Here is a 57,299-nt window from a genome sequence, read left to right as displayed (position 1 = left end):
CCGGCGGCACCCCCGTGGCCCGCGCCAGCTCCCGGGGGCTCCAGCCGCGCAGGTCCACCTCCACCACCGTCTCCCGCCACTGCGCGGGCAGCTCCGCCAGCGCCTCGGCGAGCACCAGCGGCAGCGCCGCATCCGGTGGCGGTCCGGTCGCCGCCGTCCGGGCCCGGTCCAGGGCGGCCAGCGCCTCCGGGTCCATCGGGTGCAGCCGGCCGCGGGCGGCACGGCGGCGCTGATCGTGGGCGGCGTTGACCACGATCCGGTGCAGCCAGGTCGCCACGCTCGAGGCGCCCCGGTAGTCCGCGGCGCGGCGGTGCGCGCGCAGCAGCGCGTCCTGCACCGCCTCGGCGGCCGCCGCGTCATCGTCGACCACCCGCCGGGCCACCCGCCACAGCCGGGCCCCGTGCCGCTCCACCAGCCGGGCGAAGGCCCGGGCGTCGCCGGCCACATGGGCCCGCAGCAGCATCTCGTCGCTCATCATCGGCGCCGATTCGCGCCCCCTCGCGAAATCCATGCCTGGATGCTGCCACGGCCGCCGGCGCCCCGCGCGGCGGAACCGCCCCGGCACCCGGTGACGGTGGACAACCCGGGCCGGGGCGGGGCGGGATGTGGACAACCCGCGCCGCGGGGCTATTTCCGGGTGACCGTGATCTCGTTGATCCGGGCCGCGTCCGGCATCGGCAGCGCGGAGACCCACACCAGCAGATGCGCCGAGGCCGGGGCCCCGCGCACCGGGATCGCGGTGCGGCCCTCGCCGAGCACCGCCTCCCCCAGCAGCGGCAGCGTGGCCACGTCCACCGGGTCCGGGGAGTCGATCGCCAGGATCTGCACGGTCGCCCCCGGTGAGCCGAGGATCTCCACGCCACCGGGGCGCACCGGGCCCTTGAACTCCAGCAGCAGCCCGATCCCGGGCTTGAACCCGGCCGGGGAGGGATCGAACTGGGCGGCGTAGACGGAGCTGGACCAGGCGGTGGCCGGATCCCCGTCCGCCGCCAGCGGGGCGGCCTCCGGGTTGTCCGGCCCGGCCAGCGGATCGTCGTTCGGCGGCTGCCATTCCGCCACCGAGGTGATGGTCGCGGTCTGGGCGACCGCGTCCTCCACCGCGCCGGGCCCGCGGCGCACCGAATCGGGGGTCAGCGGCGCCTCCTCGCTGCGGTTGAGCACCGCGAACACCGCGGTGGCGACCAGGGCGGCGACCAGCACCAGGCCGACCGCCACCCCGCCGATGCCCCACAGCCGGCGCCGGGAGGTGCCCCGGGCCGGGGCCAGGGCGCGCCCGGTGCCGGTGGTGCGCGCCTCCTCCGGTTCCACGCTCAGCCCGTCCGCCGACCCGGCCCAGGCGGCCTCGCGCAGCCGGTCCGCGGTGGTCGCCGGATCGGCTTCCCCGGCCTCGGCCGCGGCGGCCCGGATCGCGCGGGTCGGCGCCGCGCAGTCGTCGAGCAGCCCCTCGAGCACCCGTGCCGCGGCGGCCCGGTCCGCGGCCGGGTCGGCGTCCACCCCGGGGGCGGGGAAGGCGAGGGTGAGGGTGCCGTCGACGCTGACCCGCAGCCGTTCGGCCCCGTCCAGGCCGAGCGCCGCCCCGGCTTCGCCGGCGCGGGCCACCGCGTCGAAGAGCCCGGCGGCGGCCAGCGCCGCGGCCTCCGGGTTGAGCCGGTCGGAGGCCACCGCGGCCAGCGCCGCCCCGGGGATCCACTCGGCGACCACGATGAACTCGGTGCGCCCGGGGATGACCTCGGTCACCTCCGCCAGGCCGGGCCCGGCGAGCTCGCCGAGGCCGCGGGCGGCGGAGATCATCGCCTGCGCCGCCGCCGCGGAGGTGATCCCCGGATGCGGCAGCCGGCCGGCGTCGACGAAGACCAGGCCCACCTCGCGGCGGCCGGCCCCGGAGTTGTCCATGGCCCGCCAGAAGCGCATCCCGGGCCGGGCCCCCTCGGCGGAGATCAGCCGGAACCGGCCGCCGCGGATCATCTCCCCCGGCACGAACCGGGGCGGCCGGGCGGCCTCGGTGGGCATCGGCGGCAGCAGCGGGGAGGCCAGCACCCCGTCCGCGCCGAGCGCGGCGGCGTCCCCGGCCGCGCCCGCGGCCACCGCCTCGGTGACCTCCTCCGGCGCCTCCTCGGCGGCCGGGGCCAGCCGGGACAGCCCCGGCATCCGGCCCAGCGCCGCGGCGATGGTGCGCACCTCCGGCAGCGGGGCGCGCATCAGCACCACCCCGGTGACCCCCAGGAAGACCACCCCGGCCACCGCGGTGCGCAGCACGTAGCCGGCGGAGCCGAACCCGCCCAGCGGCCCGCCGAGGAGATGCTCCACGACGAAGGCCACCGGGGCGCCGACCGCGGAGGCCCCGGCCGCCCACAGGCAGGTGCGCAGCACCTCCCCGCCGCGCAGCGGGCCCAGGGTGCGGTGCAGCAGCACCACCCCGATCACCGCCCCGGCGACGAAGCCGAACCCGTTGGCCGCGCCCAGCAGCACCACGGTGAGCTGGGGTTTCGCCGCCACCAGGGGGGCGAGCAGGCTGAGCAGCACCTTCACCACGGTGATCCCGAAGATGATGAAGGTCGGGGTCCACGCCTCCTCCCGGGCGTAGAAGACGCGCAGGTGCAGCAGCACCAGCGCATAGGGGATCAGGGTGAAGGAGGAGAAGGACAGGGTCCAGCCGAGGATGTCCGCGACCTCGGCGGGGAAGCGGCCGTAGGCGAAGAGGGCGTTGGCGATCTGGCGGCCGAAGACGGTGAAGAAGACCACCACCGGGATGAGCGCCAGCATGGTCAGCTTGGAGCCCACCGCCAGGTCGCGGACCACCGCGGCGTCATCGCCCTCGGAGGCGTTGCGGGACAGCCGCGGCATGATCGCGGTGAGCAGGGTCACCCCGATGATCCCGTAGGGCACCTGCAGCAGCAGCCAGGACTGCTGGTAGATGGTCGGCGCCGCGGCATCGGCCAGGGAGGCGATCCGGGTGGTCACGATGTAGCCGGACTGGCTGATTGCGACATAGGCGACGATGGCCACGCCCATCCCGGCGAATTGCCGGATCCGGGCGTCGATGCCCCACAGGGGGCGCAGGTTCACCCCGGCGCGCAGCAGCGGCGGCACCAGGATCACCGCCTGCACCACCACGCCCAGGGTGGTGCCCAGGCCCAGCAGCAGCACCTGCGGATCGGTCACCGGCACCGCCCGGTCCGGGTCCAGCCGGCCGGGCAGCGCCCAGTACAGCAGCAGGGTGGCGATGGCGACGACGTTGTTGGCCACCGGCGCCCAGGCCCCCGGCTTGAACACCCCCTTGGTGTTGAGCACCGCCATGAGCAGCGCGAACACCCCGTAGAAGATGATCTGGGGCAGCAGCAGGAAGGCGAAGGCGGTGGACATCACCACGTTGACCTCGCCATCGGCGTCCAGGTTCACCCGGGTGAGCACCGGGGCGGCGGCCACCGCGGCGACGGTGACCACGCCGAGCAGGGTCAGCGCCACGGTGAGCAGCCGGCGGATGAACGCCTCCCCGCGGTCCGGGTCCTCCCGTTCCGCGCGCACCAGCACCGGCACCACCAGGGAGGTCAGCACCGCGCCGAGCACGATCTCGGTGATCAGGTTCGGCAGCGTGTTCGCCACGTTGAAGGCCGAGGCCACCGCCGGGCCGAGGGTGATCCCGATGAGCGTGTTGCGCAGGAAGCCGGTGATCCGGGAGATCAGGGTGGCCACCGCCATCGAGCCGGTGGAGCGCATCACCTCCGCGTCGCTGGCCCGCCCGTCGCCCCCGGCCTCGCCGGCGGCGACCTCGGCGACCGCGGTGCGGCCGCCGGTGGGCGGCCGGCTCAGGTCGGGCGCCGGCTGCGCCGGGCGCGGGGCGCGCGCGGCGGGCACCGGCGCCGGCGGCGCGGGCCGCCGGATGCGGTCGCGCTGCCCGGCGGGGGCGGGGCTGGGGTCGGGATCGCTCACGGGCCCCATTGTCCATCACCGGCGCGGCGGGGGCTGAATCGGTCGGCGCGGCGCCGGGCCAGCACGGTGCCGGTGCCCAGCGCGGCCGCGGCGAGCAGACCCAGCAGCACCAGGGACCGCACCCGCGGCCCGGAGCGCACCGTGATGTCCACCGGGGCGGAGATGGTCCGCCCGGACCGGTCCTCCAGCACCATGGTCAGCTCCGAGCGGCGCCGGTCGCCGGGATCGACGTCGGGGAAGAGCTGCAGGGTCACCGAGCCCTTCGCCGGCAGCATCGCCTGCTCCCGCAGCGGCTCCGCCATGCCCTGGCCGTCCAGGAGCACCCGGGCGGGCACCGGCAGCGGCAGCCCGTTGGAGGCCACCACCGCCACCGGGGAGGCGTCCGTGGCCCGGGTGTACACCCCGCCGGGGGCGAGGATCCGCACCGAGTCGCGCAGCCGGCGCACCAGCCGGCCGTCCTCGGCCTGCAGCCGGGCGGCGGCGGCGACCGCCCGGTCGTGCCCGGGCCGCCAGCGCCGGCCCACGGTGGTGAGGCTGCGCAGCACGTCCCGGCGCAGCGGCCGGGTGAACCCGGCGGGGGTGAGCGCGATATCGGGCGCCTCGGCCATCAGCGAGGTCAACTCCCCCAGGTAGCGGGCCTGCTGCCCGGCCCGGCCGATTTCCGCGTCGGTGACCGCGCCCGGGTCGGCGGGCAGCGCGGCGATCGCCCCGGTGCCGCCGGCGGCGATCCCCGCCCGGGGGCCCAGGGCCCGCTCCAGGGGCAGCGGCGCGGCCTCCCCGGCGGCCAGGGCCGCCCCGGCGGCGGTGAGCCACTCCCGGGCCCCGGCGCCGTCCACGGACCACGCCGGCGGGGGCGCGGTGATGAGCGCCGGGGCGTCGGCCTCCCGGAGCCGCTGGTGCAGCACCCCGATCGCGGACTGCATCCGGGCGGGGGCCGAGTCCGCCTCCAGGCGGTGCCGGCCCAGCGGCCGCGACCAGCCCGCCAGCCGGGGCCGGGCGCCGGTGCCGGCCAGGGCCGCGTTGATCTCCCCGGCGGCGGCGACGGCGCGTAGCCCGGGGCGCAGGTAGGTCGCCGCCCCCGGCGGCAGCGGCGCCCCGCCGGAGGTGACGGTGCCGGAGGCGACCAGGGCGGTGAGCTCGCCGGCCCCGGCCCGGGCGGAGAGCAGATCCGCGGCGGCGCCGGTGAGGTAGCCCTCCGGGGGCAGCACCACCCCGGGCAGCGGATCGGCGCCGAGCACCCGGGAAATCGTCTCCGGGCCGTCGTCCAGCCAGGTGCCGGCCAGCGCCGGGTCGCCCGCCCCGGCCACCGCCGCGGCCTCCGCGGCGGCCCAGGGCCAGGCCACCACGCACAGATCGGCGGCCAGGGCGCGCAGCCGGGTCAGCCAGCGGGCGGCGGCCTCGGCGTCCCCGGCCGGCTCGGCGTCGCCGTCGTCGCCGCGGCCCCAGGAGTCGCGCAGCCGCTCCCCGGCGGCCACCGGGTCCGGCCGCCGGCTGCCCACCAGGTAGCCGTCCGCCATCCGGGAGGCGGTCTCCACCAGCTCCGGGTCCACCGCCAGGCAGGTGGCCTCCCGCAGCCGCTCCCCGCCCGGGGCGGCCAGCGCCTCCTCCAGGGCGCCGAGCAGCTGGCCCAGCCGGCCCCGGTCCATGGCCGCGGCCAGCGAGCCGTCCGCGAGCATCAGCTCCGCCGGGTCCGGGGCCTCGCCGACCTCCCCGGGGGTCAGCGGCACCCGGGTGGCCAGGGGCCACAGCAGGGTCAGCCCCGGCGGGGCGGGCGGCGCCGGCTCCCCCGCGGCCGCCGCATCCCCGCCCTCGGCGTCGATGGGCACCAGCATCCGGGTCTCCGCGAGCAGCTCCACGATCCCGCCGTCGCGGCGGCCGTTGGCGTTGACCAGCACCGGGTACACCCCCGGGGCGGTCACCCCGAGGCCCTCCGGGGCCGCCCGGCCCGGCTCCACCCGCAGCGTCACGGTGCGCCCCTGGCCGGGGTCCAGGCGCAGCGGCTCGCGGAAGTCGGTGGCCACCGGGAACGCGGACTCCGGCTCCGCCAGGGCCACCGCGGCGTCCTCCGCGGAGGCCAGCGGATCGGCGCGCTGCAGCCGCAGGCTCACCTCGTCCAGCGGCTCCTCCCCCCGGTTGGTGAGCCGTAGGCTCAGCCGCAGGGCGCCCGTGGCGGTGACGGTGCGCGGGGCCACCGACTCCACCGCCAGCTGCAGGGGCCCGTCCGCGCCCACCCGGGAATCGGCGCCCACCCACTGCGCCGCCACCGCCGGGTCCGTCGGCGTGGTCGGCCAGGGCGCGGCCGGCGCCGGCGCGGGCGCCGCGCCGAGCACCAGCGCCGCCGCGGCCGCGCCGGCGGCGATCCGCCGCAGCCGCCGGCTCATCGCGGGGTCAGCCTTCCCGCGGCCCGCTCCGTCCGGGCCAGCTCCGGCAGCAGATCATGGGCGCGCCGGGCGAGCTTGCGCTCGTCGGCGTAGGCCAGCCGCTCCACCAGGCCCACCACCGGCACCCACTGCACCTCGGTGACCTCCGGGTCATCGTCGTTGAAGGCGCCGTCGACGAAGCGCAGCAGATGATGGTGCACCGTCTTGTGGATCCGGGTGCCCTCGGAGACGAACCAGTAGTCGATGACGCCGAGTTCGGCGAGCACCTCCCCGCGGATCCCGGTCTCCTCCCACACCTCCCGCTCCGCGGTGGCGCCGTGATCCTCCCCGGGTTCGACATGGCCCTTGGGCATGGACCACAGCAGCCGGCCGCGCCGGTCCACCCGGCCGATCAGGGCGACGTAGATCCGGGCGAGGTCGACGTGCCCGTCGGCGTCGACGGCCTCCGCCAGCCCGGAGACCACCAGGCCGCCGGCGGAGGTCTCCACCGAGGTGCGCATCCGGGGCTGCCCGGTGCCGGCCCCGCCGCGGCGGCGCTGCGCCCCGCCCCGGTTCGCCGGCCGCGGCCGGTTGCCGCCCCGACGGTTCTGCCCCTGGCCCTTGCCCTGGCCGGGGCGGGACCGCCGCCGCCGGTTGCGGTTGCGGTTGCCGCCGCCCTGCCCGCCGGATTTGCCGCCGCCGCCGGGCTTGCCGCCGCCGCCGGTTTTACCGCCGCCGGATTTGCCGCCCCCGCCCTGCGCGCCGCCCCCGCCGTGGCCGCCGGGCTGCCCGCCGCCGGAGCCCGCCGCCCCGCCCCGGCCGGCCCCCGATCCGGCCGCGCCGCCGGCGGAACCGGGGGCGCCGGAGCGCCGGCGCGGCCGGCGGCGCCGTCGCCGCGACCCCGCCTTCCGGCCCTCGCCCTCGGTCTCGCTCATTCCTCATACCCTAGCCGTCCCGCGCGGGCCTGCGGGTAGGGTGTCGTGCGTGACCCAGCAGCCCCAGCCACCCCACGGCACCCCCGGACCGGCCGCCGGCGCCGCGGCGGCGGACCTGCCCCGCGCCGCGGTGCTCGCCCGCGCCGACCAGGCGATCGCCGCCGAATCGGCGCTGCTGACCCCCCTGGCCGCCGCCTTCGAGGCCGCCGGGGCGGAGCTGCACCTGGTCGGCGGCTCGGTGCGTGACGCCCTGCTCGGCCGGCTCGGGCACGACCTGGACTTCACCACCGGGGCCCGGCCGGCGACGGTGCGCGCGATCCTCGAGGACTGGGCGCCCACGGTGTGGGACACCGGGATCGAGTTCGGCACCCTCTCCGCGGCCAAGGACGGCCGCCAGGTGGAGATCACCACCTACCGGGCCGACGTCTACGACCAGGTCAGCCGCAATCCGGAGGTCACCTTCGGGGAGGACCTGGCCGGCGACCTGGTGCGCCGGGACTTCCGCTGCAACGCGATCGCGGTGCGGCTGCGCGGGGACGGCACCCGCGAGTTCGTCGACCCCCTCGGCGGCTTCGCCGATGTCGTCGACGGGGTGCTGGACACCCCCGGCGCCCCGGAGGTCAGCTTCGGCGATGATCCGCTGCGCATGCTGCGCGCCTGCCGCTTCACCAGCCAGCTGGGCTTCCGGGTCGCCGACCGGGTGCGCGCCGCGATGCGCGCCATGGCCGGGGAGATCCGCCGGATCACCGCGGAGCGGGTGCAGGCGGAGCTGGACAAGCTGATCCTGGGCGCCGACCCGGCCGCCGGGATCGACCTGATGGTGGACACCGGCCTGGCCGGGCACGTGCTCCCGGAGATCCCGGCGATGCTGATGACCGTCGACGAGCACCGCCAGCACAAGGACGTCTACCGGCATTCCCTGCAGGTGCTGCGGCAGGCCATCGCCCAGGAGGAGAACGGCCCGGACCTGGTGCTGCGCCTGGCGGCGCTGCTGCACGACTGCGGCAAACCCGACACCCGGGCCTTCCGAGCCGACGGCTCGGTGACCTTCCACCACCACGAGGTGGTGGGCGCGAAGCTGGTGCGCCGCCGGCTGCGCGCCCTGAAGTACCCCAAGCGCACCGTGGAGGAGGTCTCCCGGCTGGTGTACCTGCACATGCGCTTCCACGGCTACGGGGAGGGCCGGTGGACCGATTCGGCGGTGCGCCGCTACGTCACCGACGCCGGGGACCAGCTGGACCGGCTGAACATGATCGTGCGCGCCGACTGCACCACCCGCAACCGGCGCAAGGCCGCCCGGCTGGCCCGGGCCTGCGATGACCTCGAGGAGCGGATCGCCGCCCTGGCGGAGCAGGAGGATCTGGCCCGGGTGCGCCCGGATCTGGACGGCAACGAGATCATGGCGCTGCTGGGCATCCCGGCCGGCCCGGAGGTCGGCGCCGCCTGGCGGCATCTCAAGGAGCTGCGCCTGGACCGGGGCCCGATGGACCGGGCGGAGGCGGAGGCGGAGCTGCTGCGCTGGTGGCGGGGGCGCGCCGGCGGACCGGCATAATGGCGGATATGGACTCCACCGGCAACCTCTTCGGCGATCGCCTCTTCACCAGCCTCGAGCGCACCGAGCCGGCCACCGGGATGCTGCTCGTCGCCGCGCCGGGCATGGCCTCGCCGGGGTTCGCCCGGTCCGTGATCTTCCTCATCGAGCATGACGCCACCGGCACCCTGGGCGTGGATCTGACCACCCGCTCGGAGACCCCGGTGCACAATGTGCTGGAGGACTGGGAGCCCCTGATGAGCAAACCGCCGGTGGTGTACATCGGCGGCCCGGTGAACCGCACCCAGCCGATCTGCCTGGGGGTCACCGCGCTCGGCGCGGAGCTGCCGGAGCAGCCCGACCCGGAGCTGGGCGGGGCGCCGGCGGCGCAGCGGCTGGCCAACCGCTTCGCGATCGTCAACCTCGGCGCCGAGCCCGGGGTCTTCGAGGGCCGCCTGGCCGGGGCGCGGCTTTTCGCCGGCTACGCGGGTTGGGCCCCGGGGCAGCTGCACGATGAGCTCGACCGCGGGGACTGGTACGTCGCCCCGGCGCTGCCCTCGGATGTGCTGGCCCCGGCCGGCGCCGACGTGTGGGGCGACGTGATGCGCCGGCAGGCCTGGCCGCTGCCGCTCTACGCCACCTACCCGGAGGACATCCGGGACAACTGAGCCGGCCCCGGAGGCTCAGGCGCGCAGATGCGCCACCCGCAGCCAGCCCGGGTCATCGGCGGCGTCCACCGCATGCTCGCCCTGGTCCCAGCCGGCGGCGAGCTCGCGGATCCGCCCCTCCCCGGGGCCCTCCGGGTCGACGTAGAAGTGCAGCAGGCGCAGCCCGTCGGAGGTCTCCGCGGCGACGAACACGCCCTCGTCGCCGGGGGCCTCCGCCATCGCCCGGCCAATCTCGTCCAGGGCCCGGGCCGACCCCGGCCCGGGCAGGCCCTCGGCATCGACCTCGGAGTACAGCAGCTGCACCACCACATGCCGGGTGAGCAGCGGGTCCACCAGCGGCGACAGCGGGGCCCGGGCGGTGACGTGCACCGGCAGATCCTTGGTCACCGCCTCCATGCCGTACCAGACCGGGCAGGCCTCGGCGACGCGGGCGATGATCCCGGGCAGCTCCGCCAGGGCGACGGCGCCCTCCGGGCGCTCCCGGGCGAGGACCACATCACCCACCCACAGCCCGAAGCCCTCCTCGCCGAGGACCAGCTGCAGCAGCATGAAGCCGATCTGGGTGACCTCCCGCTCCGCGGTCGCCGCGGCCGGGTCCTCCGGCCCGGCGACCCCGTCGAGCAGCTCCGCGAACACCGGGTGGTGCAGCCGCACCCCCACCACGGTGGTGCCGGCCATCGCCTCCACGGAGGCCTCCCCGGGGTCGATGGTGCGCCCGTCCCAGGTGATCGCGGCGGTCGGGTCGGGCCGGCGGAAGTCGGTGAACGCCCAGGTGGCGTCGTCATCGGGCCCGGCGAGCAGCATCCGGCGGGCGGTGGCGCGCACTAGCGGGTCCCCGCCGGCGGTGATCGTCAGCAGATGCCGGGAGTCCTCCCCGCCGGGGCCGAAGCCCCAGGCCAGGCGGGGGTCCACGGCGGCGACGCGGTCGCCGACGGCGCGGTGCACGTCGATCGGGTCGCCGACCCCGGTGAACATGGCGTCCAGGGCGGCGCCGCCGCCGTCGTTCCACCAGGACCAGAACCCGGCGATCGCGGCGTCCCGGGCGGCGGGGTCCGGGGCCTGCGGATCGGCGGGGCCGTGGTCGGGGTCGGCGTCGGGGGCGGGGCGGTGGCGGGCTGAGCTCATGCCACCGTGTCTAGCAGGCCGCGGGCCCCGGCGGGGCGCGGCGGGCTCAGCCGGCCGCGCCGGCCGCGGCGGCCTCGGCCTCCCGGCCCCAGCGGGCGGCGTACCAGGCGCACATCATCAGCTGGATCTGGTGGAAGATCATCAGCGGCAGGATGATCACCCCGGCATTGCCGCCGAAGATCACCGCCGCCATGGGCAGCCCGGTGGCCAGGGACTTCTTGGAGCCGCAGAACTGGATCGCGATCCGGTCGGCCCGGTTGAAGCCCAGCCGGCGGGCCAGCGCCCCGGAGGCGCGCAGCAGCAGCTCCACCACCGCGGCGGACAGGGCGCAGAGCACGATCAGGTCGGTCATCGGCACCGTGGACCAGATGCCCTCCACCATGCCCTCGGAGAAGGCGGCGTAGACCACCATGGCGATGGAGATCCGGTCCACGTTGCGGGTGCGCTTGGCCGCGGCCAGGCGCAGCGTCCAGCGCCGGGTGAGCTGGCCGATGGCGAAGGGCAGCAGCAGCTGCAGGGAGATGTCCGCGAAGACGGAGCCGTCCACGCGCACCCCGCCGCCGGTGGCCATGAGCAGCATCACCAGCACCGGGGTGATGACGATGCCGAGCAGGTTGGAGGCGGAGGCGCTGACGATGGCGCCGGCGACGTTGCCCCGGGCGATGGAGGTGAAGTTGACGCTGGACTGCACCGTGGAGGGCACCAGGGTGAGGTAGAGCACCCCGAGGTACAGCCCCGGGGAGAGCACCAGGTCCAGGGGCCGCAGGGCCAGGCCGAGCAGCGGGAAGGCGATGAAGGTCAGCGCCAGGATGGTCAGGTGCAGCCGCCAGTGCCGCAGCCCGTCGAGGGCCTCCCGGGGGCTCAGCCGCGCCCCGTAGAGGAAGAACAGCAGCGCGATGGCCAGTTTGGTGGCCACCCCGAAGCCCTCGGCGAAGGCGCCGCGGGCCGGGAAGGCGATCGCCAGGGCCAGGGCGACCAGGATGAGGACGATGAGCGGGTCGGGCCGCCAGGTGCGCAGGCGCTGGAGCATGGGCGTCGCCGCCGGCCTCAGCCGGCCTCGGGCCGGGGGGCCGGATCCGGGGTGGGCCGGCGCGCGGCGCGGCGCAGCGCCTCCCGGTCGATCCCGTCGGCGGGCGCGTCGCAGCCGTCGCAGCTGCCGCATTCCCGGCCGTCGCCGCACACCCCGCCGCCGCGGCCGTGGCCGTGGTCGTGGTCGTGCCCCCCGGGGGCGTCGGCGCAGCCCCCGGAGGAGCAGCAGTCCCCGGAGTCGCGCTCGGCGGCGTCGCGGCGGGCCTGGTAGATGGCGATGGTGTGCGCGCCCATCGCCGAGCCCACGCCGAGCATCGCGATCCCGGCGAGCGCGGCGACGGCCACCCACAGCCACATCCAGCCGGAGGCCGCCGGGTCGATGGCCTGCCCGGCCAGGGCCGCGGCGGCGGCGAAGGCGACCGCGGCCACCGCCCACGGCGGGCCGGCGACCCGGTGCGTGATGTCCCAGTTCTCCCGGGAGCGGCGGGCCTCCGGGGCGCGGATCCCGATGTAGTTGTTGCCGGGCAGGTGCGCGGTCCACGCGGCGGCGGCGACCACGCCGACGGCCACGGCGATGACCAGCAGGATCAAGGGGATGGCGATCATGGGCCCGAGTGTACTGCCCCCGCCCGGCGGGTTCCGCGCCGGGCGGCGCTCCCCCGGGCCCGCGGCCGCGTCCTGGGCCGTTAGACTGTCCAACCATGACGAACAGCGACAACGCCGCCGCGGAGGCCAACCACAACTACACCCCGGCGCTCGCCGCCGCGATCGAGTCGAAGTGGCAGCGCTACTGGGCGGATTCGGGCACCTTCGAGGCCCCGAACCCGGTGGGCGATCTCGCCCCGGCGGACGGCTCCGCCCCGCCGGCGGACAAGCTGTTCGTGCAGGACATGTTCCCCTACCCCTCCGGGGTGGGCCTGCACGTGGGCCACCCCCTGGGCTACATCGCCACCGACGTGTTCGCCCGCTTTCACCGGATGCGCGGGGCGAATGTGCTGCACACCCTCGGCTACGACGCCTTCGGGCTGCCCGCGGAGCAGTACGCCGTGCAGACCGGCACGCATCCCCGGGTGACCACCGAGGAGAACATCGCGAACATGGAGCGCCAGCTCGGCCGGCTGGGCCTGGGCCATGACAAGCGCCGCTCCTTCGCCACCACCGACGTGGACTACTACCGGTGGACCCAGTGGATCTTCCTGCGCATCTACAACGCCTGGTTCGATGAGCGGGCCGGCCGGGCCCGGCACATCGACGAGCTCGTCGCCGCCTACGGCTCCGGGGAGGTGGCGCTGCCGGAGGAGTTCGCCGGGCGCGCCTGGGCGGAGCTGGATCGGGTGGAGCGGGCCCGGGCGCTGGACGCCCGGCGCCTGGTGTACCGCTCCGATTCGATGGTGAACTGGTGCCCGGGCCTGGGCACGGTGCTGTCCAATGAGGAGGTCACCGCCGAGGGCCGCTCCGAGCGCGGCAATTTCCCGGTGTTCCGCAAGCGGCTGGGCCAGTGGATGATGCGGATCACCGCCTACGCGGACCGCCTGGTCGACGATCTGGAGCTGCTGGACTGGCCGGAGAAGGTCAAGGCCATGCAGCGCAACTGGATCGGCCGCTCCCGGGGCGCGGAGGTGGTGTTCACCGCCGTCGGCGCCGATGGCGCCGAGTACCCGATCGAGGTGTTCACCACCCGCCCGGACACCCTCTTCGGGGCCACCTACATGGTGCTCGCCCCGGAGCTGGACCTGGTCGACGAGCTGGTCGCCGACGCCTGGCCGGAGGGCGTGGATCCGCGGTGGACCTCCGGCGCGGCCACCCCGGCGGAGGCGGTGGCCGGCTACCGGCGGGCGATCGCCTCGAAATCCGATCTGGAGCGCCAGGAGAACCGGGACAAGACCGGCGTGTTCACCGGCGCGTACGCGGTGAACCCGGTGTCCGGGGAGCGGGTGCCGGTGTTCATCGCCGACTACGTGCTCGCCGGCTACGGCACCGGCGCGATCATGGCGGTGCCCGCCCATGACGAGCGCGACCACGAGTTCGCCCGGGCCCTCGGGCTGCCGATCCGGGAGGTGGTCTCCGGCGGTGACGTCGCCGAGGCGGCGCATGTCGGCGACGGGGTGGCGGTGAACTCCGCCAATGACCGGGGCCTGGACATCAACGGCCTGGCGGTGGCGGAGGCCAAGGCGGCGACCATCGACTGGCTGGAGGCCCACGGCGCCGGCCGGGGCACCACCCAGTACAAGCTGCGGGACTGGCTCTTCGCCCGGCAGCGCTACTGGGGCGAGCCCTTCCCGGTGGTCTACGACGAGGAGGGGGTGGCGCACGCCCTGCCGGAGTCGATGCTGCCGGTGGAGCTGCCGGAGGTGGACGACTACCGGCCGGTGACCTTCGACCCGGAGGACGCGGACACCGAGCCGCAGGCCCCGCTGGCGAAGGCGACGGACTGGGTGGAGGTGGAGCTGGATCTCGGGGACGGGCCGCGCACCTACCGCCGGGACACCAACGTGATGCCGAACTGGGCGGGCTCCTCCTGGTACCAGCTGCGCTACATCGACCCGAACAACGACCAGGCGCTGTGCGACATCGAGAACGAGCGGTACTGGACCGGGCCGCGCCCGGAGATCCACGGCGAGTCCGATCCGGGCGGGGTGGACCTGTACGTCGGCGGGGTGGAGCATGCGGTGCTGCACCTGCTGTACTCCCGGTTCTGGCACAAGGTGCTCCATGATCTGGGCGACGTCACCTCCGTGGAGCCCTACCGGCGGCTGTTCAACCAGGGCTACATCCAGGCCTTCGCCTACACCGACGCCCGCGGGGTGTACCGCCCGGCGGCCGAGGTGGTGGAGCGCGACGGCCGGTTCTTCATCGGCGAGGAGGAGGTCTTCCGGGAGTACGGGAAGATGGGCAAGTCGCTGAAGAACGCGGTCAGCCCGGACGAGATCTGCGACTCCTACGGGGCGGACACGCTGCGCGTCTACGAGATGGCGATGGGCCCCCTGGACACCTCCCGGCCCTGGGCGACGAAGGACCTGGTGGGCGCCCAGCGCTTCCTGCAGCGGGTGTGGCGGCTGGTGGTGGACCAGGCCACCGGCGGGTGCGCCGTCACCGGGGCGGAGCCGGATGAGGCGGATCTGCGGGCGCTGCACCGCACCATCGAGGGGGTCACCGCGGATTACGCGGCGCTGCGGGACAACACCGCGGTGGCCAAGCTCATCGAGTACGTCAACCACCTGACCAAGGCCCATGGCGAGGGCGGCGCCCCGCGGGCGGCGGTGGAGCCGCTGGTGCTGATGCTCGGCCCGGTGGCCCCGCATATCGCCGAGGAGCTGTGGCAGCGGCTGGGCAATGACCGCAGCCTGGCGGCCGGGCCCTGGCCGGAGGTCGACGAGCGCTGGCTGGTCGACGATGAGGTGGAGTACCCGGTGCAGGTCAACGGGAAGGTGCGCTCCCGGGTGCGGGTGCCCGCGGACGCCGACCGCGAGGAGGTGGAGGCCGCCGCCCTGGCCGATGGCCGGATCGCCGAGTACGCCGCCCAGGGCACCGTGGCGAAGGTGATCGTGGTGCCCGGCAAGATGGTCAACGTGGTGGTCAAGGGCTGAGGCCCCTGCCCCGCCGGGACCGGGCGAGGACGCCGCCGGCGCGGACCCGCGGGTCCGCGCCGGCGGCGTCGTCTCGTGCCGGGCTAGTCGGGCAGCCCGAACATGGCGATGGACAGGGTGCCGGTCATCCACAGCAGGGTGTGCGGCAGCAGCAGCCAGCACATGGCCAGCCAGGGGCGCCAGCGCTGGAAGGCGGCCCATTTGCGGTAGGTCATCCAGAACCCGCCGAGGGCGCCGACCAGGCTCACCGCGGAGGTGGCCAGCGGCCAGGCCAGCTCCCAGGTCCGGGAGCAGATGAACCGGCTGGCCCCGGCGTCGCAGTTCGGGCCGCCGGCGACCGCCCCGGCGACGCCGACGCCGATGGCGGTGAGGATGGTGGCGATGATGACCCCCGCGGCGTAGCGGTAGGCCTGGCGGCCGGAGCGCTCGTTGCGCTCCAGGCGCAGCAGGGGATCGTCGGCCGGGTCGATCGGGCGCTCGGCCGGAACCTGGTCGTGGATCTCGTCATCGGGCATGGCCCCGACCATACGCGGCGCGGCGGCGGCGTCAGGAGGGGGTGATCATCATCGGCACCGGGGCATGCCGGATGATGTGGTTCGTCGAGGAGCCGGTGAACACCCGGCCGAAGGGGCCCAGGGTGGAGGAGCCGAGCAGCAGCAGATCCCCCTTCTTCCACTTCACCGCCCCGATCGCCCCGGCCCAGCCGTCCCCGGAGCCGACATCGGCCTGCACCCGCAGCTCCGGGTGCCGGGTCAGCGCCCGGTCCCGGCCCCGGTCCAGCAGCGCCAGGGCCTGCTCATGCCACTCCACCATGAGGTCCTCGGCGGAGCCGTAGCCGGCGGCGGTGGGGTACATGGTCGCCCCGGCCGGGGTGAAGGCGAGCAGCCGCAGCGGCACCTCCCAGGCCCGGGCGAGGTCCGCGGCCCGCTCCAGGGCGCCGTGGGACTGCGCGGTGTCGATGTAGCTGCAGCTGACCCGGGTCACCCCCCGCTTGGAGAGCACGGCGCCGGGGATGGACAGGCCCAGCGGGATCGGCGAGAAGTGCAGCAGGGCGTCCGCGGTGGCCCCGGCCCGGAAGCGGCCCTCGGGCCCGCCGATGCGGGAGCCGAGCAGGATGAGGTCGGCGTCGAATTCGGCGGCGGCGGCGGTGATCGCGGTGGCCTCGGAGGAGGACTCGATGATCCGCACCGGATCCTCGTCGTCGATCATGGGCTTGCGCAGCCCGGCCCGCTTCGCGGCACGGCGGATGTCCTTGGCGGTGGCCTGGGAGACCTCGCGCACCCACCGGTCGCCGGCGTCGAGGCGGGCCAGGGAGGTCAGCGGCCAGCCGCGGGAGACCACCGCGGCGAAGCGGATCCGCACCGGGCAGGTGCGGGCCAGCCAGGCGGCGTGCGCCACCGAGTCCAGCCCCTCCGCCCCGGGCCGCCAGGCGACCAGGATCCTCATCGGGCTGCTGCTCATGGGCTGCTCCTCGGCGTCCGGCTGCGGCGCCCCGGGGGTGCGGCGCCGCCGCCGATGCTAGTCGCCGCGGGCGGCGGGCACCGGCGTTCGGCGCACCCCGGCGGGACCTAGGGGTGCTCCTCGTCCTGGCCGTAGGTGTCCAGGATGCGCTGCAGCACCGGCACCAGCTGGGCGCCGACGGCGAGCTGCTCGGGGCTGAGCGTGGCGAACATGGCGGCCATCTGCTCATCGCGCTCCCGGGTGACCCGGGCGAGCTCCTCGCGGCCCTTGGCGGTGAGCTCCACGCGCACGCCGCGGCGGTCCTTGGTGTCGCGGACCCGCTCCACCATGCCGGCGTCCTCCAGGTGGTGCACCGCGTTGGAGGCGGTGGGCATCCGGATCGCCTCGGCCTGGGCGAGCTGGTTGATGCGGCAGGGGCCGAGCGCGTCCAGGGTCATCATGATGGACAGCTGGGCCCGGCTGAGCTGCGACTCCTCGGAGCGGCGGCTGTAGAGCAGTTCCGCGCGGGTCAGCAGCGGGCGCAGCTGGCGCGCGATGGACAGCGCGGTGTGGCCCTCCGCGGTGTCGGGGGTGGTCTCGTTCATAGGAGGAATGCTATAGGATCAGCCGCCCTGCTTGCCATCCCAAAATAACACTGCGCAAACAGTTATAGATTCGCACCGATGCAGAAGGGCCGTGGCCGTTTCCCCGGCAAGAGCGGCGAAGGCGTTTCCGGGAGCCGCTCCACGGCCCGGGTGGCGGGGAAACCCCAGGTCGCATCCTGGCGCAAACAGTAAACGGCATTCGAACACGACGTGACCGGCCGCGGACGCGCAGGTCCGGGCCGGTCACGGGAGTGTTACGGACGGGGGTGGTGCGGGGGTGGTTACTTCCCGTCGTCCTCGCCGGCGATGAACGCCTCCAGGCGGGTGCGGGCCACGTCATCGGCCAGCTGCCGCGGCGGGGACTTCATCAGGTAGGACGAGGCCGGGTACACCGGGCCGCCGATCCCGCGGTCCAGGGCGATCTTCGCCGCGCGCAGCGCGTCGATGATGATGCCCGCCGAGTTCGGCGAATCCCACACCTCCAGCTTGTACTCCAGGTTCAGCGGGACCTCGCCGAAGGCCTTGCCCTCCAGGCGCACGTAGGCCCACTTGCGGTCGTCGAGCCAGTCGATCCAGTCCGAGGGGCCGATGTGCACGTTGCGGTCGTCGATGAGCCCGGCCAGCGGGCCGGTGAGGTTGGAGGTCACCGCCTGGGTCTTGGAGATCTTCTTCGACTCCAGCCGCTCGCGCTCCAGCATGTTCTTGAAGTCCATGTTGCCGCCCACGTTGAGCTGCAGGGTGCGCTCCAGGCGGACCCCCCGGTCCTCGAAGAGCTTCGCCATCACCCGGTGCGTGATGGTCGCGCCGACCTGGCTCTTGATGTCGTCGCCGACGATCGGCACCCCGGCGGCCTCGAACTTCGCGGCCCACTCCGGGTCGGAGGCGATGAACACCGGCAGCGCGTTGACGAAGGCGACGCCGGCGTCGATGGCGCACTGCGCGTAGAACTTGTCGGCCTGCTCGGAGCCCACCGGCAGGTAGGACACCAGCACGTCGACCCGGGCGTCCTTGAGCGCCTGCACCACGTCCACCGGCTCGGCCGCGGACTCCTCGATGGTCTCCCGGTAGTACTTGCCGAGCCCGTCCAGGGTGGGCCCGCGCTGCACGGTGACGCCGGTGGCGGGCACGTCGGCGATTTTGATGGTGCAGTTCTCGGAGGCGTCGATCGCCTCGGCGAGGTCCCTGCCGACCTTCTTGGCGTCCACGTCGAAGGCGGCGACGAACTCGACGTCGGAGATGTGGTACTCGCCGAAGCGGACGTGCATGAGGCCGGGCACGGTCTCGTCCTCGCTGGCATGGCGGTAGAACTCGACGCCCTGCACGAGCGAGGAGGCGCAGTTGCCGACGCCGACGATGGCTACGCGGATGGAACTCATATGGCTTTTCGTCTCCTTGACACTTACGGGGCCGCGCCGGAATCGGCGGGCCCACCGTCCTGACGCTATCGCCTGGCGGCCCCGGACACGACACCGCGGGCGCCGTCGGCGCCGGTGAACCGATACAGCGGGCTGGTCGGGGCCCGCCCCCCGCCCGCCGGCGCCCGCCGCCGGGCCCCGGCGCGCCCGCGCGCCGGGCGCCCCGGCGGCGCCGATCCCGGCTCGGATATCGCCTCGGGGGCCCATGCCTCGTATCCTGGGGACTCGGACCCGCCTCCGGCGCGACTGGCGCCGCCCGGGGGCATGAGAAGCAACCTCGGGAGAGCCTGTGAGCAAGGAAGCGCATTACCCCGACGCCGCCGGCGGCGGGCGGGAGGACTGGGTCGACGAGGCCCCGCCGGCGGGCGGCCGCGGCCGCCTGTGGGCCTGGATCGGCGCGGCGGTCGCCCTGATCGTGCTCTTCCCCTTCGCCATCTTCGGCATCGCCTACGCGGCCACCGACGTGCCCAGCCCCGAGGAGCTGGCGAACAACCAGATCGCGGTGATCTACGACCGCACCGGGGAGGGCGAGATCGCCCGGATCGTGCCGGAGGCCGGCAACCGCAAGCCGATCTCCCTGGACGAGGTGCCGGTGCAGGTGCGCAACACGGTGCTCGCCGCCGAGGACCGGGAGTTCTACACCAACCCCGGGTTCTCGCTCACCGGCTACGCCCGCGCCGCGATCGGCGCGGTCACCGGCAACCGCTCCGCCGGCGGCGGCTCCACGATCACCCAGCAGTACGTGAAGAACGCGGTGGTCGGCAATGAGCGCACCCTGACCCGCAAGGCCAAGGAGCTGGTCATGTCCGCCAAGATGGCGCGGCAGTGGAGCAAGGACCAGATCCTGGAGGCCTACCTCAACACCATCTACTTCGGCCGCAACGCCTACGGCATCGCCGCCGCCGCGGAGGCCTACTTCGGCAAGCCGGTCGCCGAGCTCACCACCGCCGAGGGCGCGGTGCTCGCCGCGGCCATCCAGCGGCCCTCCGACCTGGACCCCTGGGTGAACCGGGCCGAGGCGGAGCAGCGCTGGAACTACGTGCTCGACGGCATGGTGGAGATGGGCGTGCTCGACGCCGGGGAGCGGGCCACCACGCCCTACCCGGACACCATCGACCCCGCCGAGGTGCCGGTGCCGACGAACACCGACGGCCCGGAGGGGCTGATCCGCAACCGGGTGCTCGCCGAGCTCACCGAGGAGGGCATCACGGAGACCCAGGTGAACACCCAGGGCCTGCGGATCACCACCACCATCGACCCGACCGTGCAGCAGGCCGCGCTCGACGCGGTGGACACCTACGTGGACATCGACGGCGGCCAGCGCGCCGCGGTGGTCTCCGTGGAGCCGGCCACCGGGGCGGTGCGCGCCTACTACGGCGGTGACGACCCCAATGGCTGGGACTACGCCAACAACGGGGTGCAGACCGGGTCCACCTTCAAGATCTTCGCCCTCGCCGCCGCCCTGGACCAGGACATCCCGCTGTCCCGGACCTACTCCTCGGCCCCGGTGACCTCCGGCGACGCCACCATCTACAACGTGGGCAACGCCAGCTGCGGCACCTGCCCCATCTCGGAGGCGCTGAAGCAGTCCCTGAACACCCCCTTCATCCGGCTGCAGCAGGACCTGGAGCACGGCGCGGAGGACACCGCGGCGATGGCGCACCGGCTCGGCGTGGCCGAGGAGCTGCCCGGCCTGGGCCGGACCCTGATGGAGGAGGACGGCACCACCTTCGACGGGATCACCCTGGGCCAGTACCCCACCCGGCCGCTGGACATGGCCGTCGGGCTGGCCACCCTCGCCGATGACGGCATGTACCACCGGCCGCATTTCGTGAACCGGGTGGAGACCGCCGACGGGGAGGTGCTGCTGGACCGCTCCGCGGACCGGATCGAGGGCGAGCGCCGGGTCTCCGAGGCGGTGGCCACCAACGTCATCGACGCCATGGAGCCGATCGCCGCCTACTCCAACCAGGCGCTTTCCGGCGGCCGGCAGTCCGCGGCGAAGACCGGCACCACCCAGCTCGGCGACACCGGGCTGAACAAGGACGCCTGGATGATCGGCGCCACCCCCCAGCTGTCCACCGCGGTGTGGATGGGCATGGTCGACGGCGATGCCCTGTACAACCCGTGGGGCGGGGTGATGTACGGCGCCCAGTCGCCGGGCTCGATCTGGAAGTACACCATGGACAACGGCCTGGTGAACGAGGAGTTCAAGACCTTCACCGCGCCGAAGGCGGTGGGCGGCCAGGCCGGCCGGCCGGTGGTGCCCACCCAGACCTACGTCCCGGAGACCACCGAGGCGACCACGGAGGAGACCACCAGCTCCGAGGCGCCCACCCCCGAGCCGGCGCCGGTGGAGCCCCCGCCGGTGCCCGAGCTGCCGCTGCCGGAGCTGCCGTTGCCGGGTTTTGGTGATGGCGGCGCGGAAGGGGGTGATGCGGGGGGCGGTGACGCCGGCGGCGGCGCCGGCGCGGCGGATCCGATCCCGGCGGAATAGGGGCGCGTGATGGACCTGTGGATGCTGCTGACCATGGTCAGCGTCGGAATCGGCTTCCTGCTCTTCGGCGGTTCCTTCGCCGCCTTCATGTACGGCCGGCCGCGGTCGCTGGTGTGGGGCCTGGCGCTGGGCGCGCTGGTGCTGTGCACCATCATCCCGGTGACCCTGGCGGTGTTCCTGGGCACCTCCGCCGGGTGAACCCCGCCGGGTGCGCGGATTGGCCGGTGACCGCGTCGATGGGCTACCCTGGCCGGGTTGCCTGACGCAACGAACCCTCCTGCCGCGGCGAATGGCGCCGCGGCCTACCGCAAACGAGACCACAGGAGGTGATGAGGTCCGTGCGTCACTACGAAGTCATGATCATCCTCGACCCGTCGATCGATGAGCGCACCGCAGGCCCGTCCCTGGAGAAGTTCCTCGATATCGTCCGCAAGGACGATGGCGAGGTCAAGAAGGTGGACGTCTGGGGCAAGCGCCACCTGGCGTACCCCATCGAGAAGAAGGACGAGGGCGTCTACGCCGTCGTCGAACTCAACTGCGGGCCGGATGCCGTCAAGGAGATGGACCGCCGGCTCAACCTCAACGACAACGTCCTGCGCACCAAGGTGCTGCGGACGGATCGCTGACCGGCCCCGGTCATCCGGGCCACCCTTAGGAGCGAAGAATGGCACAGGGAGAGACCCCCATCACGCTGATCGGCAACGTCGTCGCCGATCCCGAGCTGCGCTACACCGCGTCCGGCACCGCGGTGACGAACTTCCGCGTCGCCTCCACCCCCCGCGTCTACGACAAGCAGGCGGGGCAGTGGACCGACGGCGAGGCCCTGTTCCTCACCTGCAACGCCTGGCGGGAGATGGCCGAGAACGTGATGGAGACCCTGAGCAAGGGCATGCGCGTCATCGTGCAGGGCCGGCTGCGCCAGCGCAGCTACGAGACCCGCGATGGCGAGCGCCGCACCGTCTACGAGATCGAGGCCGACGAGGTCGGCCCCTCGCTGCGCTTCGCCTCCGCCCAGGTCACCCGCAACCCCCGCGGTGGCGGCTCCGGCGGCGGCGGCTCCTTCGGCGGCGGTGGCGGCCAGTCCTTCGGCGGCCCCCGCGGCGGCTCCGGCGGCGGCCAGCCGTCCGGCTCCTTCGGCGGCGGCCAGCCGGCGGAGGACCCCTGGAACTCCGCCCCGCCCGCCGGCGACTTCGGCGGCGGCGACGAGCCCCCCTTCTGATCCGGACCCGACCGGGAACCCATCTTTTTCGACCAACAGACATTCACCCGAAAGGCAGGGATCATGAAGCTGATCCTCACCGCCGCCGTCGACCATCTCGGTGTCCCCGGGGACATCGTCGAGGTCAAGGCCGGCTATGGACGTAACTACCTGCTTCCGCGCGGCCTGGCCATCGTGGCCACCCGCGGCGCGGAGAAGCAGATCGAGGGCATCCGCCGTGCCCAGGAGGCCCGGGAGATCCGGGACCTGGACCACGCCCGCGAGGTCAAGGACACCCTGGACGCGCTGGAGAACGTGTCCGTGTCCGTGAAGGCCTCCGAGTCCGGCAAGCTCTTCGGCTCGGTCACCGCGGCCGATGTCGCCGGCGCCATCCGCGCCGCCTCCGGGCAGGCCGTGGACAAGCGCGCCGTGGAGCTCGCCCCCGGCCAGATCAAGGCCCTCGGCCGGCACACCGTGGACATCGCGCTGCACCCGCAGATCACCGCCCACGTCTCCGTGGAGGTCGTCGCCGGTTAGCGCCCGGCCGCCGGGTATCCGGCGGCGGCCGGCGCGCACCCCGCCCGGCCCATAGACAACAGCAGCCCAGGGGCCCCGTCCGGACCATCGGACGGGGCCCCTCGGCGTGCCCGCCGGGCCCGGGCCCGCGGCCTGCGCCGATGGTGGATAAGCCCTGTGGACAACCTGTGGACTTCTCCCCCGATCCGGGCCCGGATCCGCCCCGGGCGCATGACCGGCACCGGATCGGGGGGTGAACGCGGGGCGACGAAAACCCGTTCGGTGACGAGTGTGACTATTGGGGAAGCAGGGGCTAACCCGGACCGGAAACACCGCCCCACCTGCGGATATGTACCGTCATTGCAGGTCATGGGCCCGCTGCGGCGGATGGTGCGGCCCCTCCCCCGGCGGCACCACCTGCGCATTCACCGGTTATTCACTTTCGGCCCCGGGGTTGTCCACAGGACCGTCCACAGGGCCTGTGGATAACCCGGTGGATGACCGGCCCCGGCGGGTGCCCCGGGGCCCCGCCGCCGGCGGGGCACCCGGCGCGCCCCCGCGGGGGCCGCGCCGTCCCGGGGTGGTCTAGCATGTGGTGGCCACGCCAGGAGGCGGCCGGCGGAGAGGAAGCGACGGCGACGATGACGAGCAGCCCCCAGCACCCGGTTCCGGAGGAGCCCGCGGGCGTCTCCTTCGACGACCCGCCCCCGCCGCCGGAGGACCCGGCGGCCGACTACCGGCGCCGCGGCGAATCCGCCGGCGGACCCGCCTTCGACCGCAAGCCCCCGCACAACATCGAGGCCGAGCAGGCGGTGCTCGGCGGGATGCTGCTCAACCCGGCGGTGATCGCCGACGTCTACTCCATGCTGCGCACCGCCGACTTCTACCGGCCCGCGCACCAGACCATCTACGAGGCGATCCTGCACCTCTACGGGGAGACCTCCGAGGTGGACCCGATCCTGGTCGCCGGCCGGCTGGACAAGCTCGGCGAATTGGAGCGGATCGGCGGCGCCCCCTACCTGCACACCCTCACCGCGATGGTGCCCACCGCCGCCAACGCGCACTACTACGCGCGGATCGTGGCGGAGAAGTCGCTCATCCGGCGGCTGGTGGAGGCCGGCACCCGGATCGCCCAGATCGGCTACGCCGGGGCGGAGGACACCGAGGCGGAGAAGCTCGTCGACGCCGCCCAGCAGGAGATCCTGGAGCTCAACCAGTCCTCGGAGACCACCGACTACTCCTCCATGGCGGAGCTGCTGGAGCCGGTGTTCGGGGAGCTGCGCCTGCTGCAGCAGGACGGCGGCCTCGCCCGGGGCGTGCCCACCGGCTTCGGCGACCTCGACGAGCTCACCAACGGCATGCACCCCGGCCAGATGATCATCGTCGCCGCCCGCCCCGGCGTCGGCAAATCCACCCTGGCCATCGACTTCATGCGCTCGGCGTCGATCCGGCACGGCAAGACCTCGGTGATCTTCAGCCTGGAGATGTCCAAGTCCGAGATCATGATGCGCATCCTCTCCGCGGAGACGAAGGTGCCGCTGGCGAACATGCGCGGCGGCCGCCTCGACGAGGCCGAATGGGGCCGGCTGATCGACGGCCTGGACGCCTGGAGCGAGGCGAAGCTCTTCATCGACGACTCGCCGAACCTCACCATGATGGAGATCCGCTCCAAGGCCCGGCAGCTCAAGCAGAAGCACGACCTGGACCTCATCGTGGTGGACTACCTGCAGCTGATGAGCTCCGGGAAGAAGGTCGAGTCCCGGCAGCAGGAGGTCTCCGAGTTCTCCCGGCACCTCAAGCTGATGGCCAAGGAGCTGGAGGTGCCGGTGGTGGCCATCTCCCAGCTCAACCGCGGCCCCGAGGCCCGCACCGACAAACGCCCCCAGGTCGCCGATCTGCGCGAATCCGGCTCCCTGGAGCAGGACGCGGACATCGTGCTGCTGCTCTACCGGCCCGATTCGCAGGCCCAGGAGGAGTCCCATGAACGCGCCGGGGAGGCCGACATCATCGTGGCCAAGCACCGCGGCGGCCCCCTCGGCGTGGTCACCGTCGCCTCCCAGCTGCACTACTCCCGCTTCACCAACATGCACAAGGGGCCCTGACCCCGGCCCCGGGGCGGGGCTTGACCCGATGATGACGGCTGGTAACCTTGGGCGCGTCCGCGGGCCCACCCGCCCGCGGCGCACCCCGGGCCGCGGCCGCCACCATCCCGCGGCCCGGCTCGCGGCCGCGGAACGCACCATCCCGCGGCCCGCCCACCCCGCCCCCACGGCGCCGCCGCGGGGGCGGGCGCGCGTATCCGGCGCCGGGGCCCGGACGCGCCCCCGGCCCCGCCCCGCCCAGGAGATGCCCGCCGTGCCCCAGCCCGCCCCACGGACCACCGCCGCCGCCGCGCCCGCGCGGCCGCGGCGGCGCGTGCAGTGGGTGGACGCCGCCAAGGGCCTGTGCATCGTGCTCGTGGTCATCGGCCACGCGATCACCGAACTGGCCAACCACGGCTACGCCACCGGGATCTGGGCCCAGGTGAACTTCATCCTCGGCCCGGTGCGGATGCCCCTGTTCTTCCTCGCCTCCGGGCTCTTCGCCGCCAAGGCGCTCTCCGAATCCTGGCCGCGGCTGGCCGACCGCCGGATCTGGGTGATGGTCTGGCTCTACGTCATCTGGGTGCCGGTGCGCGAGATCTTCCACGCGCTGATCCCGCGCACCCGGGTCGACGAGCCGGGCATCCTCGCCGCCCCGGAGATCGCCGATCCCCTGGCCTGGCCGCGGCTGGCCGCCCGGATGGCCCATGCCGTGGTGGAGCCCACCAGCTACCTGTGGTTCCTCTACGCCCTGGCCATGTTCGCGGTCGCCTCCAAGGCCACCGCGAAGGTGCACCCGGGCATCCAGATCGCCGCCGCCGCGGCGCTCAACGTCCTCGCCCCCTTCGCCCCGGTGAGCTGGTCCTGGAACTTCATGACCCAGATGTACGTGTTCTACCTGATCGGCATGTACGCCGCCCCGTGGATCTTCGCCATGGTGGCCCGGCGCAACCCGCTGGTGCCGGCCGCGGCGGTGGCGCTCTACGCCGCCGGGGCGGGCTGGATCCTGGCCACCCACGACACCTTCAACGAGGGCAACACCGGCCTGCTGCGCTTCGCGCTGTCCCTGGTCGGGGTGACCGCCGCGGTGAACCTGATCGCCATGGCCGAGGGCACCCCGCTCATCGAGCCCTTCCGCCGGCTCGGCGCGCGCACCCTGCCGGTGTTCCTCATGCACATCCCGCTGATGGCCGCGATCGTCTTCCTGGCGAACCTGGTGCTGCCCGCCGACCCGGGCCTGCCCGGGCAGCCGGTGCTGCTCGCCCTCGCCGGGATCGCCGCCTGCCTGGGCGTGCACCGGCTGCTCATGGCCCATGGCGGGCGCTGGCTCTTCGCCCGCCCGGAGCGTCTGCGCCACGCCGGCTGAGCCGCGCCCGGCGGGGTCGGGAACAAACCCCCGGGGGTGTCCGTTGCACCCGTCGAGCGCGCCGGAACCGGCGCGACCGCCGACACCCCCGACTACCCCGAGGAGCTACCCACCATGGCCACCATCGACGTGACCAACGCCAATTTCGCGGAGACCGTCCAGGGCGAGGGCATCGTCCTCGTCGATGCCTGGGCCAGCTGGTGCGGCCCCTGCCGCCAGTTCGCGCCCATCTACGAGGCCGCCTCCGAGCGCCATGACGACGTGGTCTTCGCCAAGCTGGACACCGAGGCCAACCAGGAGATCTCCGCGGCGCTGGGCATCCAGTCCATCCCCACCCTGTTCCTCTTCCGCGACGGGGTGCTGCTCTTCCAGAACCCCGGGGCCATCCCCGGTGAGGCGATCGACGATCTGCTCCGCCAGGCCCGGGAGCTGGACATGGCCGAGGTGCGCCGCCAGGTCGAGGAGCAGATGCGGCAGAACCCCGGCGCCGGCGCCTGACCGCCCGCGCCGCTATTCCGCGGCCCAGGCGGCCGCGTTGCGGCGCAGCCCCCAGCCCAGGGCGAACCCGCCCCCGGCCAGGGCCAGCCCGCCCAGGGCGAGCAGCCCCGCCGGCGCCCCGCCGGAGGCGGCGGGGCGCACGGCGGCGGCCGTCGCCGGCGCCCCGTGGCCGGGCAGCCGATCCCCCAGGATCGCCGCCACCGCCTCGGTGAGCGCCTCCGGCCGGTCCACCCCGGAGGTGAGCACCGCCATGGTGAAGCGCCGATCCTCGCCGAAGAACCCGGCGCTGGTGCGCATCAGCGGATCCACCCAGCCGTTCTTCTGGCCGACCTCCTCATCGGGCAGCGCCGCCCGGATCCCGATGTCCTGGTCCATGCCCCCGTAGGAGTACTTCGGCAGCGACAGCAGCAGCCGGGTGAAGTAGTCGGTCTCCGCCTCGGACATCCCCCCGGTGCCGGAGAGCACCCCGTCGTAGAAGCGCACCATGTCCTCCGGGGAGGCCTGCACCGAGGACCAGTTCGGCCCGTTGACGGTGGCCTCAGACAGCCCGTAGCGGGTGCGGATGCTGTCCATGATCTCCGCGCCCCCGTAGCGGGCCCACAGCGCGGTGGTCGCCTCATTGTCGGAGAGCCGGATCATGTCGTCGCGCAGCATCGCGTCCGGGTAGCCCGCCTGCGGCATCTCCCCGGATCCGGCGGCGATCCCGGAGCCCTCCGGCGGGGTGTAGTTGGTGTAGCCGACCACCTCGGCGATGAACACCTTCACCAGGCTGGCCAGCATGAAGGACTCCCCGCCGCGCTCGTTGGCGACCACCCGGCCGGTGGCCCGGTCCAGCAGCGCCACCCCGATCCGCGCCCCGGAGGCCTCCAGCTCCTCGGTGACCTCGGCCATCGCCTCCCCGATCGCGGCGTAGTCCACCGGCGGGGCGTCGGCGGCGGGCGTGGTCGCCCAGGCCGCCGGCCGCGGCGCCGGGCCCGGGGTGCGCGTGGCGGTGCCGGACTCCCCCGCGGGGGTCCTCGTCGCGGTGCCCTTGCCCCGCGCGCCGCCCCGCCCGGGGGAGTCGCCCCCGCGGGTCTTCGCCGGGGCCTTCCCGGTGGTCCGGGGGACGCTCGTGGACGCCTCGGCGGCGGGGGCCGCCCAGCGGGTGCGCGCCGCATCCGCGGCGGGCTCGGCCTCGGCGGCCGGGGCCGCGGCGGCGCCCGGGCCGGCGAGGGCCAGCCCGGCGACCGCGGCGGCGGCGGGGATGCGGCGCAGCAACCGCGTGGTGGACATGAGGCTGGATGATACCGCGAGCCGGTGGTGAGGGTGCCCTGAGCGTCCCGGATAGCGCCCGCGCGGGCCCGGGTCGGCCCGTAGCATTGGCGGTGATCGGCCGGTGGTGGACCGGGCCGGCGCACGAGCCAAAGGAGAGAGCGATGCCCAACCCCTTCTCGAAGGGCTGGAAGTACCTGATGGCGTCCTTCGACAAGTCGATCGAGGACAACGCCGACCCCAAGGTGCAGATCCACCAGGCCGCGGAGGCCGCCAAGGAGCGCCACCGGGCGATCCAGGAGCAGGCCGCCGCGGTGATCGGCAACCGCAATCAGCTGGAGCTCACCCTGGGCCGGTTGGGCAAGGAGCGCGACAAGCTCGCCGAGGGCGCCCGCGGGGCGCTCGCCCAGGCCGAGCGGGCCCGCGCCGCCGGGGACGAGGCCCGCGCCGCGGAGCTGGAGGGCACCGCCCAGGCGCTGGCCGCGCAGCTGGTCACCGTGGAGCAGGAGCTCGCCGACACCGCCGAGGCGCATGAGCGCGCCGGGCGGGCCGCGGAGGAGGCGCAGGCCCAGGCGAAGCGCTCCCAGGAGGAGTACCGGGAGCTCTCCGGCACCATCCGGGAGCTGGAGGCGCAGGCCGACCAGGCGGCGATGCAGGAGCAGGCGGCCGCCGCCCTGGACGGGGTGCGGGCCCGGGCGAAGGAGTCCTCCGCGCCGACCCTGGACGAGGTGCGGGCGAAGATCGAGTCCCGCTACGCCAACGCCCTGGGCGCCCAGGAGCTCGCCGAGGGCTCCGCGGACGGCCGGATGGCCGAGGTGGAGGCCGGGGTCGCCGACGCCCGGGCGAGCGCCCGGCTGGCCGAGATCCGCGCCGAGCTGGCCGGCGGGGACGCCCCCGGGGAGCTCACCGCCGGCGAGGACCCCGCCGCCGACGGCGGGGCCGACCGCGGCTGAGCGGGGCCGCCGGGGCTAGCGCCCGTCGCGCTTCCGGGTGAGCAGGATCGCCCGAATCCCGGCGTGGAAGCCGTCGCGCAGGTTGACCCGCTGGCCCTCGTCGAGGGTGTACTCGTGCAGGGTCTCGCAGGCGAACTGCAGCAGCGGCCGGTCGATGTCCGCGGGCAGCCCGCCGCCGGAGAGCAGATGCGCGTCATCGCGCTGCGCCTCCGTGGCCGCGGACTCGAACCACCAGCTGGCGTACTGCTTGCCCACGTCGAAGGGGGTCTGGAACCCGGCGGAGCCCCACACCTCATTCGGCAGCGGCACGTAGCGGGAGCGCAGCTTCCGCCGCGGCGCCATCATCGACGGGTTCGGCCGCGGCGCCGGCTTCGGCCCCGGGGCCTCCGCCGGCTCGGCTTCCGGGTCCGCCGCCGCCTCCCCGGGATCCTCGGCGGGGTCCCCGTCGGCCCCGGGCCGGTCCGGTTCCGCGGTCCCGGCGGGCTGGTCCGCTGCGGCGTCCCCCGCCGGTGCCGCCGTGGCCGGCTCCGCCGGCGCGGGGCTGGCCGCGGGGGTCCCGGAGTCGCCGTGGTCGGACTCCGCCGCCGCCGCGGAGCCCGGTCGGGCGCCGGCGTCGGGGGTGGGCTGCGGTTCCGGGGCGCGGGCCGTGGGGGTGGCCGGGGCGGGGGCGCAGTCGCCCCCGTCGGCCGGCGCCGGGTCCGGATCCTTGGCGACCTCCGCCGCCGGGGCGGAGCCCTCCGGGGCGGCGCCGGTGCGGTCCGCGCCCCCGCGGAATTCCGCCACCGGGGTGGCGCCGAGGTCCTCCGGGGGTTCGGCATCGCCCACCGGCTTGGCCCGCACCACCGGCGGCAACGGGCCCTCCAGCACGTTGAGCTGCATGCATTCGGCGAAGTCCTCGCGCGGGTCGAGGATCGTGGTGGTGTCGCAGGCGTGCCGCAGGGCCGAGGACATGGAGTCCCAGCCGAAGCCGTAGAGGTGCACCCGCACCCCGGCGCCGGCGGCCTCGTTGACCCCGGGCAGCATGTCCGCGTCCCCGGAGACCAGCACCATGTCGGTGACCTGGTCGCGCAGCGCGGCGATCACCATATCGGCCACCAGGCGGGTGTCCACCGCCTTCTGGGTGCGCCGGTCGCCCCATTCGATGAGCTGGCCGGCGCGCAGCCGGACCCCGTCGATGGTGCGCAGTTGCCGCTGGTAGCGGTGCGGTCCGGACTCGGGCAGCCCGTCGTACCAGAGCTGCCGCTGCACCGGCTGATCCAGCTGCGCGGTGATCATCCGGTCCAGGACATGGACCACCTCGCGGAGATCGATCTCCAGCTGGCCGCGGGCCCCGGTCTCCCACGAGTTGTAGAAGCTGGCGAGCAGATAAGACGTGTCGACGTATACGAGCGTGCGTTCAAGCATGGGCTCCTTCATTCCGTTTCACAGTGCGCTAATTCATTTCGTTGCACTCCCCAGGATGCACTACCGGGGCGGGCCCGCGCCCCCGGGCGCGCGCCGCGGGCGCGCGCGGCGCGGGGGTAGGTTGGCGGGGGATGCTGGTCACGCGCGGAAAAGGGAGGCACGGGTGCGGTCCTGGTTCCTGCGGCTGACGGCGGTCAGCGTGGTCGCCCAGGCCGTGTTCAACGGCGGCCGGGTGCTGCTCAGCTACCGGGTGCTGGAGCAGGGCGGCGACGCCCGCACCATCGGCTGGTTCACCGCGGTGTTCTCCCTGGTGCCGCTGCTGGTGGCGTTGCCCGCCGGCCGCCGGGTCGACGGCGGCCGGGCCCCGGGGGTGCTGCGTGCGGGCCTGATCGCCACCGCGGCGGCGCCGCTGCTGATGGCGCTCTCCCCCACCCTGTGGCCGCTGCTCGCCGGCTACGCCCTGATGGGCTTCGCCCATATGCTCACCCTGGTCGCCGCCCAGGGCATGGTCGCGGGCCTGCGCGGCGGGGCCCGCGGCCTGGACTCCGCCTTCGCCCAGTTCACCCTGGGCATCTCCGTGGGGCAGCTGGTGGGCATCGTCTTCTCCGGGTGGATCGCCGCCCGCGGCGGCGGGTCCCCGGACGCGGTGGCGACCACCCCGGCGCTGCTCGCGCTCACCGTGCTCGGGGTGCTCGCCCTGCTCGGCGGCTGGGCGACCGCGGGCCGGTACCGGGTGATCGCGGCCGGCGCCCGGGATGCGGCGGGGGCCCCGGCCGCGGCGGGGCCGCAGGCCCATGAGGGGGCGTGGCGGATCCTGCGGCATCGTGGGATGGCCCCGGCGATGTTCGCCTCGGTGAGCGTGATCGTGGCCATCGATCTGCTTACCGCGTACATGCCGGTGCTCGGCCGCGAGCTGGGCCTTTCCGTGGGGGCGGTGACCGTGGTGCTGGCCGCCCGCTCCGGGATGGCGGTGGTCTCCCGGGCGCTGATGCCGTGGATCCTGCGCCGCGCGCGCCGGGACCTGGTGCTGGTGCCGGCGGTGTTCGCCGGGGCCACGGCGCTGGCGGCGATGCCCTGGCTGGGCGGGGTGGGGCCCCTGGCGGTGGCGACGGCGGTATGCGGGTTCGCCTGGGGGCTGGTGATGCCGATGACCATGACCTGGGTGTCCCAGCTGGCCGGGCCGGCGGATCGGGCCACCGCCTTGTCGGTGCGGCTGATGGGCAACCGCCTGGCGCAGGTGGCGCTGCCGCCCCTGGCGGGGCTGGGCGCGGCGGCGATGGGCGCGGGGTCGGTGTTCCTCTCCGCGGGGGTGCTCATGGGCCTCGCCGGGGCGGGGGCGGCCGCGGCCTCGCGTTCGGGCACCCTGGACCGGGGTTGAGCGGGGTGCCGGGGAAGGGCCCTTTCCACCCCACTGCCTGCGGGTTTGCGGAAGCGTGAAGGCCGTGTGTAGTGTTCTCCTGGTCAGCGCGCCGCGGTGCCGCCGGGTCCCGGAAGGGATGCGGGGGATGCGGGGCGCGGACCACGGGGGAGATGCTCATCATCACGAGCCGACGGCCGGTTTGACTGGTTGCGGCGGGTGTGGTTAGAATCTTCTCTTGCTGCCTGGGGCGCCGGAGTGGTCCGGTTGTCCGGGTGTGCGCGTGTTGTGTGAGAACTCGATAGTGTGCCGATGTACTACTTATTTTTCCGGTGATGGTGCCGGGAGTCTTTTTCAGGGGCTCTTGAAACAATCACTGATGAGCGTGTGCCCGGTTTGTTCCCCGTCAAGGGCTTCGGGTGCGCGCGTTTTTTGGACAATACGCCAGACTGGGGTCTGTTTGGGTCCTGGTTTGTTGTTTGTTCTTTTTGCCAGTTTTCGGGCTTTTCGCTTAAAAGCTTTTGTGGAGAGTTTGATCCTGGCTCAGGACGAACGCTGGCGGCGTGCTTAACACATGCAAGTCGAACGGTAAGGCCCCCGCTTGCGGGGGTACACGAGTGGCGAACGGGTGAGTAACACGTGGGTGACCTACCCTGCACTTCGGGATAAGCCTGGGAAACTGGGTCTAATACCGGATAGGACCAGCACGTAGGGTGCTGGTGGAAAGTTTTTCGGTGCAGGATGGGCCCGCGGCCTATCAGCTTGTTGGTGGGGTAATGGCCTACCAAGGCGTCGACGGGTAGCCGGCCTGAGAGGGTGGACGGCCACATTGGGACTGAGACACGGCCCAGACTCCTACGGGAGGCAGCAGTGGGGAATATTGCACAATGGGCGGAAGCCTGATGCAGCGACGCCGCGTGGGGGATGACGGCCTTCGGGTTGTAAACTCCTTTCACCATCGACGAAGGTTTTCTGACGGTAGATGGAGAAGAAGCACCGGCTAACTACGTGCCAGCAGCCGCGGTAATACGTAGGGTGCGAGCGTTGTCCGGAATTACTGGGCGTAAAGAGCTCGTAGGTGGTTTGTCGCGTCGTCTGTGAAATTCCGGGGCTTAACTCCGGGCGTGCAGGCGATACGGGCATAACTTGAGTACTGTAGGGGAGACTGGAATTCCTGGTGTAGCGGTGAAATGCGCAGATATCAGGAGGAACACCGATGGCGAAGGCAGGTCTCTGGGCAGTAACTGACGCTGAGGAGCGAAAGCATGGGTAGCGAACAGGATTAGATACCCTGGTAGTCCATGCCGTAAACGGTGGGCGCTAGGTGTGGGTCCCTTCCACGGGGTCCGTGCCGTAGCTAACGCATTAAGCGCCCCGCCTGGGGAGTACGGCCGCAAGGCTAAAACTCAAAGGAATTGACGGGGGCCCGCACAAGCGGCGGAGCATGTGGATTAATTCGATGCAACGCGAAGAACCTTACCTGGGCTTGACATATACGGGATCGCCGTGGAGACACGGTTTCCCTTGTGGCTCGTATACAGGTGGTGCATGGTTGTCGTCAGCTCGTGTCGTGAGATGTTGGGTTAAGTCCCGCAACGAGCGCAACCCTTGTCTCATGTTGCCAGCACGTTATGGTGGGGACTCGTGAGAGACTGCCGGGGTCAACTCGGAGGAAGGTGGGGATGACGTCAAATCATCATGCCCCTTATGTCCAGGGCTTCACACATGCTACAATGGTCGGTACAGTGGGTTGCGATGCCGTGAGGTTCAGCTAATCCCTTGAAAGCCGGTCTCAGTTCGGATCGGGGTCTGCAACTCGACCCCGTGAAGTCGGAGTCGCTAGTAATCGCAGATCAGCAACGCTGCGGTGAATACGTTCCCGGGCCTTGTACACACCGCCCGTCACGTCATGAAAGTCGGTAACACCCGAAGCCAGTGGCCCAACCCTTGTGGGGGGAGCTGTCGAAGGTGGGATCGGCGATTGGGACGAAGTCGTAACAAGGTAGCCGTACCGGAAGGTGCGGCTGGATCACCTCCTTTCTAAGGAGTTATTTTTGTAGTCGCGTCATTGGCGTGGTCCTGTGGGCCGGCTGGTGGTGCGCGTTTTTTGTTTTCGGGTGGACGCCGTCCGCCGGGGAAGTCGTGGTGCGCCGTGCTTGCCCGGGCCGTGTGGTCCGGGTCGCCCTGTGGTGGTGGGTGGCCCTGTTGTCGGGGTCGCCGGTGGGGTGCGCAGGTGGTGCGTCGGCATGCTGTCGGGTGTCTGGGACGACACGTCCCTTGTTGTGTTGCGCCCGTCGGGTGGCGGCGGAGGCTTGTGGTCTCCGGTTGCCGGCGTCGGGTGGTGTTGTGTGAGAACTGGATAGTGGACGCGAGCATCTTTTTTTTTGTTGTGTGTGTTCCTTGATTTTTTTGTTGTGTGTGTGTTCAAGGGCGCACGGTGGATGCCTTGGCATGGAAGGCCGATGAAGGACGTGAGAGGCTGCGTTAAGCCTCGGGGAGCTGCCAACTGAGCGTTGATCCGAGGGTGTCCGAATGGGGAAACCTGGCCGTCGTTATGGGCGGTCGCCCGCATCTGAATTCATAGGGTGCGTGGTGGTGACGCGGGGAAGTGAAACATCTCAGTACCCGCAGGAAGAGAAAACAATTGTGATTCCGTTAGTAGTGGCGAACGAACGCGGATGATGGCTAAACCGCGCGCGTGTGATACCGGTCAGGGGTTGCGCGTGTGGTGTTGTGGGGCCGCCCGTGGTGGGATCTGACTGTCCTGCCCGGGGTGTGGATGTGTTAGCGGAAAGTGCGTGGAATCGCCTGCCGTAGACGGTGAGAGCCCGGTACGTGAAAGCATGTTCATATCCTGTGTGGCGTGATCCCCGAGTAGCAGCGGGCTCGTGGAATCCGCTGTGAATCCGCCGGGACCACCCGGTAAGCCTGAATACCTTCCGTGACCGATAGCGGATAGTACCGTGAGGGAATGGTGAAAAGTACCCCGGGAGGGGAGTGAAATAGTACCTGAAACCGTGTGCCTACAATCCGTCAGAGCCTCCGTGTGGGGTGATGGCGTGCCTTTTGAAGAATGAGCCTGCGAGTCAGCGGCATGTCGCGAGGTTAACCCTTTTCGTGGGGTAGCCGTAGCGAAAGCGAATCCTAACGAGGGTGTGTTAGTGGCATGTCCTGGACCCGAAGCGGGGTGATCTACCCATGGCCAGTGTGAAGCGATGGTAAGACGTCGTGGAGGCGCGAACCCACTTAGGTTGAAAACTGAGGGGATGAGCTGTGGGTAGGGGTGAAAGGCCAATCAAACTCCGTGATAGCTGGTTCTCCCCGAAATGCATTTAGGTGCAGCGTCGTGCGTTTCCTCCTGGAGGTAGAGCTACTGGTTGGTTTAGCGGGACTATCATCTTAGCGACATCAGCCAAACTCCGAATGCCGGTGAGGTCAGAGCACGGCAGTGAGACTGCGGGGGATAAGCTTCGTAGTCGAGAGGGAAACAGCCCAGATCGCCGGCTAAGGCCCCTAAGGGTATGCTAAGTGGAAAAGGATGTGGGATCGCGAAGACAACCAGGAGGTTGGCTTAGAAGCAGCCATCCTTGAAAGAGTGCGTAATAGCTCACTGGTCGAGTGGTCCCGCGCCGACAATGTAGTGGGGCTCAAGCATACCGCCGAAGCCGCGGCAGTGCGCCCTCGTGGCGTGCTGGGTAGGGGAGCGTCGTGTACGTGCTGTGAAGCCGCAGGGGTGACCCGTGGTGGAGCGTGCACGAGTGAGAATGCAGGCATGAGTAGCGAATGAGGAGTGGAAACCTCCTCCGCCGAATGACCAAGGGTTCCTGGGTCAAGCTAATCTTCCCAGGGTGAGTCGGGACCTAAGGCGAGGCCGACAGGCGTAGTCGATGGACAACGGGTTGATATTCCCGTACCCGTGATATCGCGCCCCTGGTGAATCAGTGATACTAACCCTCCTGAAGCGCATCCGCCGCCGGCCCTTCGGGGCCGGCATCCGCGGGCGCGTGGATGCAGGGGACCTGAGCTGGTAGTAGCCAAGCGATGGGGTGACGCAGGACGGTAGCCGTGCCACCAGATGGAAGTGGTGGTGCAAGCGTGTAGCCCGCGGGCCAGGTAAATCCGGCCCGCGCTTGAAGGGTGAGACGTGACGCGTACCCGTAGTGGGGACGTCGGTGATCCGATGCTGCCGAGAAAAGCCTCTAGCGATGTGATGTCATGGCCCGTACCCCAAACCGACACAGGTGGTCAGGTAGAGAATACCGAGGCGATCGGGATAACTGTGGTTAAGGAACTCGGCAAAATGCCCCCGTAACTTCGGGAGAAGGGGGGCCGCGGCCGGTGACCCGCCTAGCGTGGCAAGCCGGCTTCGGCCGCAGAGAATAGAGGGAAGCGACTGTTTACTAAAAACACAGGTCCGTGCGAAGACGGGTAAGTCGAGGTATACGGACTGACGCCTGCCCGGTGCTGGAAGGTTAAGAGGACCTGTTAGATCACGTAAGTGGTCGAAGCGGAGAATTTAAGCCCCAGTAAACGGCGGTGGTAACTATAACCATCCTAAGGTAGCGAAATTCCTTGTCGGGTAAGTTCCGACCTGCACGAATGGCGTAACGACTTCCCTGCTGTCTCAACCACAGGCCCGGCGAAATTGCAGTACGAGTAAAGATGCTCGTTACGCGCGGCAGGACGAAAAGACCCCGGGACCTTCACTATAGCTTGGCATTGGTGTTCGGTTCGGTTTGTGTAGGATAGGTGGGAGACTGTGAGGCGGCCACGCCAGTGGTCGTGGAGTCGTTGTTGAAATACCACTCTGATCGGATTGGATGTCTAACCTTGGCCCGTTATCCGGGTCGGGGACAGTGCCTGGTGGGTAGTTTAACTGGGGCGGTTGCCTCCTAAAGAGTAACGGAGGCGCCCAAAGGTTCCCTCAGCCTGGTTGGCAATCAGGTGTTGAGTGTAAGTGCACAAGGGAGCTTGACTGTGAGACTGACAGGTCGAGCAGGTACGAAAGTAGGGACTAGTGATCCGGCACTGGCTTGTGGAAGCGGTGTCGCTCAACGGATAAAAGGTACCCCGGGGATAACAGGCTGATCTTCCCCAAGAGTCCATATCGACGGGATGGTTTGGCACCTCGATGTCGGCTCGTCGCATCCTGGGGCTGGAGTAGGTCCCAAGGGTTGGGCTGTTCGCCCATTAAAGCGGCACGCGAGCTGGGTTTAGAACGTCGTGAGACAGTTCGGTCTCTATCCGCCGCGCGCGTGGAAACTTGAGGAAGGCTGTCCCTAGTACGAGAGGACCGGGACGGACGTACCTCTGGTGTGCCAGTTGTCCCGCCAGGGGCATGGCTGGTTGGCTACGTACGGAAGGGATAACCGCTGAAAGCATCTAAGCGGGAAGCCTGTTCCAAGATCAGGTTTCTTTTGAGGTCCCCAGCAGACTACTGGGTTGATAGGCCGGATCTGGAAGCACCGCAAGGTGTGGAGGTGACCGGTACTAATAGACCGACCACACCACAACCCCCCACCCCCAGCGGTGGGAGCAACGGGTCGAGGTGTGCGCACGACAACACGAAGAATAGAGCTTGTGCTCGCGTCCACCATCCAGTATCTGGGACAACACCGCCCACCATAGGCATGTAGTGCTTTTTTGGTGGGTTTCCCGTAACACGTGTCGGTGGCGAAAGCGGCGGGGCCACGCCCGGTCCCATTCCGAACCCGGAAGCTAAGCCCGCCAGCGCCGATGGTACTGCACCCGGGAGGGTGTGGGAGAGTAGGACACCGCCGGCCACAAACCAAGCACGACCCGACGCCCCCGAGGCGCCCGGCCCCCACAAGGGGCCCGGCACCCCGGGGGCGTTCGGCGTACCCGGGGGGGGGCAGGCCGCCGCACCCCGGCCGGCCCCGGAGCCGCCCGTGACGGGCGGGTCCGGGGCCTTTCGCATATCCGGGTTCGACCGGCAAATATCTGCCCGAACACTCACATGGGCACCGCGGTCCCCCCGGGGCCCCGGCCCGGTGTGCCGGGTTCGCCCGTTTGCCGCGTAGCGTGATCGCCATGGGAATGAAGAAGCTCTACGTCGCCGCAGTCGTCTACCTCATCCTCGGGCTCTCCGCCGGGGTGTTCTACCGGGAGTTCACCCGCGTCTTCGACGGCGCCGGCGGCAACACCCAGCTCAACACCCTGCATACGCACCTGATGAGCCTGGGCGTGCTGTTCTTCCTCATCGCGCTGCTGCTGGAGCGCTCCTTCCGGCTCTCCGCGCACCCGAACTTCACGCTCTGGTTCTGGCTGCACAACATCGCCCTGTTCTGGACCATCGGCTTCATGACCGCCAACGGCATCGTGCACGCCACCGGCAACGGTGAGGCCTGGACCGCCATGTGGTCCGGCCTGGCCGGGGTCGGCCACATCCTGCTCACCGTGTCCTTCGCCCTGTTCTTCGTCATCCTCGGCAAGCGGGTCCGGATCGCCGGGTACCGGGACGCCCAGGCCCCGGAGGCCGCCTAGTCCTCGGCCATCGCGGCCAGCGGCGGCACCTTCGCCGCCCGGGCCGCGGGCCACGCCGCGGCCACCACCCCGGCCGCCGCGGCGCCGGCGAAGGTCACCGCGAGCAGCCCCCAGGGCACCGCGATCACCGCGTCCGCGGCGAAGACCACCCGCAGGAAGGCCCAGCCCAGGGCGAGGCCCAGGGCCATGCCCAGCACCGCCCCGAACAGGGCCACCTGCACCGACTCCAGGACCACCATGGTGCGCAGGCCGGCGCGTTGCATGCCGATGGCCCGCAGCATCCCGATCTCCCGACGCCGCTCGATGACGGACAGCGCCAGGGTGTTGAGGATGCCCAGCACCGAGATGACGATCGCCAGGCCCAGCAGGGCGTAGACCACGGCGAGCATCCGGTCGATGCCCCCGGCGACCTGGTCAGCGTACTCCGCCCGGTCCCGCACCTCCGGGATGAGGAAGGGGTCGGCGGCGTCCTCCACCGCGGCGCGCACCGCGGCGGGCACCGGCGCATCGCCGGCATCGGCGCCGCCGGCGACGGAGAGGTAGATCTCCCGCACGCCCAACCACCCCGGGCGGGCCACGCCGAGGATGCCGCGGGCGATCATCACCGGCGCGGTCTCCCCGTCGTGCACCCCGGTGATGGAGGTGGCCACCGCCCCGGTGGGGGTGAGCACCGCGACATCGGAGCCCAGGGTCCAGCCGTTGTCCCGGGCGGTGCGCTCGTTGACCACCACCCCCGCATCCGGGGCGCCCAGATCCAGGGAGCCGGCGGTCGCGTGCAGGGAGTACCAGCGGCCCAGGTCGCCGTCGAAGAAGGGCTGCAGACCGCCCATCCCGGACGGCGGCCGCCCGGCGGCCCCGGCATCGCCGCCCGGATCGGCGGCGCCGCCGGCCGGGTCGGCCTCGGGGCCGTAGCCGGCGGCCGCAGCGGCGGCGAGGATCCGCTCCGCGTCCCCGGGGTCGAGCACCGCGACCGGGGCCAGGGCGAAGGAGGCGGCGCCGGTGACCCCGTCGACCTGCTCGACCGCGGCGCGCACCCCGTCGGGCAGCGGCATTTCGGAGGTCATCGGCGCGGAGACGATGAGGTCGGCGCGGAAGTCCTCGTCGAGCATGCCGGTGGTGAACTCCTTCATGGAGGCGCCGAGCATGCCCACCGAGGTGACCAGGGCCAGGCCCAGGGTGAGCGCGAAGGCGGTGGCCGCGGCGCGGCGGGGGTTGCGCCGGGAGTTCGTCGCGGCGAGCCGGCCCACCGCCCCGAAGGGGGCGCCGAGCACCCGGCCGATCCCGGCGGCCCCGATCCGGGCCAGCGCGGGCCCGGCCAACCAGGCGGCGAACAGCGCGGCCAGGGCGCCCACCCCGACCAGGATCGCCCGGGGCCTGGTCTCCTCGGCGTCGATCCCCAGCGCGACGGCCACGGCGACCAGGGTGAGCGCGAGGCAGCCCGCGCCGGCGAGGGTGCGCGCCCGCAGCGGCGCGGCCGCGGCGTCCCCGGCGCGCATCGCCGCCACCGGGGGCACCGCCCCGGCCCGATGCGCCGGCGCCCAGGCGCCGAGCACCGTGATCGCCACCCCGGCGGCCGCCGGCACCAGGATCGCCGCCGGGGACCAGGCCAGCGCCGGGGCGGGCATGCCCAGGGTGGCCTCCAGCACCGCGGTGAGCACCCGCACCAGGCCGAAGCCGGCGGCCACCCCGAGGGCGGAGCCGACCAGGCCGACGAGGGCGGATTCGGCGAGCACGGAGCGGGTGAGCTGCGCCCGGGCCGCGCCGATGGCGCGCAGCAGCGCGAATTCGCGGATCCGCTGGGCGACCAGCATGGCGAAGGTGTTGGCGATGATGAACGCGCCGGTGACCAGGCCGATGAGGCCGAAGGCGACGAGGAAGTAGTTGACGAAGTCGAGCTGCTCCGCGGTGTCCGCGGAGCTCTGCGCCACCCGGTCCGCCCCGGTGCTGACCTCGGCGTCCGGGTGCGCGGCGGCGATCGCGGCGGCCACCCGCTGCGGCGAGCGGCTGCCGTCCACGCCGAGCAGCAGCCGGGGCACCCCGCCGGCGGGGGCGTAGAGCCGCCGCCACAGCGCCGGGTCCACGGCGGCCAGCGGCCGGGTGGAGCCGGGCCGGGGCCGGAACACCCCGCTGACGGTGAGTTCGGCGCGATCCCGGGCGGTGACCACGGTGATCCGGTCGCCGACGCCCGCGCCGCCGGCCTCGGCGGCCCGCCGGTCCAGGGCGACCTCCTCGGGGCCCTCCGGGGCGGACCCGGTGTCGTAGACCACCGGGGAGCCGTCCAACCAGGTGCGTTGGGCGGGCCGGCCCTGCGGGGAGACGGGGGTGCGCAGCCGGGCCCCGTCCGCCCCGGTCAGCACGATCGCGTCCAGGCCGGTGGATTCGCGCACCGCGCGCACCCCGGGGGTGCCCGCGATATCGGCTATCGCGGCCTCGTCCAGGCCCGCCCCGGGCCCGGCCTCGACGATCACGTCCACCCCGGCGTACTCCCCGGCGACGACGTCGTCGAAGGCGGCGGAGAGGGTCTGCGTGAAGACCATGGCGCCGGTGATGAAGGCGGTGCCGAGCACCACGGAGATGACGGTCAGGGCGAGGCGGAGCTTGTGCGCGGCGAGGGTGCGCACCCCGATCCGCAGCATCGGGGAGCGGGTCACGGCGCCTCGATCCCGGCCATCCGGGCGAGGATGGCCTCCCGGTCCGGGGCCCGCAGATCGTCGACGATCCGGCCGTCGGCGAGGAAGAGCACCCGATCCGCCCAGGCGGCGGCGACCGGATCATGGGTGACCATCACCACGGTCTGGCCCATCTCGTCGACCGCGGCGCGCAGGATGGCGAGCACCTCCCGGGAGGCGTTGGAGTCGAGGTTGCCGGTGGGCTCGTCGCCGAAGATGAGCTCCGGCCGGCCGGCCAGGGCCCGGGCCAGGGCGACGCGCTGCTGCTGGCCGCCGGAGAGCTCCGCGGGCAGGTGCCCCAGCCGCCCGGCCAGGCCCAGCCGGGAGGTGACCTCCTCGAACCAGGGCCGGTCCACCCGCCGCCCGGCGATGTCCGCGGGCAGGGTGATGTTCTCCCCGGCGCTGAGCGTGGGCACCAGGTTGAAGGACTGGAAGACGAAGCCGAGCCGGTCCCGGCGCAGCGCGGTGAGCCCCCGGTCGTCGAGGCCGGCGAGATCGGTGCCGCCGATGCGCACCTCGCCGGCGGTGGGCGCGTCCAGGCCGGCCATGCAGTGCATGAGGGTGGACTTGCCGGAGCCGGAGGGGCCCATGATGGCGGTGAACTCCCCGGCGGCGAAGTCCACGTCCACCCCGTCCAGGGCGGTGACCGCGGTGTCGCCGGCGCCGTAGCGCTTGGTCAGGCCGCGGGCGCGGGCGGCGGGGGCGGGGGGCTGCTCGGCGTGCATGGGGCTCAGTATGGCACCGGCGCGGCGGGGCTGTGAAGGTCGCGGCGGGAGTGGAACTCCCGGCGCTCCCCGGTGCGCGGATCGGCGAAGGCGAGGGTGCGGCAGAGCAGGTGCAGCGGCCGCGCCGGGTCCTCCTCCGCCGCGGGCGCGATCTCCGGGTAGAGGGGGTCGCCGAGGATGGGGCAGCCGGCCTCCGCCAGGTGCAGCCGCAGCTGGTGGGTGCGCCCGGTGAGCGGCCGCAGCCGCCACACCGCGGTGCCGTCGCCGAGCTCGCGCACCGACTCGACGATGGTGCGCGCATTGGGCTCGCCGGCGATGGTGCGCGCCCGCAGCACCCCGCGGATCTTCTCCTGCCGGGTGGCCAGCTCCGTCCCGGCGGGGATCGGGCGCCCCGGGGCGGGGGTGCGCGCCTCGTAGATTTTGGTCACCGCCCCGGGGGTGGCGAACAACTCCTGGTAGGCGCCCCGATCGGCGGGCCGGCGGATGAAGAGCAGCAGGCCCGAGGTGAGCCGGTCCAGGCGGTGCGCCGGGGTCGGCTCCTCCTCGCCGAGGGTCCGGCGCAGCCGCACCACCGCGGTTTCGGTGATATGCGCCCCGCGGGGGGTGGTGGCCAGGAAGGGCGGTTTGTCGACGACCACCACCCGCGGATCGGCGTGCACGATCGGCATCGGCCCGGCGATGGTCCGCTCCGGGGCGGGCATCCGGCGAAACCACAGGTCGGCGCCGGCGGGGAGGATCTCCTCCGGGGCCACCGGGCGGCCGGCGGCGTCGACGACCTCGCCGGCGGCGAAGCGGGCGGCGACCGCGGCCGCGTCATCGGCGGGGTGCCGGCGGCGCTGCCCGGCCACCGCGGCGGCGATGAGCTCGCCGGCGGTGACGCCCTCGGCGGGGCAGCGCACCCGGGAGGCGGTGAGGCCGCCGCGGGGCGGCAGCGGGGCGCCTCGGCGGCGACGGGGGGACATGCCCGCAGGGTAGCGCGCCGGGTGGGGCCCGGGCCCGGTCAACCGCAACCGGAACCCTGGAAAGCGTTCCGCGCCGGGGGTACCGTTGGGGTTGGAAGCGACGCTATCCGGGCCCCCGTCTCGGGCGGCACCGGGAGGAGGGAGAGGGCACAATGCCCAAGCAGGACATCATCGTCTGCGCCGTCGACGGTTCGGAGGCGGCGAAGACCGCGGTCCGGTGGGCCGCCAACGCCGCGGTGAAGCGCGGCGTGCCGCTGCGCCTGGTGAGCAGCTACTCGATGCCGCAGTTCCTCTACGCGGAGGGCATGGTGCCGCCGCAGGAGCTCTACGACGATCTCGAGGCCGAGACCATGGAGAAGATCGACGAGGCCCGGGCGGTGGCGGAGGGCTTCGCGCCGGGCGTGGAGGTCTCCCACCAGATCGAGGAGGGCTCGCCGATCGACATGCTGCTCGACCTCTCCGAGCAGTGCACCATGATCGTGATGGGCTCCCGGGGCCTGGGCGGGCTCTCCGGCATGGTGATGGGCTCCGTCTCCGCCGCGGTGGTCTCCCACGGCGCCTGCCCGGTGGTGGTGGTCCGGGAGGACAATGACGTCACCGAGGAGACCAAGTACGGCCCGATCGTGGTCGGCGTGGACGGCTCCGGGGTCTCCCAGCGCGCCATCGAGCACGCCTTCCGGGAGGCCGACGCCCGCGGTGCGGAGCTGGTCGCGGTGCACACCTGGATGGATATGCAGGTGCAGGCCTCCCTGGCGGGGCTGGCCGCCGCCCAGCAGGAGTGGAAGGTGGTGGAGGAGGAGCAGAACGCGCTGCTCGGCCACCGCCTGGCCGGCTGGTCGGAGAAGTTCCCGGATGTCAAGGTCACCCGGGTGGTCACCCGGGACCGTCCGGTGCGGGCGCTGTGCGACGCCGCCGAGGGCGCCCAGCTGCTGGTGGTCGGCTCCCATGGCCGTGGCGGCTTCCGCGGCATGCTGCTCGGCTCCACCTCCCGTGCGCTGCTGCAGGCCGCGCCCTGCCCGCTGATGGTGGTGCGCCCGGTGGAGGGCGACGTGAAGTAGCGCCCCTCGCGGATCGATCGGGCCCCCGGCGCCGTCCCGGCGCCGGGGGCCCGATCGCGTCCGGCGCCCGAATGCCGCATGGGTGCGCGGATGCGGGCGTCTCCTGCCCGGATCCGGGCCACCCGGGCGCCCGCTTCGCCCGCGTGGCCCCGCCTTCCCACCGTCCTGGCATAATTGTTAACTCTTTGTTACCCTCTTTTAATCCCGGTTACCCTATACTGGGAGCCGGACACGCCGCGTCCCGCCGATCCGGCGGGCCGCGTTCCTGACGAAAGGTTAACCATCATGACTGACACCCTGCTTCTCGCCGCTGAGGGCACCCCGGCCCTCGGCTTCATCGGCTGGATCATCATCGGCGGCCTCGCCGGCTGGATCGGCTCCAAGATCATGGGCACCGACGCCCAGATGGGCCTCGGCCTGAACATCCTCGTCGGCATCATCGGCGGCTTCATCGGCGGCTGGGTGCTGACCCTGTTCGGCATCGGCTCCGGCGGCTGGATCTGGTCCTTCCTGACCTGCCTGCTCGGCGCCGTCATCCTGCTGTGGATCGTCGGCCTGGTGACCAAGAAGCGCTAAGCGGACCCCGCGTAGCACGACGGCGACCCCGCCACCCGGGACCTCCCGGGGGCGGGGTTTTCCCGTGCCCGCCGGCGGACAGCCCGGTTCGTACGGTGCGGGAGCCCCGCCGGGCGGCGCACCCGGTTAAAATGGGGCGACCGAGGAAAGCGGATCCGGAAGGGTTGGTGCACGAGGTGGCTGAAGCGACGCAGGGCAGGGGAGTGCGGGGCGGCCGCGGTTCCCGCGGCGGCGCCGGCCGCCGCAACCGGCCCAGCCCCCGCGAGCGGCTCCTCGCCGGCGCCACCGAGCTGTTCACCACGGAGGGGATCCGGGTGATCGGCATCGACCGGATCCTGCGCGAGGCCGATGTCGCCAAGGCCAGCCTGTACTCCCTCTTCGGCTCCAAGGACAACCTGGTGATCGCCTACCTGGAGCGCCTCGACGAGATGTGGCGGGCGAACTGGGACGCCCGGGTCGACGGGATGGACACCCCCGAGGAGAAGATCCTCGCCTTCTTCGACGTGTGCATCGCCGAACAGCCCCAGATCGGCTTCCGCGGCTCCCATTTCCAGAACGCCGCCGGGGAGTACCCGCGCCCGGAGACCGATTCCGAGCGCGAGATCCGGGCCACCGTGGCCCGGCACCGGGAATGGGTGTGGGAGACCCTGCGCGGGCTGCTCGTGGAACGCGAATGCGGGCAGGCCTCGCTGCACGCGAACATGCTCATGGTCTTCCTCGACGGGGGGCTGGCCGGCGCGAAGATGGCCGGCAACCTCACCCCCCTGCAGACCGCCCGGGATCTGGCCCGGGATTTGGTGTATTCGGACCATTGAGCGGCCACCGCGGCGGGGCGGCGTTGGCCGCCACCCGGCGCACCGGCTCCCCCGGCGCCGACGGCAGCTCCAGCACGAGCGGCCAGGTGCCCTCGGCGGGGCCGGGGCCGGGGATCCGGTGCTGCTCGGCCGGCCGCAGCCACACCACCATCGCCCGCATCCGGGCCACCTTCAGCCGGCGCTGCCGCTCCGCGCGGGCCGCGGCGGCGGCGATCTCCGGGCCGGCCCGGCGGACGGCCTTGCGCTCGGCGCGCACCTTCGCCGCGTAGTCCCGGAACTCGCCGGTCAGCGGCAGCCGCCGGTCCACGGCCAGCACCAGCACCGCGGACTGGGTGCTGGTCCACAGGTTGTTCGCCACCCAGTAGAGCATCACCGCCACCGGGGCCGGGCCGAAGAGGCCGAAGAGCAGGGGGAAGGCCGCGCCCAGGCACGCGAGCACGACCATCGTCGGCAGCATGGTCCGGGCGAAGCGGGACTCCCGGTCCATGGTGCGCCGCATCCGGTGCACGCTCCAGGACATGTTCGCGGTGGTGAGCACCGTGGCCATCAGGATCAGCGGCAGCGCCAGCTCCATTACCCCGGTCCGGGTCACCCCCAGCTGCACCAGGCCCGGTTCCGGCATCGCCGGGTAGGCGGGCAGCGGCACCCCGCGGAAGGAGGAGGCGGCGAAGCCGGCGACGTCCTCGGCGGGGATGAACTTCACCGGGTGCGGGCGGCGGTCCCCGCCCACCCCGAAGGCCATCTCCCGGACCAGCCGGTACAGGCCGAGGATCACCGGCACCTGCACCAGGGGCATCACGCAGCCCGCCCGGGGCGCCACCCCGTTGGCGCGCTTGAGCTCCTCCCGGCCCCAGCGCAGGTACTTCGCCGCGTCCGGGTCGCCGTAGTAGCGGTAGCGCCGGGACATGGCGCGCATCCGGGGCCGCAGCAGCACCAGGATCCGCCCGGAGCGCTGGGAGCGGTAGGCCAGCGGGGCCAGGGCCCCGCGCACGGTGGCCACCAGCAGCAGAATCGACGCCACCCAGGTCGCCGAACCGGCGAGGTGGATGACGTCGGCGAGCAGCCAGTGCCAGAAGCGCAGCACCAGCGACACCGGGTACGCGAAGAGCTGGCCCACCGCGTACGGCGGGTAGAACAGCAGCCTCAGCAGCACCGGCGTCTCCCCTCAGCCCGGGCCGGGACGGCCCCCGGCCCGGGATGGGAGTCTAGTCGGGCGCCTAGGCGTGGGCCGCCTCGTACTTGGCGATCACGTCCTTGGACAGGGCGCCGCGGTCGGCGACCTGGATGCCCTGCTGCCGCGCCCATTCGCGGATGATCCGGTTGCGGTTGCGGTTCGCGTTGGTGTTCCGGGTGGTGCGGCGCACCCGCTGCTGCACCGGCTCCACGGGCGAGGCCTTCTCCACGTAGCCGGCCATCACCTCGTCGAATTTCCGGGCATTCTCCTCGGAGAGATCGAGCATGTACTGGCGGCCCTTGTAGCCGAAGCGGACCACGTTGACGTCATCCTCGTCGAGCGGGGTGCCGTCGAGATCATCGAAATAGCGGGTGATTTCCTTGCGGGCCATGCTGCTGTCCTCCGAGGTGGTGGTGGATGTCGGGGGCGGTAATTCCCGGCGCCCGCGCACGGGCGCGGCACCGGTATCCGCCGTCGTGAATGCCATCGTATATGGGATGGTCCGAAAAATCGCGCAGCGACGGGGGAGTTCCCCGAATCATCCCCCGCATGGGTGGAAAGGCGGAATTGATGACGCGGTCGTGGTCGCGTCCGCAATCGGCTAATCGACGGCCATGATGGGCGCGCCGCGGCGGATGCGGAACCGGCGGTGCGTGAACACCCGCGCCGCCGGGTTCGCCTTGTCGTCGACGAAGCGGTATTCGGCGAGGATCGCATCGGGCGCCACGGTGACCCGGGCATAGCCGTGGTGATCGAACTCCAGATAGCGGCAATGCCGGTTCGCGCCGGTCAGCGCGGTCTCCGCGGCGCGGGAAATGGGGTTGCGCTGCGGCAGGCCCACGATGTCGTCGATATTCGGGGAGGACACCGAGGTGCACACGATCTCGGCGGCGACGACCCCGGCGCCGGGGTAGTCCCCGGGTTCGCGGGGCACGTCGCAGGCCCAGGAGGAATGGATGTCCCCGGTGAGGAAAACGACGTTGTCGATGCCCTCCGCATCGAGCAGCCCGATGACCCGGCGGCGCTCCGCGGCATAGCCGTCCCACTGATCCAGGTTGTAGGGCAGGCCCTGCTCGGGCAGGCCGAGCAATTCGGCGACCGCGGCGCCGGCCCGCGGCGGCATGGGCGGAATGAGCACGGGGGTGAACATCACCGAATTGCCGACGAGGTTCCACCGGGCGGTGGAACTGCGCCACCGGTCGGCGAGGAAACGGAACTGGGCGGAGCCCAGCATGGTGCGCCCGGAGTCGTCGATTCCGCCGACCGCGCGGAACTCCAGGGGCCGGTCCCGGTAGCTGCGCAGGTCCAGCATCACCAGCTCGGCGAGATCCCCCCAGGACAGGGTCCGGTAGAGGTGCCCGCCGGCGGCGGGGGCGGTGGCGCGCACCGGCAGCCACTCCAGGTAGGCGCGCATCGCCGCATCCCGGCGGGCGGCCCAGTCGCCCTCGGCGGCGTCATCGTGGTTCTCCGCGCCCCCGGACCAGGAGTCGTTGGCGGTCTCGTGATCGTCCCAGGTGACGATCCAGGGCTTCGCCGCGTGCGCGGCCCGCAGATCCGGGTCGGTGCGGTAGGTGCCGTAGCGCAGCCGGTAGTCGGCGAGGGTGCGGATCTCGTGGGCGGGCCGGTGCTCGCGCAGCGGGCCGAGTTTCCCGGCGTACTCCCCGGCGCCGTATTCGTAGATGTAGTCGCCGACGCACATGATGACGTCGATGTCCTCGTCGGCGGCCATGTCCCGGTAGGCGGCGAAATAGCCCGATTCCCAGTTCGCGCAGGAGGTCAGGCCGATCACCAGCCGGCCCGCGGGCGCCCCGGCGGCCGGGGCGGTGCGGGTGCGGCCGGTGATGGACTGCCCGGCGTGCTCCCCGGCGGCGACGGTGAAGCGGTAGTGCAGGGCGGCGTCGGCGGGCAGCCCGGTGGCGTCGACCTTGACGGTGTTGTCCGCCTCCGGGTCGGAGACCGCCGTCCCGGCGGCGAGCACCCGGGTGAAGGCCGCGTCGGCGGCGACCTCCCAGCGCAGCGGCACCGGGCGACCGGCCCCGGCGCCGGGGACGTCCCCGGGATGCGAGGTCACCCGGGTCCACAGCAGCACCGCATCCGGCAGCGGATCCCCGGAGGCCACCCCGTGGGCGAAGACCCCGGGGGCCCCGGCGGCGGGGTCGGCGGGGGCGGGGGCGGGGCGGGTGGTGAGCAGCCCGCCGATTCCGGCGAGGCCGCCGGCGCGCAGCAGGGTGCGCCGGCTGGGGCGGAGCGGGGCGTTCGGGGTGGTGGTGTTCGGCACGGCACCACCCAAGCGCACCCCGGCACCGGAAATCATCTCGCGGACGAGGAAAACCGCAGGTGGCGCGGGGAATTCCCGGGGAATTCACCGTGGTGTCACCTGCGGTCGGCCGCGCGGTCACCGCGCGGGGGGTGCGGCGGGGGTGGGCCCGCTCAGGCGCGGATGCCGAGCCGGTCCATGATCTCGGAGTCCAGGCCGTCGAGTTCCGCGGCGATGGAGTCGTGGGCGCGGCGACGCTGCCGCGGCGGCAGATGCTCGGCGTTCTTCACCCCGTCGACGAGCACGTCGAGGCGGTCGTCGGCGTCGGAGGCGAAGCCCACCGCCCCGGCCAGGCCGGAGGAGCGCAGCCGGTCCACCGCATCGCGCACCGCGTCGATCCGGGCCAGCAGCGGGGCCCCGTTGCCGGGGTGCCGGGCCACCGCGTCGGCGGTGACCCCGAGCCGGCGGGCCTCGGACTCCTGGCCGCGGTTCTGCAGCCAGGTCACGCCCCGGTAGGCCAGCGGCACCAGCACCGGCAGCAGCAGCCGGCCGCCGCCGATCCAGCTCTTCGCCTTCTCCTTGCCGAACCCGGCCTGGCGCTGCTGCTCGAGGACCTTCTCCGCCAGCTTCGTCTGGTGCCGGCGCTTGGCCTTGGCGGCCTTGGCCTCCTGCTTGGCCTGCTTGGCGTGGATCTTGTCCAGGTGCTTCAGGGCGCTCCGGTCCCGCTTGGCGGCCCGGCGGGCCCCGCGCTCGGTGGCCCGGGTCTCGGCCTTGAGCCGCCGGGCCTCCTCCTTGCGGCCCTGCTTGAGGGCGCGGCGCTTGAGCTTCGCCTCATGCCGGGCGTCCTCCTTCGCCTTCGTGCGGGCCGCCTTCAGCGCCAGCCTGCCCTCGCGTCGCCGATCCCGGATATCGCCCAAGAAGCTCATCATGATCCTGTTCTGCCGTCTGTTCGCGTCGCCCGCGCACAGGCTTCGGCTGCCGCGGTCGCCCACCAGGCTACCGGCCGGGTGGGCCGGGGTTAGGCTGGTGGGCACTGTGATGGACGAGGATACCCGCATCGAGGCGTTCACCGGCCCGGATCTCCTCGGCTGCCGGCACCGGATGGCGCGGATCCTGCGCGGCGATCCCGCCCCGCCGGCGGCCCCGCCGGATCCGGCGCGGCGGCCCCCGGCGCCGCACTGGCCGGCCGGGGCCACCCGGATCGACCCCGGCCCGGACGCGGATCTGGCCACCCTGGAGGCGATCGCCGCCGGCGCCCCGCTCATCCTCGACGCGGTGCTGCCGATGCCCGGCGACGCCGGCGTGCCGGAGCGGGCCCGGGTCGAGGCCCTGGTGCGCTGGGCGGGCCCGCACGGCTATCTGCCGGTGCGGGTCACCGGGCATGCGGTGCTCGCCCCGCGCCGCGGCGGCGGCACCGCCGCCGCCCGGGTGCTGGACCTGGCCGCGCTGGCCGCGCCGGAGCCGGCCCGGCGGGTGGCGGAGCGGCCCGCGCTGCGGGTGCGCGAGCGCCGCGCCGACGCGGTCGCGCTCGGCCAGGCCGCCGCCGCGCTGGACGCCCTCGGCGCCGGCTGCGGGCTGGTCGGGGTGCTCGGCGCGGAGCGGTCGGCGCTGGCGGTGGCCGCCGCGGCACCGCGGATCGGGGCCTACCGGCGGGCCCGGGGCGCCGTCGCCGAGGTCGCCGCCGGCCTCGCCGCGGGCGTGGTGCCGCCGCCGCGGCGGGTGCGCCAGTGCCGGGGCTGCCGCTGGCGGGCGGCCTGCGAGGCGCGGCTGCGCGCCGCCGACGACATTTCCCTGGTGCTGCCCGGGGACCGGGCGGATCGGCTGCGGGCGCGCGGCATCGGCACGGTGCGCGCCCTGGCCGGGGCGGAGGGCGCCGGGGAGGCCGCCTGGCTGGCCCGGGCGGCGGTCGCCGGGATCCCGGCGGTGCGCCGGGTGCCGGTGACCGCGGCGCCCCGGGCGGCGGTGGAGGTCGATGTGGACGTGGAGGCCTACCCGGGGGCGGGGCCCTACCTGTGGGGGGCGTGGACCGCCGGGGGCTACCGGCCCTTCGTCAGCTGGGCCGCCCCCGGGGCGCGCGGCGCGGAGGAGGCCCTCGGCGCCGCCTTCGCCCGGTTCTGGGCCTGGTTGAGCGGGCTGCGCCGGCAGGCGGCGGCGAGCGGGCGCAGCTTCGCCGCCTACTGCTGGGCGGCGGAGGCGGAGAACCGGTGGCTGCGCCAGTCGGCCGCCGCCTTCGGCGGGCGCCGCTTCGACGGCCCCGACGGGCCGGTGACCGCGCCCACCCGCGCGGAGGTGGACGCCCTGCTGGGCTCGGCGCAGTGGGTGGATCTGTTCCGGGTAACCCGGACCCAGCTGCTCGCGCCGGGCGGGCTGGGCCTGAAGCAGGTCGCCCCCTGGGCGGGGTTCCGCTGGCGGGATCCGGAGGCCGGCGGGGAGGGCTCCCTGGCCTTCTACCGGGTGGCCGCGGGGATCGCGCCGGGGGACGCGGCCGCGGCGCGGGCGACGCTGCTGCGCTACAACGCCGACGACTGCCGCTCCATGGCGGTGATCCGGGACTGGCTGGGCGGGGAGGCCAGCCGGGTGCTGCCGCATGGCGCGGATCTGCCGGCCCCGGTCAGCGCCGGCGCCGCAGCGGGGCGCCCCGCCGGGTGAACCGGGGCGCCTCCCCGGCCGCGGCGGCGGTCCGGGCCCGGGCGGTGTTCTCCTTCAGCAGCAGGGACAGCTGGGCCAGCCGCTCCCGGCGGAAGGTGGCCCGCGGGCCCCGGTGCGCCCGGCGCAGCAGGCGCTTGACCGCGGCGAGCTGATCCGGGGAGCGGCCGATGAGCCGGGCGGCGAGCTCCCGGGCCAGCGCCTGGGCGTCGCCGTCGCCGGCCAGATGCGTGGCCAGCCCGATTCGGGCGGCCTCGGCGCCGTCGAGCTCGGCGGCGGACATGGCCAGCCAGGTGGTCCGGCCCGCGCCGACGGCGTCGACGAGCAGCCGCATCCCGGCCATGTCCGGGACCAGCCCCCAGCGGGCCTCCAGCACCGACCAGCGGGCGTCGGGGGCGGTGACCCGCAGATCCGCGCCGAGCGCGATCTGCAGTCCGCCGCCGAGGCAGTGCCCGTCGACCGCGGCGATCACCGGCACCGGCAGCCGCCGCCAGCACCAGGCGGCGCGTTGGAAGAGGTTCGCCCCGTCCGCCCCGGGGAGGAAGCCTGCGGCCACCGCGGCCGGCCGGCGCAGGGTCGCGGCGAAGTCCAGGCCGGCGCTGAAGGAGCCCCCGGCGCCGGTGAGCAGCACCGCGCGCACGGTGCGGTCGCGGCGGATCTCCCGGGCGGCGGCGGGCAGGCCGCGCAGCATGGTCGGGGTGAGCGCGTTGAGCTTGTCCGGCCGGTCCAGGGTGACCACCGCCACCCGAGCGCCGGCGATGGTCTCGTGGTGGACGATGACGGTTCCGGGATCGGCTGCCATGACCGCAGTGTAGTGCGCCCCGCGGGTACGCGAACGGGACCCGCCGCCCGCGGTGGCCGCGGTGCGACGGGTCCCGTCCCCGAAGGGCCGCGCCGGGTGCCGGGGCGCGGCCGGGGGTCCTACTTGCCGGAGGCCTTGGCGAAGCGCTCGGCGACGTCCGCCCAGTTGACCACGTTCCAGAAGGCCTTCACGTAGTCCGCCTTGACGTTCTTGTACTGGAGGTAGAAGGCGTGCTCCCACATGTCCAGCATGAGCAGCGGGGTGAGGTTGATGGAGATGTTGCCCTGCTGGTCGGTGAGCTGCTGGATCACCAGGCGGCCGGCGATGTGGTCGTAGCCGAGCACGGCCCAGCCGGAGCCCTGCAGCCCGGTGGCGGCGGCGGAGAAGTGCGCCACGAACTTGTCGAAGGAGCCGAACTGGTCGTCGATCGCCGCGGCGAGCTCCCCGGTCGGCTTGTCGCCGCCGTTGGGGGAGAGGTTCTTCCAGAAGATGGAGTGGTTGGTGTGCCCGCCGAGGTTGAAGGCCAGATCCTTCGACACGGCGGTGACGATGCCGCCGATGGTGTCGTTGTCGCGGGCCTCGGCCAGCTTCTCCAGCGCGGTGTTCGCGCCGTTGACGTAATTCTGGTGGTGCTTGCTGTGGTGCAGCTCCATGATCTCGCCGGAGATATGGGGCTCCAGGGCCGAGTAGTCGTAGTCGAGCTCGGGGAGTTCGTAGATGGCCATGATGGATCCTCCTGTGATCGTTGGCGATGTGTCACCGATGTTACAGACCCCCGGCATTTACGCAAAGTCTTATGTGCGTAAATTGCGGGACTCCGCAAGGAGCCAGGCCCTTCCCCGCGGCGGGGCGGATCGGCGATGATGGGGCCATGGCGCCCTTCCCCTTCCCCCGCCCCCGGATGGTCGATCCCGCCCGCGCGCTGCGCGGCGGGGAGCATCCGGTGCTGCCCGATCCGCCCCCGCACCGGGTGCTCGGCACCCCCCTGACCGGCCCCTGGCGGGCCGGCCAGGCCGAGATCTTCCTCGGCATGGGCTGCTTCTGGGGCGCGGAGAAGCTCTTCTGGGGCCTCGCGGGGGTGGAGTCCACCGCGGTGGGCTACGCCGGGGGCTACACGGCCAACCCCACCTACCGGGAGGTGTGCACCGGCCGCACCGGGCATGCCGAGGTGGTGCGGGTGGTCTACGACCCGGCCCGGCTGCCGCTGCGCCGGGTGCTGGCCGTCATGCTGGAGAACCACGATCCCACCCAGGGCCACCGGCAGGGCGCCGACGTGGGCACCCAGTACCGGTCCGCGATCTACGCGCATGCGGAGGAGGACCTGGCGCAGGCGCGTGCCATGGTCGGGGACTACGGCGCGCGCCTGCGGGAGCGCGGGTTCGGCGCGCCCACCACGGAGCTGCGCCTGCTCGGGGACACCCCGGCGGGGCGGTTCTTCCTCGCCGAGGAGGCGCACCAGCAGTACCTCGCCGCGAATCCGGGCGGGTACTGCCCGGTGCACGCCACCGGGGTGTCCTGCGGGGACTAGGCGCGCCCCTCGTCCTCCGCGGCCGGGGCCTCGCCGCCGAGCTTGTCGGAGGCCACCTCGGTGGCCTTGTCGATCTTGTCGGCGTACTTGCCGCCGGTGCGCTCGTTGACGGCGTCGGCGGCCTTGTCCAGGCCCTGCTTGACCTTGTCGGGGTTCTCGGACGCGAACTGCTTGGCCTTGTCGAGGAAGCCCATGCGGGTGTCTCCTTCGGGGTAGAGGTCGGATGTGCGCGGCCCAGGGTAGCGCCCGGGGGCGCTCACCCCACCGAGTTGCGCCGGATCCACCGCGCGGCGCGGGCGAAGCGCACCCCCGCCGCCCCGCCCCGGTCGGCGTCGAACTCGGCGCCGAGCACCGCGGCGAAGGCGGGCAGCATCTCCTCCTCGTAGCGGTGCCCGTGCCCGTCGCCGACGGCGACGCTGGTCAGCCCGTCGACGAGCACCTGCCAGAAGGTGACCAGCGGCCACCAGCGCATCGCGGTGATCACGTCCCGGCCGCGGCGCTCGCGCAGCCAGTCCGGCCGCCGCCAGGCCAGCGGGGTCTCGCACCACACGATCGGATCCGAGGCGTGCTGCAGCCAGGCCACCCGGGGCCGGGCCCAGTGCCCCAGCGCCTCACCGTCGATGGACTCCCACAGCTCCTCCGGGCGGGTGGCGAAGCGGTGGTGCGCGCCCCCGTCGACCACCGGGGCGATCTCCGGGGAACCCGGATCCCGGCGCCGGGTGAGCTCCCGGCGGATCGGGGCGTACGGGGGGCTGCCCGACCACACCGCCCCGTCCACCCGGGCCAGCAGATCCGCCGGATCCGCGAAGGCGCCCTGGCCGCCGATCGCGCCCAGGGACTCCCCGGCGGCGATGAGCATCGGCCGGGCGTCGGCGGGCAGCCGGGCCCATTCCTCGCGCACCCGGTCGAACAGGGCCGCCCCGGCGGCCAGGGGGCTCTCCCGGTCGGTGAGCCAGGCCACCGGGGAGGGCAGATCCGAGTACTGCAGGGACACCTGGGCGCAGTCGCCGCGGGTGAGGAACTCCACCGCCGCCGGCGCCCACTCCGGCACCCAGCCGGTGCCGGTGGAGGTGTGCACCACCAGGTGCCCGCGCCGGAAGGCCCCGGTGCGGTGCAGCTCCCGGATGATGAGCTCGGTCTGCGCGGCCAGGGTGCGCCCGGGCACCCGGCCCGCGTAGAGCCGGATCGGCTCCCGGACATCGCGGGGATCGGCGCCGACCACCGCGGCGATGTCCCGGGCCCGGGGCCCGTCGGCGACGAAGGCCCGGCCCTGGGCGCCGAGGGCGTGCCAGGGCTCCAGGGACCAGGGGCTGCCCGAGCGGGAGGGCTCCCAGGGCTGCACCCGGCCGGGCAGCACCCGCATGTTCAGCCGGGCCGCGCGGCGGGACACCCGGCCGATGGCCCGGCGCACCACGAGCAGATCCAGCGGCGGGGCCAGGGCGGCGGCGACCAGGGCGCCGGCGGCGGCCGGGGCCAGGCCCCGGGGCAGCCGGCGGCGCAGCAGCCCGGTGAGCCCGCCGTGCACCCGCTCCACGCCCACCGCCGCGGCCCGGGTGGCCAGGAAGGCGGCGGTGCCGGCGGCGGTGCCGCCGAGCTGCGCCCGGGCCGAGGCGAGCTCGTCGTAGCCGACCAGGGCGGCGATGGTGCGCTGGTGGCCGATGGAGCGCAGCCACACCCCCACCGTCACCGCGCTCATCGCGGCATGCGCGGCCAGCGCCACCGCATCCCGGGTGCGCGGCCGGCGCCGCGCGGCCCGGGTGGCCCGGGGGAACAGCCGCCGGCCCGCGGCGCGGGCGGCGACCCCGGCGGCCACCCCCACGATATGCCCGCTGACCTGGGCGGAGAAGGTGGTCATCGCAGTGGAGGGCCAGGGCCGGGGGATGAGCGAGGGGGTGAACGCGGCCCAGGAGGCGATTTCCGCGCCGAGCAGGCCGGGGGCGGCCAGCGGGCGGCGGGCCAGCGGCCCGGAGGCGCGCAGCGTCCAGCCCGCGGCGGAGGCCGCGGCCCGGCCGGACCGCCGGCTCAGGGAGCCCCAGGATGACATGCCCCAACTATGGCAGAGCCCGCCCCGGGCGGGCCCGGATCCCCCGTGTCCGTTCTCACAGTCCCGGACCTGGCCGACACCGGCCCGACCGGGCAGAATCGGAAGATGAAACCGTATTAACAGGGCATGAACGGGCATGGCCGGGGTGACGGGAACCGGTGCGCCCGCGCCCGGAAGGGAACCCCGTGAAGCTCTCCGTGGGCAACAAGGTCGTCCTGATCGGAGCCGGCGACGTCGGCGTCGCCTACTCCTACGCCCTGGTCAACCAGGGCATCGCCGACCACCTGGCCATCATCGACATCGACGAGCGCAAGACCCTCGGCAATGTCATGGACCTCAACCACGGGGTGGTCTGGGCGCCCTCGCGCACCCGGGTCACCCGCGGCAGCTACGCCGACTGCGCGGACGCCGCCATCGTGTGCATCTGCGCCGGCGCCGCCCAGAAGCCCGGCGAGACCCGCCTGGACCTGGTGGACAAGAACATGCGGATCTTCCGCGGCATCGTCGACGAGGTGATGGCCTCCGGCTTCGACGGCATCCTGCTCGTGGCCACCAACCCGGTGGACATCCTCGCCCACGCCACCTGGCGCTTCTCCGGGCTGCCCGCGCACCGGGTGATCGGCTCCGGCACCGTGCTGGACACCGCCCGGTTCCGCTACATGCTCGGCGAGTACTTCGAGGTCTCCCCGATGAGCGTGCACGCCTACATCATCGGCGAGCACGGCGACTCCGAGCTGCCGGTGCTCTCCGCGGCGAACATCGCCGGGGTGGGCCTGGCCGCCCGGCTGGCGGAGAACCCGGAGCTCCAGGGCGAGCTGGAGGACATCTTCGTGCGCACCCGCGACGCCGCCTACGAGATCATCGACGCCAAGGGCTCCACCTCCTACGGGATCGGCATGGGCCTGGCCCGGATCACCCGCGCCATCCTGCAGAACCAGGACGTCGCGCTGCCGGTGTCGGCGCTGCTGCGCGGCGAATACGGGGAGGAGGGCATCTACATCGGCACCCCCGCGGTGGTGAACCGGCGCGGGGTGCGCCGGGTGGTGGAGCTGGAGCTCGACGAGCACGAGCGCGAGCTCTTCGCCCGCTCCGTGGCCACCCTGCGCGAGGTGCAGGACCCCTTCTGGGAGGGCACCGGATCCGGCGCGGGGGCGTAGCCCGCGCCAACCCCGGGTGAATCCCCGGTGAAAGCCCGGTGCGGGGGCCGCCCCGGGGGTGCCCCCGCCGCCGCCGGCGGGCCACAATCGGCGGTGGGAGCCGCGGCGGACGCCGCGGGGCAAGGAGGCATGCGTGAGCGCACCCGGGGGCATCGCACCCCTCATCGCCGAACTCGACGAGCTGATCGGCCAGCTGGATCGGGTCACCGCCGAGCACGCCGCGGCGCTGGCGGGGGTCACGCCCGCGCACCGCGCGGGCGCGGAGAACCTGCTGCACTACGCGCACCTGCGCGGGGTGGACGTGCGCGGGCTGCAGAACGGGCTGCACGATCTCGGCGCGACCAGCCTGACCACGGTGGAATCGCTCACCGGGGGCCGGCTGCGGCTGGCCAGGGCGGTGCTGCGGGCGCTGGCCGGGCAGGACCCGGACACCGACATCGCCGGGATCATCGCCGCCGACGATGAGGCGGACCGGGTGCTGGAGGCCAATGCGGAGGCGCTGCTCGGCCCCGAGCGGCCCGGGGTGCCCGCCCGGATCATGGTCACCCTGCCCGCGGAGGCCGCGACCGACCCGGGCCTGGTGCGCGGCTTCGCCGAGGCGGGGATGGACCTGGCCCGGATCAACTGCGCCCACGA

Annotated in this window: 45 protein-coding genes and 3 rRNA genes (2 of these 48 only partly in view); 24 read left to right on the top strand and 24 right to left on the bottom strand. The window is 73.2% G+C overall.

Going from position 1 to position 57,299, the window contains the following annotated elements; all coding sequences use genetic code 11:
- The 4 genes from CSPHI_RS11725 to CSPHI_RS11710 all read right to left on the bottom strand — a co-directional run.
- Positions 1-511 carry the 5' portion of a sigma-70 family RNA polymerase sigma factor gene (locus CSPHI_RS11725; RefSeq protein WP_075693512.1) on the bottom strand. It extends 122 nt beyond the left edge of the window, so 511 of the gene's 633 nt are visible here — the first part of the coding sequence; the start codon lies at positions 509-511; its stop codon lies off the left edge, out of view.
- A gap of 116 nt (positions 512-627) precedes the next feature.
- Positions 628-3,939, bottom strand: a complete 3,312-nt coding sequence (locus tag CSPHI_RS11720; protein ID WP_425429727.1) for a lipid II flippase MurJ — start codon at positions 3,937-3,939, stop codon at positions 628-630.
- Positions 3,927-6,311: a hypothetical protein gene (locus CSPHI_RS11715; protein WP_075693508.1), complete on the bottom strand. Its 2,385-nt coding sequence runs from the start codon at positions 6,309-6,311 to the stop codon at positions 3,927-3,929. The genes CSPHI_RS11720 and CSPHI_RS11715 overlap by 13 nt, the downstream gene beginning before the upstream one ends.
- Positions 6,308-7,225 carry an NUDIX hydrolase gene (locus CSPHI_RS11710; protein ID WP_075693506.1) on the bottom strand — a complete coding sequence of 306 codons (918 nt, stop codon included), beginning with the start codon at positions 7,223-7,225 and terminating at the stop codon, positions 6,308-6,310. The genes CSPHI_RS11715 and CSPHI_RS11710 overlap by 4 nt, the downstream gene beginning before the upstream one ends.
- A 115-nt stretch (positions 7,226-7,340) precedes the next feature.
- Here CSPHI_RS11710 and CSPHI_RS11705 point away from each other — a divergent pair, with 115 nt between their 5' ends.
- Both CSPHI_RS11705 and CSPHI_RS11700 read left to right on the top strand, forming a co-directional pair.
- Positions 7,341-8,777, top strand: a complete 1,437-nt coding sequence (locus tag CSPHI_RS11705; protein ID WP_075694071.1) for a CCA tRNA nucleotidyltransferase — start codon at positions 7,341-7,343, stop codon at positions 8,775-8,777.
- Positions 8,778-8,785: 8 nt separating this feature from the next.
- A complete protein-coding gene (locus CSPHI_RS11700) occupies positions 8,786-9,424 on the top strand; it encodes a YqgE/AlgH family protein (protein ID WP_425429726.1) in 639 nt (212 codons plus the stop codon).
- Positions 9,425-9,439: 15 nt separating this feature from the next.
- Here CSPHI_RS11700 and CSPHI_RS11695 read toward each other — a convergent pair whose 3' ends face one another.
- Genes CSPHI_RS11695 through CSPHI_RS11685 form a run of 3 tightly spaced genes read right to left on the bottom strand, consistent with a single transcriptional unit; the run spans position 9,440 to position 12,184 of the window.
- Positions 9,440-10,549: a DUF695 domain-containing protein gene (locus CSPHI_RS11695; protein WP_075693504.1), complete on the bottom strand. Its 1,110-nt coding sequence runs from the start codon at positions 10,547-10,549 to the stop codon at positions 9,440-9,442.
- A 46-nt stretch (positions 10,550-10,595) separates the two neighbouring features.
- Complete coding sequence (locus CSPHI_RS11690) at positions 10,596-11,579, bottom strand: bile acid:sodium symporter family protein (protein ID WP_075693502.1); 984 nt, start codon at positions 11,577-11,579, stop codon at positions 10,596-10,598.
- A gap of 17 nt (positions 11,580-11,596) precedes the next feature.
- Positions 11,597-12,184, bottom strand: coding sequence for an SdpI family protein (locus CSPHI_RS11685; RefSeq protein WP_075693500.1), 588 nt, complete (start codon positions 12,182-12,184; stop codon positions 11,597-11,599).
- A 95-nt stretch (positions 12,185-12,279) separates the two neighbouring features.
- Here CSPHI_RS11685 and leuS point away from each other — a divergent pair, with 95 nt between their 5' ends.
- Entirely contained in the window at positions 12,280-15,165 is a 2,886-nt protein-coding gene (leuS, locus tag CSPHI_RS11680) for a leucine--tRNA ligase (RefSeq protein ID WP_075693498.1), read from the top strand.
- 83 nt (positions 15,166-15,248) lie between these two features.
- On the opposite strand, the gene CSPHI_RS11675 is transcribed toward leuS, so the two are convergent.
- The 4 genes from CSPHI_RS11675 to CSPHI_RS11660 all read right to left on the bottom strand — a co-directional run bounded on the left by CSPHI_RS11675 (position 15,249) and on the right by CSPHI_RS11660 (position 18,586).
- Positions 15,249-15,680 carry a hypothetical protein gene (locus CSPHI_RS11675; RefSeq protein ID WP_075694067.1) on the bottom strand — a complete coding sequence of 144 codons (432 nt, stop codon included), beginning with the start codon at positions 15,678-15,680 and terminating at the stop codon, positions 15,249-15,251.
- A gap of 31 nt (positions 15,681-15,711) precedes the next feature.
- Positions 15,712-16,626: a universal stress protein gene (locus tag CSPHI_RS11670; protein ID WP_075693496.1), complete on the bottom strand. Its 915-nt coding sequence runs from the start codon at positions 16,624-16,626 to the stop codon at positions 15,712-15,714.
- Positions 16,627-16,733: 107 nt separating this feature from the next.
- A complete protein-coding gene (locus CSPHI_RS11665) occupies positions 16,734-17,210 on the bottom strand; it encodes a MarR family winged helix-turn-helix transcriptional regulator (RefSeq protein WP_075693494.1) in 477 nt (158 codons plus the stop codon).
- Between the two features lie 281 nt (positions 17,211-17,491).
- Positions 17,492-18,586 (bottom strand): inositol-3-phosphate synthase, encoded by a 1,095-nt coding sequence (locus tag CSPHI_RS11660; RefSeq protein ID WP_075693492.1) that lies wholly within the window; start codon positions 18,584-18,586, stop codon positions 17,492-17,494.
- A gap of 418 nt (positions 18,587-19,004) precedes the next feature.
- Between CSPHI_RS11660 and CSPHI_RS11655 the strand changes: the two genes are divergently transcribed.
- The 8 genes from CSPHI_RS11655 to CSPHI_RS11620 all read left to right on the top strand — a co-directional run bounded on the left by CSPHI_RS11655 (position 19,005) and on the right by CSPHI_RS11620 (position 26,781).
- Entirely contained in the window at positions 19,005-21,122 is a 2,118-nt protein-coding gene (locus CSPHI_RS11655; protein ID WP_245803425.1) for a transglycosylase domain-containing protein, read from the top strand.
- A gap of 9 nt (positions 21,123-21,131) precedes the next feature.
- Positions 21,132-21,320 carry a hypothetical protein gene (locus CSPHI_RS11650; protein ID WP_157118551.1) on the top strand — a complete coding sequence of 63 codons (189 nt, stop codon included), beginning with the start codon at positions 21,132-21,134 and terminating at the stop codon, positions 21,318-21,320.
- Positions 21,321-21,460: 140 nt separating this feature from the next.
- Entirely contained in the window at positions 21,461-21,748 is a 288-nt protein-coding gene (gene rpsF / locus CSPHI_RS11645; RefSeq protein WP_211274668.1) for a 30S ribosomal protein S6, read from the top strand.
- A gap of 38 nt (positions 21,749-21,786) precedes the next feature.
- Positions 21,787-22,341 carry a single-stranded DNA-binding protein gene (locus tag CSPHI_RS11640; protein ID WP_075693484.1) on the top strand — a complete coding sequence of 185 codons (555 nt, stop codon included), beginning with the start codon at positions 21,787-21,789 and terminating at the stop codon, positions 22,339-22,341.
- Between the two features lie 63 nt (positions 22,342-22,404).
- Positions 22,405-22,857, top strand: a complete 453-nt coding sequence (rplI, locus tag CSPHI_RS11635; protein ID WP_075693482.1) for a 50S ribosomal protein L9 — start codon at positions 22,405-22,407, stop codon at positions 22,855-22,857.
- A 620-nt stretch (positions 22,858-23,477) separates the two neighbouring features.
- A complete protein-coding gene (gene dnaB / locus CSPHI_RS11630; protein ID WP_075693480.1) occupies positions 23,478-24,938 on the top strand; it encodes a replicative DNA helicase in 1,461 nt (486 codons plus the stop codon).
- A 253-nt stretch (positions 24,939-25,191) separates the two neighbouring features.
- On the top strand, positions 25,192-26,283 hold the full coding sequence (locus tag CSPHI_RS11625) for an acyltransferase family protein (RefSeq protein ID WP_169840413.1): 1,092 nt from the start codon (positions 25,192-25,194) through the stop codon (positions 26,281-26,283).
- A 114-nt stretch (positions 26,284-26,397) separates the two neighbouring features.
- Positions 26,398-26,781, top strand: coding sequence for a thioredoxin family protein (locus tag CSPHI_RS11620; RefSeq protein WP_075693476.1), 384 nt, complete (start codon positions 26,398-26,400; stop codon positions 26,779-26,781).
- A 12-nt stretch (positions 26,782-26,793) separates the two neighbouring features.
- Here the strand turns inward: CSPHI_RS11620 and CSPHI_RS11615 are convergent, their stop codons facing one another.
- Positions 26,794-28,053 (bottom strand): serine hydrolase, encoded by a 1,260-nt coding sequence (locus CSPHI_RS11615; RefSeq protein ID WP_075693474.1) that lies wholly within the window; start codon positions 28,051-28,053, stop codon positions 26,794-26,796.
- A gap of 143 nt (positions 28,054-28,196) precedes the next feature.
- On the opposite strand from CSPHI_RS11615, the gene CSPHI_RS11610 reads away from it, so the two are divergent.
- Positions 28,197-28,985 (top strand): PspA/IM30 family protein, encoded by a 789-nt coding sequence (locus CSPHI_RS11610; protein WP_075693473.1) that lies wholly within the window; start codon positions 28,197-28,199, stop codon positions 28,983-28,985.
- A gap of 15 nt (positions 28,986-29,000) precedes the next feature.
- Here the strand turns inward: CSPHI_RS11610 and CSPHI_RS11605 are convergent, their stop codons facing one another.
- Positions 29,001-30,389, bottom strand: coding sequence for an NYN domain-containing protein (locus CSPHI_RS11605; RefSeq protein WP_075693471.1), 1,389 nt, complete (start codon positions 30,387-30,389; stop codon positions 29,001-29,003).
- Positions 30,390-30,552: 163 nt separating this feature from the next.
- On the opposite strand from CSPHI_RS11605, the gene CSPHI_RS11600 reads away from it, so the two are divergent.
- The 5 genes from CSPHI_RS11600 to CSPHI_RS11580 all read left to right on the top strand — a co-directional run bounded on the left by CSPHI_RS11600 (position 30,553) and on the right by CSPHI_RS11580 (position 38,250).
- Complete coding sequence (locus tag CSPHI_RS11600; RefSeq protein ID WP_075693469.1) at positions 30,553-31,767, top strand: MFS transporter; 1,215 nt, start codon at positions 30,553-30,555, stop codon at positions 31,765-31,767.
- Between the two features lie 499 nt (positions 31,768-32,266).
- A 16S ribosomal RNA gene (locus tag CSPHI_RS11595) occupies positions 32,267-33,786 on the top strand.
- Between the two features lie 373 nt (positions 33,787-34,159).
- Positions 34,160-37,260 (top strand): 23S ribosomal RNA (locus CSPHI_RS11590).
- A 152-nt stretch (positions 37,261-37,412) separates the two neighbouring features.
- Positions 37,413-37,529, top strand: a 5S ribosomal RNA gene (gene rrf / locus CSPHI_RS11585).
- The 16S, 23S and 5S rRNA genes sit together here, the layout of an rRNA operon.
- Positions 37,530-37,797: 268 nt before the next feature.
- Positions 37,798-38,250 (top strand): DUF2871 domain-containing protein, encoded by a 453-nt coding sequence (locus CSPHI_RS11580; protein ID WP_245803317.1) that lies wholly within the window; start codon positions 37,798-37,800, stop codon positions 38,248-38,250.
- Here CSPHI_RS11580 and CSPHI_RS11575 read toward each other — a convergent pair.
- Genes CSPHI_RS11575 through CSPHI_RS11565 form a run of 3 tightly spaced genes read right to left on the bottom strand, consistent with a single transcriptional unit; the run spans position 38,247 to position 42,606 of the window.
- Positions 38,247-40,901 carry an ABC transporter permease gene (locus tag CSPHI_RS11575; protein WP_084210410.1) on the bottom strand — a complete coding sequence of 885 codons (2,655 nt, stop codon included), beginning with the start codon at positions 40,899-40,901 and terminating at the stop codon, positions 38,247-38,249. The genes CSPHI_RS11580 and CSPHI_RS11575 overlap by 4 nt on opposite strands.
- A complete protein-coding gene (locus tag CSPHI_RS11570) occupies positions 40,898-41,644 on the bottom strand; it encodes an ABC transporter ATP-binding protein (RefSeq protein ID WP_075693467.1) in 747 nt (248 codons plus the stop codon). Before CSPHI_RS11570 ends, CSPHI_RS11575 begins: the two co-directional genes overlap by 4 nt.
- Positions 41,645-41,649: 5 nt before the next feature.
- Complete coding sequence (locus CSPHI_RS11565) at positions 41,650-42,606, bottom strand: pseudouridine synthase (protein ID WP_075693465.1); 957 nt, start codon at positions 42,604-42,606, stop codon at positions 41,650-41,652.
- 152 nt (positions 42,607-42,758) lie between these two features.
- Between CSPHI_RS11565 and CSPHI_RS11560 the strand changes: the two genes are divergently transcribed.
- The 3 genes from CSPHI_RS11560 to CSPHI_RS11550 all read left to right on the top strand — a co-directional run bounded on the left by CSPHI_RS11560 (position 42,759) and on the right by CSPHI_RS11550 (position 45,055).
- A complete protein-coding gene (locus tag CSPHI_RS11560; protein ID WP_075693463.1) occupies positions 42,759-43,664 on the top strand; it encodes a universal stress protein in 906 nt (301 codons plus the stop codon).
- A 285-nt stretch (positions 43,665-43,949) separates the two neighbouring features.
- A complete protein-coding gene (locus tag CSPHI_RS11555; protein ID WP_075693461.1) occupies positions 43,950-44,240 on the top strand; it encodes a GlsB/YeaQ/YmgE family stress response membrane protein in 291 nt (96 codons plus the stop codon).
- Between the two features lie 176 nt (positions 44,241-44,416).
- Positions 44,417-45,055 carry a TetR/AcrR family transcriptional regulator gene (locus CSPHI_RS11550; RefSeq protein ID WP_075694061.1) on the top strand — a complete coding sequence of 213 codons (639 nt, stop codon included), beginning with the start codon at positions 44,417-44,419 and terminating at the stop codon, positions 45,053-45,055.
- Here the strand turns inward: CSPHI_RS11550 and yidC are convergent.
- The 4 genes from yidC to CSPHI_RS11530 form a co-directional block, all read right to left on the bottom strand.
- A complete protein-coding gene (gene yidC / locus CSPHI_RS11545; RefSeq protein WP_075693459.1) occupies positions 44,997-46,208 on the bottom strand; it encodes a membrane protein insertase YidC in 1,212 nt (403 codons plus the stop codon). The two genes, CSPHI_RS11550 and yidC, sit on opposite strands and share 59 nt — an antisense overlap.
- A 64-nt stretch (positions 46,209-46,272) precedes the next feature.
- Complete coding sequence (locus CSPHI_RS11540) at positions 46,273-46,620, bottom strand: histone-like nucleoid-structuring protein Lsr2 (protein ID WP_075693457.1); 348 nt, start codon at positions 46,618-46,620, stop codon at positions 46,273-46,275.
- A 210-nt stretch (positions 46,621-46,830) separates the two neighbouring features.
- The gene (locus tag CSPHI_RS11535) at positions 46,831-48,507 is read right to left on the bottom strand and encodes an alkaline phosphatase D family protein (protein ID WP_075693455.1); all 1,677 of its coding nucleotides are present in this window, start codon (positions 48,505-48,507) and stop codon (positions 46,831-46,833) included.
- 152 nt (positions 48,508-48,659) lie between these two features.
- Positions 48,660-49,415, bottom strand: coding sequence for a DUF6474 family protein (locus CSPHI_RS11530; RefSeq protein WP_245803316.1), 756 nt, complete (start codon positions 49,413-49,415; stop codon positions 48,660-48,662).
- Positions 49,416-49,524: 109 nt separating this feature from the next.
- On the opposite strand from CSPHI_RS11530, the gene CSPHI_RS11525 reads away from it, so the two are divergent.
- Positions 49,525-51,135, top strand: coding sequence for a TM0106 family RecB-like putative nuclease (locus tag CSPHI_RS11525; RefSeq protein WP_075693451.1), 1,611 nt, complete (start codon positions 49,525-49,527; stop codon positions 51,133-51,135).
- Here the strand turns inward: CSPHI_RS11525 and CSPHI_RS11520 are convergent.
- A complete protein-coding gene (locus CSPHI_RS11520; protein ID WP_075693449.1) occupies positions 51,098-51,934 on the bottom strand; it encodes a crotonase/enoyl-CoA hydratase family protein in 837 nt (278 codons plus the stop codon). The genes CSPHI_RS11525 and CSPHI_RS11520 overlap by 38 nt on opposite strands.
- A gap of 119 nt (positions 51,935-52,053) precedes the next feature.
- On the bottom strand, positions 52,054-52,659 hold the full coding sequence (locus tag CSPHI_RS11515) for a superoxide dismutase (protein WP_075693447.1): 606 nt from the start codon (positions 52,657-52,659) through the stop codon (positions 52,054-52,056).
- 146 nt (positions 52,660-52,805) lie between these two features.
- Here CSPHI_RS11515 and msrA point away from each other — a divergent pair, with 146 nt between their 5' ends.
- Positions 52,806-53,462, top strand: a complete 657-nt coding sequence (gene msrA, locus CSPHI_RS11510; protein ID WP_075693445.1) for a peptide-methionine (S)-S-oxide reductase MsrA — start codon at positions 52,806-52,808, stop codon at positions 53,460-53,462.
- On the opposite strand, the gene CSPHI_RS11505 is transcribed toward msrA, so the two are convergent.
- Both CSPHI_RS11505 and CSPHI_RS11500 read right to left on the bottom strand, forming a co-directional pair.
- Positions 53,459-53,656 carry an antitoxin gene (locus CSPHI_RS11505; protein ID WP_075693443.1) on the bottom strand — a complete coding sequence of 66 codons (198 nt, stop codon included), beginning with the start codon at positions 53,654-53,656 and terminating at the stop codon, positions 53,459-53,461. The genes msrA and CSPHI_RS11505 overlap by 4 nt on opposite strands.
- Before the next feature lie 62 nt (positions 53,657-53,718).
- Positions 53,719-55,506 (bottom strand): alpha/beta-hydrolase family protein, encoded by a 1,788-nt coding sequence (locus tag CSPHI_RS11500; protein WP_084210407.1) that lies wholly within the window; start codon positions 55,504-55,506, stop codon positions 53,719-53,721.
- Positions 55,507-55,691: 185 nt separating this feature from the next.
- Here CSPHI_RS11500 and CSPHI_RS11495 point away from each other — a divergent pair, with 185 nt between their 5' ends.
- Together CSPHI_RS11495 and CSPHI_RS11490 are read left to right on the top strand one after the other, a co-directional pair.
- The gene (locus CSPHI_RS11495; RefSeq protein WP_075693441.1) at positions 55,692-56,663 is read left to right on the top strand and encodes an L-lactate dehydrogenase; all 972 of its coding nucleotides are present in this window, start codon (positions 55,692-55,694) and stop codon (positions 56,661-56,663) included.
- A 133-nt stretch (positions 56,664-56,796) separates the two neighbouring features.
- Positions 56,797-57,299, top strand: the 5' end (the start) of a protein-coding gene (locus tag CSPHI_RS11490; protein WP_075693439.1) for a pyruvate kinase. It continues 1,393 nt past the right edge of the window; 503 of the gene's 1,896 nt are visible here — the first part of the coding sequence; its start codon is at positions 56,797-56,799; its stop codon lies beyond the right edge, outside the window.

Source organism: Corynebacterium sphenisci DSM 44792 (assembly GCF_001941505.1).
GTDB classification, from domain to species: domain Bacteria; phylum Actinomycetota; class Actinomycetes; order Mycobacteriales; family Mycobacteriaceae; genus Corynebacterium; species Corynebacterium sphenisci.
Note: the sequence above shows the minus strand (reverse complement) of the source record. Positions and strands in the feature narration are given on the sequence as shown.

Bases quoted from the DNA above. Each gene is read 5' to 3' on its own strand.
- CSPHI_RS11665 (WP_075693494.1), bottom strand. From the start codon at position 17,210: ATGAACGAGACCACCCCCGACACCGCGGAGGGCCACACCGCGCTGTCC.
- CSPHI_RS11715 (WP_075693508.1), bottom strand. From the start codon at position 6,311: ATGAGCCGGCGGCTGCGGCGGATCGCCGCCGGCGCGGCCGCGGCGGCG.
- CSPHI_RS11505 (WP_075693443.1), bottom strand. From the start codon at position 53,656: ATGGGCTTCCTCGACAAGGCCAAGCAGTTCGCGTCCGAGAACCCCGAC.
- CSPHI_RS11615 (WP_075693474.1), bottom strand. From the start codon at position 28,053: ATGTCCACCACGCGGTTGCTGCGCCGCATCCCCGCCGCCGCCGCGGTC.
- CSPHI_RS11500 (WP_084210407.1), bottom strand. From the start codon at position 55,506: ATGTCATCCTGGGGCTCCCTGAGCCGGCGGTCCGGCCGGGCCGCGGCC.
- CSPHI_RS11565 (WP_075693465.1), bottom strand. From the start codon at position 42,606: ATGTCCCCCCGTCGCCGCCGAGGCGCCCCGCTGCCGCCCCGCGGCGGC.
- CSPHI_RS11525 (WP_075693451.1), top strand. From the start codon at position 49,525: ATGGACGAGGATACCCGCATCGAGGCGTTCACCGGCCCGGATCTCCTC.
- CSPHI_RS11605 (WP_075693471.1), bottom strand. From the start codon at position 30,389: ATGCTTGAACGCACGCTCGTATACGTCGACACGTCTTATCTGCTCGCC.
- CSPHI_RS11540 (WP_075693457.1), bottom strand. From the start codon at position 46,620: ATGGCCCGCAAGGAAATCACCCGCTATTTCGATGATCTCGACGGCACC.
- CSPHI_RS11685 (WP_075693500.1), bottom strand. From the start codon at position 12,184: ATGATCGCCATCCCCTTGATCCTGCTGGTCATCGCCGTGGCCGTCGGC.
- CSPHI_RS11640 (WP_075693484.1), top strand. From the start codon at position 21,787: ATGGCACAGGGAGAGACCCCCATCACGCTGATCGGCAACGTCGTCGCC.
- CSPHI_RS11580 (WP_245803317.1), top strand. From the start codon at position 37,798: ATGGGAATGAAGAAGCTCTACGTCGCCGCAGTCGTCTACCTCATCCTC.
- rplI (WP_075693482.1), top strand. From the start codon at position 22,405: ATGAAGCTGATCCTCACCGCCGCCGTCGACCATCTCGGTGTCCCCGGG.
- CSPHI_RS11700 (WP_425429726.1), top strand. From the start codon at position 8,786: ATGGACTCCACCGGCAACCTCTTCGGCGATCGCCTCTTCACCAGCCTC.
- CSPHI_RS11530 (WP_245803316.1), bottom strand. From the start codon at position 49,415: ATGATGAGCTTCTTGGGCGATATCCGGGATCGGCGACGCGAGGGCAGG.
- dnaB (WP_075693480.1), top strand. From the start codon at position 23,478: ATGACGAGCAGCCCCCAGCACCCGGTTCCGGAGGAGCCCGCGGGCGTC.
- CSPHI_RS11620 (WP_075693476.1), top strand. From the start codon at position 26,398: ATGGCCACCATCGACGTGACCAACGCCAATTTCGCGGAGACCGTCCAG.
- CSPHI_RS11570 (WP_075693467.1), bottom strand. From the start codon at position 41,644: ATGCACGCCGAGCAGCCCCCCGCCCCCGCCGCCCGCGCCCGCGGCCTG.
- CSPHI_RS11555 (WP_075693461.1), top strand. From the start codon at position 43,950: ATGACTGACACCCTGCTTCTCGCCGCTGAGGGCACCCCGGCCCTCGGC.
- CSPHI_RS11695 (WP_075693504.1), bottom strand. From the start codon at position 10,549: ATGAGCTCAGCCCGCCACCGCCCCGCCCCCGACGCCGACCCCGACCAC.
- CSPHI_RS11670 (WP_075693496.1), bottom strand. From the start codon at position 16,626: ATGAGCAGCAGCCCGATGAGGATCCTGGTCGCCTGGCGGCCCGGGGCG.
- CSPHI_RS11710 (WP_075693506.1), bottom strand. From the start codon at position 7,225: ATGAGCGAGACCGAGGGCGAGGGCCGGAAGGCGGGGTCGCGGCGACGG.
- CSPHI_RS11690 (WP_075693502.1), bottom strand. From the start codon at position 11,579: ATGCTCCAGCGCCTGCGCACCTGGCGGCCCGACCCGCTCATCGTCCTC.
- CSPHI_RS11675 (WP_075694067.1), bottom strand. From the start codon at position 15,680: ATGCCCGATGACGAGATCCACGACCAGGTTCCGGCCGAGCGCCCGATC.
- CSPHI_RS11660 (WP_075693492.1), bottom strand. From the start codon at position 18,586: ATGAGTTCCATCCGCGTAGCCATCGTCGGCGTCGGCAACTGCGCCTCC.
- CSPHI_RS11720 (WP_425429727.1), bottom strand. From the start codon at position 3,939: ATGGGGCCCGTGAGCGATCCCGACCCCAGCCCCGCCCCCGCCGGGCAG.
- CSPHI_RS11520 (WP_075693449.1), bottom strand. From the start codon at position 51,934: ATGGCAGCCGATCCCGGAACCGTCATCGTCCACCACGAGACCATCGCC.
- leuS (WP_075693498.1), top strand. From the start codon at position 12,280: ATGACGAACAGCGACAACGCCGCCGCGGAGGCCAACCACAACTACACC.
- CSPHI_RS11610 (WP_075693473.1), top strand. From the start codon at position 28,197: ATGCCCAACCCCTTCTCGAAGGGCTGGAAGTACCTGATGGCGTCCTTC.
- msrA (WP_075693445.1), top strand. From the start codon at position 52,806: ATGGCGCCCTTCCCCTTCCCCCGCCCCCGGATGGTCGATCCCGCCCGC.
- CSPHI_RS11560 (WP_075693463.1), top strand. From the start codon at position 42,759: ATGCCCAAGCAGGACATCATCGTCTGCGCCGTCGACGGTTCGGAGGCG.
- CSPHI_RS11515 (WP_075693447.1), bottom strand. From the start codon at position 52,659: ATGGCCATCTACGAACTCCCCGAGCTCGACTACGACTACTCGGCCCTG.
- CSPHI_RS11650 (WP_157118551.1), top strand. From the start codon at position 21,132: ATGGACCTGTGGATGCTGCTGACCATGGTCAGCGTCGGAATCGGCTTC.